The organism is Paraburkholderia sp. J8-2 (assembly GCF_905220195.1).
In the GTDB taxonomy this organism is placed as follows: domain Bacteria; phylum Pseudomonadota; class Gammaproteobacteria; order Burkholderiales; family Burkholderiaceae; genus Paraburkholderia.
Map to the genome: position 1 here is coordinate 627348 of NZ_CAJMZA010000002.1, position 56756 is coordinate 684103.

Here is a 56756-nt window from a genome sequence, read left to right on the forward strand (position 1 = left end):
TCTTCGGGCAGGCAACCGGAGTTCTTCTGGTTGCCCTTCCAGTTCTTGATGTCGATTTCCTTGTGGACGATGTTCACGTCGCCGCACACGATCACTTCGCGCTCGCGCTTGAGTTCCGCGAGATGCGGCATGAATTCGTCCATGAAGCGGTACTTCGCGGCCTGGCGTTCTTCGCCGCTCGAGCCTGAAGGTACGTACACCGAAATCACCGAGAGATTGCCGTAGCGCGTTTCCACATAGCGCCCTTCCGGGTCGAACTCTTCGCTGCCAAAGCCGATGATGACGTCGTCGGGCTCGTGGCGCGAGTAGACGCCCGCGCCGCTATAGCCCTTCTTCACCGCATGCTGGAAGTAGCCCGTGAAGTCATGCGGCGCGAGAAACTCGGGCGTCATGTCGTCCTGCGAGCACTTGATTTCCTGCACGCAGAGCACGTCGGCCTTCTGTTCGCCGAACCATTCGAAAAAGCCCTTCTTCGCCGCCGAGCGGATGCCGTTCAGATTCGCGGTGATCACACGCAACATGTCTTCTTTCCTCTTGGTTTTGCGCTGCTTTTACGCTGTTTTTACGTTTTCTCGCGCCGCGCCGAACTGCGCCGCGCGAGGGGATTCGATCGGGCTCAGTCGATCTTGACACCCTTGAGCTCGGCCTTGGCCGGCGGGAATTCGAGCTTCAGGCTTTCCATCAGGCGCAGCAGCAACTCGCCCACCATGACGTTGCGATGCGTCTTCGAATCGGCGGGAATCACGAACCACGGCGCGTATTCCGTGGACGTGGCCGCGAGCGCGTCCTGGTACGAGGCCTGGTAGGCGTCCCAGTGCTTGCGCGCTTCGAGATCCGATACGTCGAACTTCCAGTGCTTGGTCGGATCGTCGATACGCGCCTGGATGCGGCTCTTCTGTTCGTCCTTCGAGATATGCAGCATGCACTTGATGATCGACGTGCCGCTCTCGGCCAGCAGCGCCTCGAAATCGCGGATCTGGCGGTAACGGCGCTCGCATTCGGCCGAGTCGATCTGGCCGATCACGCGCGGCACGAGCACGTCTTCGTAGTGGCTGCGGTTGAAGATCGCGAGTTCCCCCGAAGCGGGCACCTGCATGTGCACGCGCCAGAGAAAGTCGTGCGCGGCCTCGATCGGCGTGGGCGCGCGAAACGGCACGATGCGCAGGCCGAGCGGGTCGACCTCGCGGAATACGCCGCGGATCGTGCCGTCCTTGCCGCTCGTGTCCATGCCTTGCAGCACGAGCAGCACGCGCTGGTGGCGCTGGGCGTGCAAACGCTCCTGCAGCACGTCGAGCTGCTTGCCGACTTCAGAGAGACGATCGCGGTCGCCGTCCTTGCTGCCGCTCGAAAACGGCTTCGCGGCGGGGTCGAGCGCGCTGAGCGAGAACGTCGGCGCCTTCTTGTCGCCGAAGTACGGCACGCGGTAATCGTCGAGACTCGGGACCTTGGACATGCGTTGTTCTCCTCTCTCGTGAATACAGATGGCAAAACAGCTTAGTGCCCTTGCGCGCGCCTGAAGCGGCAAGGCGGCGCCGCACTGCTACGCACGACGCCGCCTCGCTAGCATGCCCGAATCAGGCGGGCCGCACCCAGACTCAGCCCAGCTTCTTCTTCAGCAGTTCGTTGACCTGCTGCGGATTCGCCTTGCCCTTCGTCGCCTTCATGGCCTGGCCGATCAGCGCGTTGAAGGCCTTTTCCTTGCCGGCGCGGAATTCTTCCACCGACTTCTGGTTCGCCGCGAGCACCTCGTCGATGATCGCTTCGAGCGCGCCGGTATCCGAAATCTGCTTGAGGCCCTTCGCTTCGATGATGCGGTCGGCGGCGCCTTCGTCTGCTGCCTTCTCGTCCCACATCGCCTGGAACACTTCCTTGGCGATCTTGTTCGAGATCGTGCCGTCGGCGATGCGCGCGAGCAGCACGGCGAACTGCGCAGCCGAGACCGGCGAGGCTTCGATGTCGAGGCCTTCGCGATTGAGCTGCGACGAGACTTCGCCCATCAGCCAGTTGGCGGCGGCCTTGGCCTGCGCGGCGCCGGCCTTCGCGACAACGGCTTCGAAATACACAGCCATCGCCTTGCTCGACGTGAGCACGTTCGCGTCATACGGCGTCACACCGTACTGTTCGACGAAGCGCGTTTGCATCGTCGCGGGCAGCTCGGGCATCCCGCCCTTCACGCGCTCGACCCACGCTGCGTCGATCACGAGCGGCATGAGGTCGGGGTCGGGGAAATAGCGGTAATCGTGCGCGTCTTCCTTGCTGCGCATCGAACGCGTCTCGCGCTTGTCCGGATCGTAGAGGCGCGTTTCCTGCACCACCGTGCCGCCGTCTTCGATCAGCTCGATCTGGCGGCGCACTTCGTACTGGATGGCTTCCTCGAGGAAGCGGAACGAGTTCAGGTTCTTGATCTCGGCGCGCGTGCCGAATTCCTTCTGGCCGACCGGGCGCACGGAGACGTTCGCGTCGCAACGGAACGAGCCCTCCTGCATGTTGCCGTCGCAAATGCCGAGCCACACAACGAGCGTGTGCAGCGACTTCGCGTAGGCCACGGCTTCCGCCGCGCTGCGCATTTCGGGTTCCGTAACAATTTCGAGCAGCGGCGTGCCCGCGCGGTTCAGGTCGATGCCCGTCATGCCCGCGAAGTCCTCGTGCAGCGACTTGCCCGCGTCTTCTTCCAGGTGGGCGCGCGTGAGATTCACGGTCTTCTCGTACGCTTCGGTGCCTGCCTTTTCGTTGGCCGGCACCTGGATGGTAATTTGACCGCCCTGCACGACCGGAATCTCGTACTGGCTGATCTGATAGCCCTTCGGCAGATCCGGATAGAAGTAGTTCTTGCGCGCGAAGATGCTGCGCGGCGCGATCGTCGAGCCGATCGCGAGGCCGAACTGGATCGCGCGCTCAACGGCGCCGCGGTTCATCACCGGCAGCACGCCCGGCAGCGCGAGATCGACGGGGCAGGCCTGCGTGTTGGGCGCGGCGCCGAACTGCGTCGATGCGCCCGAGAAGATCTTCGACGCCGTCGACAATTGCGCGTGCGTTTCGAGACCGATAACGACTTCCCACTGTGTTGCCATGTTCACACCCCTGCCGGCGCCTTGCGATGCCAGTCGGTCGCGCGCTGGAAAGCGTCGGCGACCTGCAGCATGCGGGCCTCGTTGAAATAGTTGCCGACGATCTGCAGACCGACGGGTCGCTGCGCGTTCGCACCCGCGCCGAAGCCGCACGGCACGCTCATGCCGGGCAGGCCCGCGAGGCTCGTGGAAAGCGTGTAGATGTCCGCGAGGTACATCTGCAGCGGATCGTCGCCCTTCGCGCCGAGGTCCCATGCCACGCTCGGGGCCACCGGACCCATGATCACGTCGCACTGCTTGAACGCTTCCTGGAAATCTTGCGCAATGATGCGGCGGATCTTCTGCGCCTGCAGGTAGTACGCGTCGTAGTAGCCGTGCGAAAGCACGTAGGTGCCCACCAGAATGCGGCGTTTCACCTCAGGGCCGAAGCCCTCGGCGCGCGACTTCTTGTACATGTCGAGCAGATCGCGATATTCGGCCGCACGGTGGCCGAAACGCACGCCGTCGAAGCGCGAGAGGTTCGACGAGGCTTCCGCCGGAGCGATCACGTAATACACGGGAATCGACAGCTCGGTCTTCGGCAGCGTGACTTCCACGAGCGTCGCACCGAGCGACTCGTACGTCTTGAGCGCGGCGTCGATGGCGGCGCGCACGTCGTCGGCGAGGCCCGCGCCGAAATATTCCTTCGGCAGGCCGATGCGCAGGCCCGCGAGCGGCTTGTCGGCGCTCGCGCCGGCGCTCCACGTCTGGCCGATGAAGCGCGTGTAGTCCTCGTGCTCGTGCGTGAGGCTCGTGGAGTCGCGCTCGTCGAAACCGCCCATGGCGTTCAGGAGCAGCGCGCAATCGGTGGCGTTCTGCGCGAACGGGCCGCCCTGGTCGAGCGACGAGGCGAACGCGATCATGCCGTAGCGCGACACGCGGCCGTACGTGGGCTTGATGCCCGTCACGCCCGTGAACGACGCCGGCTGGCGAATCGAGCCGCCGGTGTCGGTGCCGGTGGCGGCGGGCGCGAGGCGCGCGGCGACGGCCGCGGCGGAACCGCCCGACGAGCCGCCCGGCACGGCCTTGGTGTCCCACGGGTTCTTCACGGCGCCGAAATGCGAGTTCTCGTTGGACGAGCCCATCGCGAATTCGTCCATGTTGGTCTTGCCGAGGCAGACCATGCCCGCGCGCTCGAGCCGCTCGACGACAGTCGCGTCGAACGGGCTCACGTAGTTTGCGAGCATCTTCGAGCCGGCGGTCGAGCGCCAGCCGCGCGTGACGAACACGTCCTTGTGCGCGAGCGGAATGCCCGCGAGCGGACCCGCGTGGCCCGAGTGCAGCAGCGCGTCGGCGGCTTTGGCCTGGGCGAGCGTCAATTCGGGATTGACGTCGACGAAAGCGTTCAGGTCTTGATGCGCCTCAATCCGGCCCAGAAAATGCTGGGCCAGCTCGACTGCGGAGCACTCCTTCGCAGCCAGCGCGGCGCGCAGTTCGGTCAAGCTTTTGTCATGCATTGCGTGATTCCTGGAAGAACGTCACGGCGTGGTCGAAATCAGATCGTTGCGCCGTCCGAAAAGCGGCTCGACGGACGTTGACAAACGTGCGGGCCGCTTCTCGGAAAACCCGCGAAAACTCGGGCGTCCGTGCCTTTTCGAACTGTTCTGATGACTCGTAGGAATTCGAAAATGGCGAAAAAATGCTGCGCGTTTACTCAATCACGCGCGGTACGAGGTAAAGTCCGTCCTGCACCGCGGGCGCGGGACGTTGGAGCGCTTCGCGATCGACGATTTCGGTCACGGCGTCCTCGCGCAGGCGCAGCGCAACATCCTCGATCTGCTCGATCGGGTGGGCGAGCGGCGCAATGCCAGTCGTGTCCACGGCCTGCATCTGCTCGACGAGGCCGAAGAAGTCGTTCAGGCGTTCGAGCGTATTGCCGGCTTCGGCGTCGGCCAGTTCGAGGCGCGCAAGATGCGCGATGCGCTTCACATCGTTCAGGGTCAGGGCCATGCGGTCACCGGAAAAAGAAGCTGCGGCAGTGCGGAAATTCGGTGCTGCAACAGCGGTTTATCGCGCCGGATCCGGCTCTGGAGGAAAGCTTCGATGAGGTCAAAAACTGCCTTCCGGATCCTGCAAAACAGGCAAAATTATAAGGTATCATTACGCGTTCGACCCAAACCCGGACCGCCTTGCATCCGCCTTTCAGTTCTGACCGCAGCACAATGCGGCCAGACAAGACCAAACGGGCGGTGCAGCCTGGCTGCCTCCGGTAACCATCCCCGCAGTTTCAGGCCCCTCGTGGCGCCCCTTGCGACGCCCTCCGCAGCGATGCCGGAGTGCTCTCGCGGCGGAGCACGACGCCCTGAGGCTGTTAATTTATCCGCTGCCGCCCTCGCCCACGAAGCTGGAAGGTCGGCCACAAGCGAGACAGGATTTTTGAATGTTCGGTTTTCTGCGTAGCTACTTCTCCAACGACCTGGCGATCGACCTCGGCACCGCCAACACCCTGATCTACATGCGCGGCAAGGGCATCGTCCTCGACGAACCCTCGGTCGTCTCCATTCGCCAGGAAGGCGGCCCGAACGGCAAGAAGACGATTCAGGCAGTCGGCAAGGAAGCCAAGCAGATGCTCGGCAAGGTCCCGGGCAACATCGAAGCCATCCGCCCGATGAAGGACGGCGTGATCGCCGACTTCACCGTCACCGAGCAGATGATCAAGCAGTTCATCAAGACGGCGCACGAGTCGCGCATGTTCTCGCCGTCGCCGCGCATCATCATCTGCGTGCCGTGCGGCTCGACCCAGGTCGAGCGCCGCGCGATCAAGGAAGCCGCGCACGGCGCGGGCGCCTCGCAGGTCTACCTGATCGAAGAGCCGATGGCCGCCGCAATCGGCGCAGGCCTGCCGGTTTCGGAAGCCACGGGCTCGATGGTCGTCGACATCGGCGGCGGCACGACCGAAGTGGGTGTGATCTCGCTCGGCGGCATCGTCTACAAGGGCTCGGTGCGCGTGGGCGGCGACAAGTTCGACGAAGCGATCGTCAACTACATCCGCCGCAACTACGGCATGCTGATCGGCGAACAAACCGCCGAAGCCATCAAGAAGGAAATCGGTTCGGCCTTCCCGGGTTCCGAAGTCAAGGAAATGGAAGTGAAGGGCCGCAACCTGTCGGAAGGCATTCCGCGCAGCTTCACGATTTCGAGCAACGAAATTCTCGAAGCGCTCACCGACCCGCTGAACCAGATCGTCTCGTCGGTGAAGATCGCGCTCGAACAAACGCCGCCGGAACTGGGCGCCGACATCGCCGAGCGCGGCATGATGCTCACGGGCGGCGGCGCGCTGCTGCGCGACCTGGATCGCCTGCTCGCCGAAGAAACCGGTCTGCCGGTGCTCGTGGCCGAAGACCCGCTCACCTGTGTGGTGCGCGGCTCGGGCATGGCGCTCGAGCGCATGGACAAGCTTGGCAGCATCTTCTCGTACGAGTAAGCGCGCCGCGCACCGCTGCGCTCGCCCGCGGCGCGGTTTCGGCGTCGCTGCGCCACTGATGGCGTGGCGGCGCGCGCGCCGCCACGGGGCCCGCAACGGGGCGGCCTTCGGGGCGCCGATGTTTCACACTTCGTTGCGCCCTCCGTTACACCCTCTGTTTCACCGAACCGCACACGCCCCCGGCGCCGACCATGGAATACAGTCCGCCGCCCCTCTTTAAACAGGGCCCATCGGCACTCGCACGGCTGATCTTCTTCGTCGTGCTGTCGCTCGCGCTCCTCGTCTCAGACGCGCGCTTCAAGACGCTCGAGATCGTGCGCGGCGTGCTCGGCGCGGGCCTGTACCCGCTGCAACGCGCGGCCCTCGTGCCGCGCGACTTCTTTATGGGCGCCGCCGATCTGGCCGTGACGAGTTCCTCGCTGCGCACCGAGAATACGCAGCTGCACGTGCGCAATCTCCAGCTTTCGCAGCAGGCCAACGCGGCCGCTTCGCTCGCAGCCGAAAACGCGCACCTGCGCGCGCTGCTGCAGCTCTCGCAGCGCATTGGCGCGCAAACCACGCCTGCCGACATCCAGTACGACACGCGCGACCCGTTCACGCAGAAGGTCGTGATCGGCGGCGGTTCGCAGCAGGGTATCCAGAACGGCTCGCCGGTATTGAGCGAAGACGGCGTGATCGGCCAGGTCACGCGCGTGTTCCCCATGCAATCCGAAGTCACGCTCGTCACCGACAAAGACCAGGCCGTGCCGGTCGAAGTCGTGCGCACGGGCCTGCGCAGCGTGATCTACGGCACGGCGAAGGGCGACCTGCTCGACCTGCGCTTCGTGCCGATCAGCGCCGATCTGCAAGTGGGCGACGAACTCGTGACGAGCGGGCTCGACGGCGTGTATCCGCAAGGGCTGCCGGTCGCGAAGGTGCTGCGCGTGGACAAGCAGGCCGATACGGCATTCGCCCGCGTGGTCTGCCTGCCGCTCGCCGCCGTGCGCGGGGCGCGCCAGGTGCTCGTGCTGCACTATGTCCCGCAGGTGCCGCCCAACCCGATCATCGCCGAAGAAGCCGCGGCAGCCGCCGAGGCGAAGGACGCGAAGAAGAAGCCCGCCAAGGCCGCGGACAAGAAGGCCGACAAGAAAGCCGACGACGCGAAGGCGAAGCCTGCCGCGGCGGCAGGCGCGTCGGGCGCCACGGCGCCGGCCGCCCCCGCGCAGCAGGCAAAGCCCGCAGCAAACGCACCCACCGCCGACAAGAAGCCGGCGGATAAGAAACAGCCCGAGAAAAGGCCCAAGGAGAGCCTGCGGGAAGAGGCAGCGAAGGCCGTTGAGCAAGGGGGCCATTGATGCCGCGTCCGCAATATATTCTCCAGCCGGTCAATCCGTACTTCATCGTTTTCAGCCTTGCGGCGGCGTTCCTGCTGAACCTGCTGCCTTGGGGCAAGATGCCCGGCGTGCCGGATTTCGTCGTGCTCGTGCTGCTGTTCTGGAACATTCACCAGCCGCGCAAGGTCGGCATGGGCGTCGCGTTCTTCCTCGGGCTCCTCATGGACGTCCACAACGCGAACCTGCTCGGCGAGCACGCGCTCGCGTACACGTTGCTTTCGTATGGCGCGATCACCATTCACCGCCGCGTGCTGTGGATGTCGATCGGCCTGCAAATGTTCGCCGTCACGCCCATGCTGGTCGGCGCGCAAGTCGTGCCGTTCGTGATCCGCCTGCTGATGGGCGCGTCGTTTCCCGGCTGGGGTTACCTCATCAGCGGCTTCGTCGAGGCCCTCCTCTGGCCGGTCGCGAGCGTGCTGCTGCTCCTGCCGCAGCGCCGCCCCGTCGATCCCGACGACACCCGGCCCATTTGAGCGGCGCGCGCTCGCCGCTGGACGACTCGCTTGACTACCTCTTACGCACCCCGGCCCGCCGTTCCTCGCGCATGGAACAGTGGGGCCTGGGTCTGACAGCATGACCGAATTCAAGGACACCCAGCAGCAGCTCACGAAGTTCCGCCTGCGCGTCGCGGCGGCGGGGCTGTTCGTGTTCGTCTGCTTCGGGCTGATCGCGTTCCGCTTCCTCTACCTGCAGGTCTGGAACCACAGCAAATACTCGCTGCAGGCGGACGAAAACCGCATTTCCGTTGCGCCGATCGTGCCGAACCGCGGCATCATCACGGACCGCAACGGCGTCGTGCTCGCGAAGAACTACTCCGCGTACACGCTCGAAATCACGCCCTCGAAGCTCACCGACACGCTCGACAACACGATCGACCAGCTGTCGACCGTGATCCCGATCGATGCGCGCGACCGCCGCCGCTTCAAGAAGCTGCTCGAAGACTCGAAGAATTTCGAGAGCCTGCCGATCCGCACGCGCCTGACCGACGACGAGGTCGCGCGCTTCACTGCCCAGCGCTTCCGCTTCCCCGGCGTGGAAGTGCGCGCGCGCCTGTTCCGCCAATACCCGCTCGGTCCGACGGCCGCGCACGTGATCGGCTATATCGGCCGTATTTCGCAGCGCGATCAGGAGCGCATCGACGACGCCAGCGACCAGAACGACAACGATCAGGAACACTACGATCCGCGTCTCGACGCGAACAACTACAACGGCACCGACTACATCGGCAAGATCGGCGTCGAGCAGAGCTACGAAACCGAGCTGCACGGCCTGACCGGCTTCGAGGAAGTGGAAGTGACGGCGGGCGGCCGCCCCGTGCGCACGCTCTCGCGCACCCAGGCGACACCTGGCAACAACCTCGTGCTTTCGATCGACATCGCCCTGCAGCAGGTGGCGGAGCAGGCTTTCGCGGGCAAGCGCGGCGCGCTCGTCGCGATCGAGCCTTCCACCGGCGACATTCTCGCGTTCGTCTCCGCGCCGAGCTTCGACCCGAACTCGTTCGTGGACGGCATCGACCAGCAGACCTGGGACGAGCTCAACAACTCGCCCGATCACCCGCTGCTGAACCGCCCGCTGCACGGCACCTATCCGCCGGGCTCGACCTACAAGCCGTTCATGGCGCTCGCCGCGCTCACGCTGCACAAGCGCACGCCGCAGTGGGGCTTCTCGGACCCCGGCTACTACATGTTCGGCGGCCACCGCTTCAACAACGACGTGCGCTCGGGCCAGGGCTGGGTCGACATGAACCGCGCGATCATGGTGTCGAACGACACCTACTTCTTCATGCTCGCGCACGACCTGGGCGTGGACAACATCGCGAACTTCATGAAGCCGCTCGGCTTCGGCCAGCTCACCGGTATCGATATCGCGGGCGAGGCGCGCGGCATCCTGCCCTCCACCGAATGGAAGCGCAAGGCGTATCGCAAGCCCGAGCAGCAGAGGTGGTACGAGGGCGAGACGATCAGTCTGGGCATCGGTCAGGGCTACAACTCGTTCACGATCCTGCAGCTCGCGCACGCCACGGCCACGCTCGCCGACAACGGCGTGCTCATGAAGCCCCACCTCGTGAAGGAGATCGAGAATCCGATCACGAAGCAGGAGCGTCTCACGGTGCCGAGCCAAAGCGGCCGTCTGAACGTGAGCCAGGCCGACATCGACGTCGTGAAGCGCGGCATGGAAAACGTGACGATGAACCAGTCGGGCACCGCGTTCCAGGTCTTCCGCAACGCGCCCTACACGTCGGCGGGCAAGACCGGCACGGCGCAGGTGTTTTCGCTGCAAGGCGGCAAGTACAAGGCGCATGCGCTGGCCGAAAACCTGCGCGACCACGCGCTCTTCATCGCGTTCGCACCGGCCGAAAAGCCGCAGATCGCGCTCGCGCTGATCGTCGAAAACGGCGGCTGGGGCGCACAGGCCGCAGGCCCGATCGCGCGCCGCGTGCTCGACTACTATCTCGTCGACCGCCTGAAGCCGGGCGTCCAGCAGGCGGCCGTGGCCGCGGCGGCTTCGGCCACGGAGGATGCATCCGCGCCGGTGATCGGCGCGCCGCCCGAGGCTGCGTCTGCTGCAGCGTCCGGCGCGGCATCCGGCGCGGCGCCGGGCACGCCCGCGACGCCCGTCGTCCAGCCTGTGCGGGTCGCCGCCGGTTTCACGCCGCTGCCGATTCCCGGCGCGGCATCGGCGGCCGAGGCGGCTTCGGCTGCAGCGGCTGCAGCGGCTGCCTCTGAAGCCTCGGGCGCGGCCGCTGCGGGTCCGGCTTCGGCCGCTGGCGCAGCGGCGCGGCCCATGCCCGCCAGCAGCACAGCCGGCAAGACGCGCAAGCCCAGCCAGAACGTCAGCCCCGATGCGCCCTCTGCAACCGACGCCGTGAACGGCGGCACCGCCAGCGCGGACGGCATGGGCGCCGCCCGCCCCGCGCCCGCCTCCGTGCCCCGCCACTTCGGCCCTGGCCCCCATCGCCCGCGCCGCCCCGCCAGCGCGAGCGACGCGGCCACGCTCGCACCGCCGCCCAAGCCCGCAACGGGCGGCATCGACGAGTAAGGAGTCACCATGCCTTTCTTCCAGCTCGACAAGATCGACAAGCGCGCCGTGCTCGACACGCTGCGCAAAATGTTTCTCGGCTTCGACCGCCCGCTCGCGCTCACCGTGTTCCTGCTGCTGTGCGTGGGCATCGTCACGCTGTACAGCGCGAGCCTCGACGTGCCGGGCCGCGTAGAAGACCAGCTGCGCAACATCATGCTCACCTTCGTGCTGATGTGGGCGCTCGCCAATGTGCCGCCCAATACGCTCATGCGCTTCGCCGTGCCGATCTATACCTTCGGCATCGCGCTACTGATTGCCGTGGCGCTATTCGGCCTCACGCGCAAGGGCGCGAAGCGCTGGATCAACGTGGGTGTGGTGATTCAGCCCTCGGAAATCCTCAAGATCGCCACGCCGCTCATGCTCGCGTGGTACTACCAGCGCCGCGAAGGCGTGATGCGCTGGTACGACTTCGTCGTCGGTTTCGTGATTCTGCTCGTGCCGGTCGGCCTGATCGCCAAGCAGCCCGATCTCGGCACCGCCGTGCTCGTGTTCGCGTCGGGCCTCTTCGTCATCTATTTCGCGGGGCTCTCGTTCAAGCTGATCGTGCCGGTGCTGATCGCAGGCGTGATCGCGGTGGCCTCGATCGCCGCGTTCCAGGACAAGATCTGCCAGCCGCAGGTGAACTGGCCGCTCATGCACGACTACCAGAAGCACCGCATCTGCACGCTGCTCGACCCGACGTCCGATCCGCTCGGCAAGGGCTTCCACACCATCCAGGCGGTGATCGCGATTGGCTCGGGCGGCCCGCTCGGCAAGGGCTGGTTGAAGGGTACGCAGTCGCATCTGGAATTCATCCCCGAAAAGCACACCGACTTCATCTTCGCGGTGTTCTCCGAGGAGTTCGGCATGGCGGGCGGCCTCGTGCTGCTCACGCTCTATATGTGTCTGATCGCGCGCGGGCTCTATATCGCCGCAAATGGCGCGACGCTCTTCGGGCGATTACTGGCCGGATCGCTCACGATGGCGTTCTTCACCTACGCGTTCGTCAACATCGGCATGGTGAGCGGCATCCTGCCCGTGGTGGGCGTGCCGCTGCCGTTCATGAGCTATGGCGGCACGGCGCTCACCACGCTCGGCGTGGCGATCGGGCTCATCATGAGCGTGGGACGCCAGAAGCGGTTGATGCAGAGTTAGTGGTGCAGCGGGCCGCCTCGCCCGCCTTTTCGATGCGCCAAATGACAACGCGCCGGCAGAGTCCGGCGCGTTGTCGTTTCAGCGTGCGATTTTTGAGTGCTTATTGCGTGGGCGCCGACTTCATCAGTTGCGCGCTCAACTGCTGATACTTCAGTCGCGCGACGGGATCGCCCTGCGCGGCCGCCGCCGCATAGTACGCGCGCGCGACGTTGAGGTTCTTCGGCACGCCGTCGCCGCCGCGCTCGTAGAAGGAGCCGGTCACGTATTGCGCCGTCATGTCGCCACCCTCGGCGGCCTTCTTGTACCAGTAGAACGCCTGCTTGTTGTCGCGCGTGGTCCCGCGCCCGTCCAGGTACTGATTCGCGAGCGCAAGCTCCGCCTGCACATGGCCCTGCTTCGCCGCCTTGAGGAACCACTGGTGCGCCTGGACCGGATCGCGCTCGACGAAGTCGCCGTCGTCGTACATCTTCCCGTACACATACTGCGCGTGCGACATGTTTGCGTCCGCCGCCTTGCGCAGCCACTTGCGGCCCTCGCCCACGTCGGCGGCGCCGCCTTCGCCGTTCACCAGCATCATCGCGTAGTTGAACTCCGCCAGCCGGTTGCCGCGCTCGGCCGCCGCCTGGAACTCGGCGCGCGCCGCGCTCAGATTGCCCGCGTTGTAGTCGGCAACGGCGTTGGCCGTTTGCGGATCGGATTCGGCGCCAGGCGTGGCGCTAGCGCCGTCGGCCGCTGCGGCGAAGCCGCTCACGCCGAGCGCCGCGCCCGCCAGACAGCCGATGGCGAGCGCGCGCGCCGCGCGTCCAAAACGCGGCGCAAAAAAACGCGCAAGTAGCCGCTCAAAAAGGGCTTCCGGATGCCTCATGACCTCGCCTCCTGAAGCGCCTGGCGCGTCGCGCGCACGAGCCAGATCACGTCGGCGGCAAGAGCGATGAAGCTGAAACCCATCTCGCGATACTGCTTCGCGCCAGCCGGATCCATGGCGAAAATGCCCGCAGCCACCCCCGCGTCGCGTGCGGCGGCCACAATGCGCCGCATCGCGGCGAGCACGTCGGGATGCTTCGAGTCGCCGAGATGGCCCAGGCTCGCCGCAAGATCGGCAGGCCCCACGAACAGACAGTCGACGCCCGGCACCTTCGCGATCTTCTCGACTTCGGCCAGCGCCGCAGCCGATTCGATCTGCACGATCGTCGCGATCTGCGCGTTCGCGCCCTGGAGATAATCGCGCCGCATGCCGTAGGCCGCCGCGCGCACCACACCCGCCACGCCGCGCTGGCCGCCGGGGGTGCTCGCGTCGGGGTACTGCGTGAGGCTCACGGCGCGCGCGGCCTCTTCAGCCGAGGCCACATTGGGGAACATCACCGTGCGCGCGCCCGCGTCGAGCACATGCTTCACGAGCCACGGCTCGCTGTCGGGCACACGCACCACGGGCTCGGTGGGCATATGCGCGGCGGCAATGGCGCGCAGTTGGGCGATCGTGTCGCCGCTGTCGTTCGGGGTGTGCTCCATGTCGATCAGCAGCCAGTCGAAACCGGCGTGCGCGAGCGCCTCGGCAGCGGTTTCGCTGCCCATCGAAAGCCATAGACCGAATAGCGGCTCCGCCTCCTTGAGGCGTTCCTTGAGGGGATTGGTGAAGGTGCTCATCGCCGTGCTCCCGGCGAGGCTGCGGGGCGCGCGCGAGGCGCGGGCGGTGTGTCGCCCGGCAGCGCAGCAGCCGGCAGGTCTCGCTCCGTTATGTGTTTGTCGGGCCGCACGCGGGGATGCGCAGGCCTTGCGGCAATGATCATACCGCGACAAAAATTTACCGGACGGCGCGGAAAACCCGCCTTGCGCGGGTCGTCGGAGCGAGGGTGAGACCGCCGGTGAGGCGGCTTGGTCGGAGCTGGCGCGCGTCAGTCGCGCGTGACTTCGGCCCAGCAGTTCGGCGTCTCGTACAGGCGCAGCTTGTGCAGGCGCAGATTCACGCCGTAGTGCGCGTCGTACACGTTCGCAAGAATATCGAACGCGATGGCCGCGAGGTTCTCCACGGTCGGAATGCGGTCGATCACGACCGTCTTGTGGCCCGGCAGCGTTTCGAGAAAGCCGCGCACCTGCGTATCGCCCGAGAAGACGAGAAACGCGTGATCCCACAGATCGACGAGATGCTGGTTCGCGAGCGACTTCACGTCGGCGAAGTCCATCACCATGCCGCGGTCGGGCGCGCCTTCGGTTTCAACGAGGTCGCCTTCCAGCGTGATTTCGAGCACGTAACGATGGCCGTGCAGGTTACGGCACTGGCTGCGGTGGTCGGGGATGCGGTGGCCCGCGTCGAATTCGAGTTTTCGGGTGATCGTCAGCACGGCGCTTCTTCAGAAAAATTCGCGTGAATCAGGGAATGTTCAGGTATTTGTGGGTCTGCATCGACAGGCGCCACTGCGGATGGCGCTTGCACCAGTCGATAGCGAGCTTCGTGTTCAGGTCGCGCGACGGGCCGTCCATGGGCTGCACGAGAAAATACTCGAAATCGAGCTTCGCGTACTCGGCGAGGCGCTGGTTTTCCTGCGGCACGACGACCTTCAGCTCGTTGCCCTTCGTGACGACGAGCGGTGCGTCGGCCTTCGGGCTCACGCAGATCCAGTCGATGGTGTCGAGCACCGGCAGCGAGCCGTTCGTTTCGATCGCGATCTCGAAGCCGGCCGCGTGCAGCGCGTCGACGAACGGCGGGTCGATCTGCAGCATGGGCTCGCCGCCCGTGCAGACCACGAAGCGGTTGCCTTCACCTTCGGGCCACAGCGATGTGATCTTCGCGACGAGTTCTTCAGGCGTGCGGAATTTGCCGCCGTTCTCGCCATCGGTGCCGACGAAGTCGGTGTCGCAGAAGCGGCAAACGGCTTCCTCGCGATCCTCCTCGCGGCCCGACCAGAGATTGCAGCCGGCGAACCGGCAGAACACGGCCGGACGCCCGGCGTTCGCGCCCTCGCCCTGCAACGTGTAGAAAATTTCCTTTACCGCGTAAGTCATGGTGCAGCCTGGTTCTGGCTCATGCGCGCAGCGCGCGTACAAAGCCGGTTGGTCTCGGGCGCGTGTTCAACGTGCTGGCAGGGTGCGCCGCCCGTGCGCGGCCCTGAGCATTTTCACTGCGAAAGTCGTGCGCGGCCCGAGCCCTACGCTCAGACCGGTGCTTCCGTCACGTTCTCGCCAGCGAGATACGCTTCATACCCGCGCTTGCGCAGCTTGCACGCCGGGCACTCGCCGCAGCCGAAGCCCCATGGGTGAAGCTCGGCGCGCTCGCCCACGTAGCAGGTGTGCGTTTCCACGCGCACCATGTCCACCAGCGCTTCGCCACCCAGCTTTTCGGCAAGGCGCCACGTGTCGGCCTTGTCGAGCCACATGAGCGGTGTTTCCAGCACGAAACGCGTGTCCATGCCGAGATTGAGCGTCACTTGCAGCGCCTTCATGGTGTCGTCGCGGCAGTCGGGGTAGCCCGAGAAGTCGGTCTCGCACATCCCGCCCACGAGCACCTTGAGCCCGCGACGATACGCGATCGCCGCGGCGATCTGCATGAACATCAGGTTGCGGCCCGGCACAAAGGTGTTCGGCAAGCCGCTCGCCGCCGTTTCGATCTCGATCTCGCGCGTCATGGCCGTGTCGCTGATCGAGCCGAGCACCGAAAGATCGATCATGTGATCGTCGCCGAGACGCTTGCCCCACTCGGGGAACGTGCTGGCGATCGCCGCGCGAAAGCCTTCGCGGCACTCCAGTTCGACGCGATGACGCTGGCCATAATCGAAGCCGAGCGTCTCGACGCTCTCGTAGCGGTCGAGCGCCCATGCGAGGCACGTGGCCGAATCCTGGCCGCCGGAAAACAGTACGAGCGCGCCCTTGGCTTCAGTTCGAGTCACCGTGAAACTCCGTGTATGAGGTTTCCGCGCGAATGCTTTCGTTGCTTGCCAGCGCTGCTTGCCTGCGTTGCTCGATGCGTCCGGGCGGACCGGCAGGGACAACCCCGCGCCGGCTCATGCAGTATAGGCCGGGGTCCCAGCACGGGCATTGGCGCACCCTTATACCCTGGATACCGTCGACGTCGGGAATTCGAACCGCAAGACAATGAACCCAACGCGCGCACAACGAAAAAGCCCCAGGAATCGAACGATCTCCTGGGGCTGCATTCTGGTGGCCTGGGACGGAATCGAACCATCGACACGCGGATTTTCAATCCGCTGCTCTACCAACTGAGCTACCGGGCCAACGAAGAAAGAAGAGTATAGCGACCTATTCCGCGTTTGCCAAGTGCTTTCGCGAAATTCGTTAGCCGGGCCACGCCGCTCGGGCCCTCACTCGCCCTTGCTCTTGCCGAGATCCACGCCGAGCTGCTTGAGCTTGCGATACAGGTGCGTGCGCTCAAGCCCCGTTTTTTCGGCCACACGCGTCATGCTGCCGTTCTCGCGCGCGAGGTGGTACTCGAAGTACGCGCGCTCGAACGCGTCGCGCGCGTCGCGCAGCGGAATGTCGAACGAGATCGAAGCCGTTTGCGTGGCCGTCGTGCCCGCCTGCATGCCATGCACGCCGTCGGCGCCCAGCACCGGCAATGCCGCCGCCGATGCCACGACCGCCGGGCCGCCCGCCGCCGATTTCCCCGCTGCCGCCGCCGTGGCCGGCGCGACCGGCGCCGCCGTGCCGCGCGCGAGCCCCTGCTCGACCGCCTTCAACAGCTTTTGCAGCGCGATCGGCTTTTCGAGGAAGTTGAGCGCGCCGATTTTCGTCGCCTCGACCGCCGTGTCGATCGTCGCGTGCCCCGACATCATGATGACCGGCATCGTGAGATGCCCCTGCGCGGCCCATTCCTTGAGCAGCGTCACGCCGTCGGTGTCCGGCATCCAGATATCGAGCAGCACGAGGTCCGGCACCTGGCGCTGCCGGAAGTCGCGCGCCTGCTGCGCATCTTCCGCAAGCTCCACGACGTGCCCTTCGTCGCTGAGGATCTCCGAGAGCAATTCCCGGATGCCCATTTCATCATCTACCACCAGGATGGTTGCCATTTACGCTGCCCTTGTCTGCACTGTTGCTTTTGATCCCTGCTCCGCGTCGGCACGCGCCTGCCCCGCCACGGCTCGGCCGGGACCTGGCGTGGCGGCATCCGGGGGGATGTCGTCTGCCAACTGGAGAAAGAGAATCGAGATCTGCGCGCCTTCGATCACATCGCCCGCTTTCATTCGATTGCGGATGTCGATGCGCGCGCCGTGCTCGTCGACGATCTTCTTGACCATCGCAAGCCCGAGTCCTGTTCCTTTGGCCTTGGTCGTCACATAGGGTTCGAACGCGCGCGTGAGGATGCGCGCCGGGAAGCCCGGGCCGTTGTCCGAAACCGTGAGACGCACCGCCACGTGCGTGCGGCCTTGCGCGTCGGGGTCTCCGTATTCTACGGCGCGGGTCTCGAGCGTCACGTGAGGATTCTGCGTGTCGGCCACGGCGTCCTGCGCGTTTTGCAGCAGGTTGTGGATCACCTGGCGCAACTGCGTGGCGTCGCCCCGTATGACCGGCAAGTCGGAGAGCTCGACCTTGATCGCGCTCTTGCCTTCTCCCGCACCGTAGAGCGTGAGCACTTCGCTCACGAGTTCATTGAGCTGCAGGTTCGCGAGCACCGCAGGCGGCGTGCGCGCGTAATCGCGGAAGTTGTCGACCATCTGCTTCATCGCCGCGACCTGATTGACGATGGTGGTCGCGCCGCGCTTGAGCACTTCGGCGTCGGTTGGCGCGAGCTTGTCGGAGAGCTTCATCTGCAGGCGTTCGGCCGAGAGCTGGATCGGCGTGAGCGGATTCTTGATCTCGTGCGCAAGACGCCGCGCGACTTCGCCCCACGCCACCGAGCGCTGCGCCGAGATCACGTCGGAGATGTCGTCGAACACCACGACGTAGCCCGAGGTTTGCATGTCGCCGGCGTCGCGGCCCGTATCGGACACGAGGCGCGCGCCGCGCACGAGCAGCGTGAGCGGATCGGTCTCGCCCGGAATCGGCACGGAGAACTGCTGCTGCCAGTGCCCGCGATCTTGATCGTCGCCTTCGCGGTCCGTGCGTGAAGCTTCCTGGTCGGCGAAGGCCTTGCGCACCATTGCGCCGAACTCGGTGAGCGCGCCGATATGGTCGAGCGCGACGCCGAGCTGCGTCTGGAACGGCTGACGGAAGATGCGCTCCGCGCCGGGATTCGCCGTCGTGAGGCGGAACTGCCGGTCGAACACGAACACGCCCGCCGTGAGGTTCGCGAGAATGCTCTCGAGATACGCCTTCGAATGCTCGAGCGCGATGCGGTTCTTCTCCACGGCCTGGCGCGCTTCGGAAAGCTGGCGCGTCATCGCGTTGAACGACTGGGTGAGAAAGCCCAGTTCGTCGCGCGACTTGATCTCGCGCTTCGGTGTGTAGTCGCCCTCGGTCACTTCCTTCGTGCCCTGCGCGAGCAGGAAGAGCGGTCTCGCAAGCTGGTTGCCGAGCGCGAGCGCCAGCATCATCGCGACGAACGTGGCGAGAAAGAGCGCCAGCGTGAGCGTGCCGATATACATCTTGCGCAGGCCGGTGCGGCCGAGCGCCTTCTCCTGATATTCGCGATACGCGCGCTGCACGGCGTCGGCGTTGCGCGCGAGCGCGGCCGGCACCGGCTGCTCCAGTTGCAGGAAGCGCTCGACCGGCTGCAGATCCGTTGTGTTCGCATCGGGAATGCGCGTGACCACGCGCAAGCGCAGCGCGCCTTTCGAGCCAAGTTGATGCGGGTCACCGTCCACTTCGCCTTCGATCGCCGCATAGCCGCGCCCGCGCGCCTGATCGATCATGAGCGAGGTGGGCATATCGGCGGGCATGAGCGACGAGAAGTTGCTCGACGCCTGCGCCACCACGTGCATTTCCGGCGCGGCGCCCGACATGCTGCGCACCGGCTCGACGATCATCGCGTCCTGCACGCCGAACTGGTCGCGCGCGCGCAGCAGCGTGAGCGTCGTGCCCGCGGCGTCGCCGCTCGCGATCTGCTCGGCCATCAGACGGCCCTTGGTTTGCAGATCGGACAGCGAGGCGTCGAGCATGCCGCGCCCGAGATTCAGGCCTGCCGTGAGCGCGGTTTCCACGTTCACGTCGAACCAGGACTCGATCGAGCGCGAGACGAACTGATACGAAACGATATAGATGATGCCGCCCGGCACCACGCCCACGAGCGCGAAGAAGAACGCGAGCTTGGCCAGCAGGCGCGTGCCGAACTTGCCGCGCCTCAAGCGTACGACGATCACGATCATCAGCGCCGTGACCACCGACAGGAAGATCAGCGCGACGACGATATTGGCCGCGTAGAGCCAGCCGTAGTAGCGGTCGAAGAACTCGGTGTTCGCGCTCGCCGCGGCGAGCAGGACGAGCAGCAGCGTCGCGGTGAACGCGACGGTGGAAACGAGCAGCTTGACGACGACGCTGCTGAAGCTGGTGGCGCGGCGCACTTTATTTAGCACGTTCGGTCACCGTGAAGTTAAAGCGCTTCCAGTCGGAAGCGAGGTTCCAGTCGCGGTTGTTCACGGCGTCGATCTGGAACGGCTTGGGCATCAGCGCGACGTCGAGCTGCATGCGCACCGAGGCCGTGTACGTTTCGCCGGCATGCACGTCTTTGGGGTCGATCACGTGCCACGAAGTGACGTGCTTGATGACCGCGAGCGCTTCCGCGAGCGACGAGAAGCCGAGCTGCAGGCCGCCGCTCGAGACGCGGTACTCGCGCGTGAGCGGCTGGAACGACAGGCGAATGCTTTGCGAAACGCTCACCGGCTGTTCGTCGAACCAGTACCAGCGCGCGCGCGTGAGCTCGAAGTCGGTGGTGAAGTAGAGCGGAATGCCCTTGTTGACCGCGTCTTCCAGGCTGCTGTTGAGGTCGAAGTCGAAGCGGGCGTCGAGGCTCCAGCCGTTGCTGTCGGCCTGGAGCGACGCGCGCTGCACCGCGATCGAGTCGGCACGCGCCGGCGTTGCGGCCACGAAGCCGACGACGGCGAGCACCAGCCAGATCAGGGCCGCGAACCGCAGCGGGAAGAAGCGTTTGATGGTCACCGTTTCTGAAAGCGCGCGTAGAAGAATCCGTCGTGATCTGCGGTGCGATCGGGAGCGGGGCAGCCGGTTGCCGTCACTTCGGCCTTTGCATCGGCATCGTGCCGTGCCTCTTTGGCTGCGCCGCGTCCCGGCCCCCGGGCCGGCGCGCCGAGCGCCTCGGGCAGCAGTTGCCCCGGGGCGTCCAATCGTACCGCATCCGCATGGGTGCTTTCAAACCAGCGCGCCTGCGCTTCGCCTTCCTCGGGGAAGATCGAGCAGGTCACGTAGAGCAGCTCGCCGCCCGGCTTCACGAGCGGCCACAGCGCATCGACGATGCGGCGCTGCTCGGCGGCCAGCGCCGCGATGTCGCTCTCGCGGCGCAGCCAGCGGATGTCCGGATGGCGGCGCACGATGCCAGAGGCCGAGCACGGCACGTCGGCGAGAATGCGATCGAACCGCTCGCCGTCGTGCCACGCGGCGGGATTGCCCGCGTCGCCGACCACGATCCTTGCGTGGCGCGCCGGATGTGCGGGATCGTCTTGCGCGAAGCCAAGGCGCGCGAAGTTCTCGCCGATACGCGCGGCGCGTGTGGCATCGCTCTCCAGCGCGATCAGATCGATGTCGGCGAGTTCGAGCAGATGACCGCTCTTGCCGCCGGGCGCCGCGCACGCGTCGAGCACGCGCATGCCGTCGCGCACGCCGAGAATTTGCGCGGCCACCTGTGCGCCGGCGTCCTGCACGGACACGTCGCCCGCCATGAAGCCGGGAATGCGATCCACCGGCAGCGGCGCGGTGAGACGCACGGCGTGTTCGCCGATCTGCGTGGCGGCGATGTTTTCGGCGGCGAGCCGCTGGACGTATTCGGCGGCGCTCGAGCGGCGCGCGTTCACGCGCAGCGTGAGCGGGCCTTGCGTGTTGCCAGCGGTGAGAATTGCCTGCCACTGCGTGGGCCACGCGACGCGGACCGCGTCGATCCACCAGCGCGGATAGTTCCACTGCGCGGTTTCATCGGCCTGAGCGGCGGCCAGCGCCGTGTCGCGCTCGCGCAGAAAGCCGCGCAGCACTGCATTGACGAGCCCCTTCGCGAAGGCGATCTCGCGGCGCGCGCCCACGGCGCGCACGGCCTGATCGACGACCGTAAACGGCGTGTAGGCGGCGCTCGCTTCGTCTTCCACGAGCAACGCCAGCGAGCAGGCGAGCAGATTCGCAACGTGCGGCGCGGGCGCCTTGCTCACGCGCTGCCGGATCAGCCAGTCGACCATGCCCAGGCGCCGCATCGTGCGATACGCGACGTCCTGCACGGCGCCGCGAGCCTGCGGCGAGAAGTCGGCGGGCAAGGCGGCGAAGGCGCTCGCAAGCGCGGCGGGCAGCGCCGCACCGGCGCGCACCGCGCCGACCGCGTGCGCAGCCTGGTCGAGCGCGAAGCCGAGCGAATCGGGGGCCAGGTGCACAGCGTGGCTGCGTGCCGGCGCCGCGCCCTGGCGCGCAGACGATGCGGAACTCTTTTTGCCGTGAGACGGCTTGCTGGGTCGCCGGGATGGGCTGGCTGTCATGAAGAAACCGGATGCGGGCCGCGGTGAATCGCGGCGTCAATGATGCACAAGCGAGCCATTGTAGCGTGGCGAGCGCGCAACACTGCCTGCCCTGTTCGATTCGGGTTGGGCGCACCGCGCGCGCAGGGCGGCGGCGATGAATCCGTCTGGATACATATTGGCGGATGCCGACTAATAGCCCGCCGCATGATGGCGACAGAAAACGCCTCCTTAAGCTTCGTCGCGGCCATCATGAAACCACTCGGGAAGAAACACGACCTCGCGTTCCTGGCCTTCGTTGCGCTCTTTTCCGTGTACCAGCAGGGGCGGGGAAAGCTGTTCGCGCCTTTCTGGGACTACAAGGTGTACGCGTACGCGCTGGACCAGTTCAAGCGCGGTGCGAATCCGTATATCCCGCACGGATTTCCGTTCGTGTATCCGCCCATCTTCCTGAACCTCTTCTCGCGCATTCCGTTTCACTGGCTCTATCTGGCGTTCGTTTTGGCGTCGCTGATCTGTCTCGCCTGGAGCGCCAGGCATGCGGATTTCGTCGTCGCGGGTGCGCTGGGTTTTCTGACCGGCGGCGCGGGTGTAGGAGGCATGCTGACAGGAAACTTCGCGATCTTCGGTCACTTGCTGATCATTGCGCTTTTTTATTCGGCTTCTGGGGACGCACCGCCGCGTAGTTCGCAGCACACCTCGCAGCCGAGCGTTAGCGCGACAGCGAAGTACTGCGCGCTGGCGTTTTTCATCGCCCTTTTCGCCTCCATCAAGATCTACTTCCTCACGTACGCCCTCGTGTTCTTTTTTATCCCCAAGGGCATGCGCTATTTCTTCGCCGTGCCTTTGTGTGTTGCGCTCGCAACCATCGCGCAGCTCGTGCTGGAACCGCGTCTGTGGACCGACTTCGAAACCCTGCTGCGCTGGCAGATGCTCGCCCAGAACGATTCCGGGCTCGTGCTGTTCGGGATACTCGAACAGCACGTCCGCACGCTGTCGACGCTGGAGGACGTGCTGTTCTACGAAGGGGTTGTCGTCGCGCTATTCGTGTACGCGGTCAACCCGTTGCGCGGGCGGCGACTCATGGTTCTCGAAAACGCCAACCTACCTGGCCGGCTGTTCTATGCCCTCGCATTCTGTCTCGCGCTGAATCCAAGAATGAAGGAATACGACATCGCGCCGTTTTTCGCGTGCTGCTACGTTTCGCTATTCCAGAGCAGCACCCGCGATCACCGGATGGACCGCGTGTTCTTCTATGCCGTACCGTTGGCGTTCATCGCCGCGTGGGTCGTCGTCAAGTTTGGACACGTGTACTACGCGCTCGATGTGTCCTGGTTCGTTGGCGTCTACTTCGTGTTCTTCGTGGTTTCCTTGCGTCAACGGACACTGCGGGTTTCGGCTCGAACAGAGATGCGACACGTAGACGGCGACGCCCCGGCGACGGGCTGAATAAAAAAACGCCTCCGAAGAGGCGTTTTTTCGTTACTGCCGGTTGCTTCAGCGTCTGCCGCCCGCGGCCATCTCCATCAACCGGCGAATGCGCTCTTCCGTGGACGGGTGCGTGCTGAAGAGGTTCTGCAAGCCGCCGCCCGAAAGCGGATTCATGATCATCATCTGCGCCGTGGCCGGATGCTGTTCGGCCGCCGGGAACGGAATGCCCTGCGCATAGCGATGGATCTTGTCGAGCGCCGAGGCGAGCGCCTGCGGATCGCCGGAAATCTCGGCGCCGCCACGGTCCGCTTCGAACTCGCGCGCACGCGAAATCGCCATCTGGATCAGCGCGCCCGCGATCGGCGCGAGCAGCGCCACCGCAATGCTCGCGATGGGGTTCGCCGGACGACCGTTTTCGTCGCGCCCGCCGAAGATCATCGCAAAGTTGGCGAGCGCCGAGATCGCGCCGGCCATGGTGGCCGAAATCGTCGAGATGAGAATGTCGCGGTGCTTCACGTGCGCCAGCTCGTGCGCCATGACACCGCGCATTTCGCGCTCGGACAGCACGCGCAGGATACCCGTGGTCGCCGCGACCGCCGCGTGCTCGGGGTTGCGGCCGGTAGCGAAGGCGTTGGGCGCGTCTTCGTTGATGAGGTAGACGCGCGGCATCGGCAAGCCCGCACGCGTGGCCAGATCGCGGACCATGCGATAAAACTGCGGCGCCGTGGTCTCGTCGACTTCCTGCGCGTTGTACATGCGCAGGACCATCTTGTCCGAATACCAGTACGAGAAGAAGTTCATGGCGAGCGCGAAGAACAGCGCCAGCATCATCCCGCGATGCCCGCCGATCAGCCCGCCAATCACGATGAAAAGGGCCGTAATCGCGGCCATCAACATCGCGGTTTTGACCCAGTTGAACATGTGCTGTGCTCCTTCACCCACCAGGGGATCCAATCGATCGTTGAACGCCCGCCGCCAGCCAGTCAGCCATATGCGGGCGAGCGCATTGTAAGCGATTTGTTAGATATGGGCAGATGCGAAAAATTCAATCTCAGCGCGTGGCCGTCGCGAGCTTCAGGCCCAGGCCGACGAACGCCGAGCCGACTGTACGGTCGAGCCACTTCTTCACGCCAGCCTTGCCCGAAAAACGCCGCGTAACACTGCCCGCCACCCACGCGACGAAGCCGTTCCAGACCGTGCTCATCAGCACGAACACGGCACCGAGCGTCAGGAAAGCGAGCGCCTTGTGCTCAGTTCCCGTCGTGACGAACTGCGGGAAGAACGAAACGAAGAACAGCACCACCTTCGGGTTGAGCACGTTGGTGCAGAAACCCGAAATGAAGAGCTGGCGCAGCGGCCGCGCGGCAGCGGCAGGCGGCGTGGCTTGCGCGGCGCCTTCGGCCGGCTTGGCGTCGTGCTTCGTGAGGACGAGCCGCACGCCCAGGTACACGAGATAGATCGCGCCGACGATCTTGATGACCGTGAACGCCGTGGCCGATGCTGCCAGCAGCGCCGTCAAACCGAACGCACAGGCGAGCGTGTGCACGCAGCAGCCTGCCGAGATACCCAGTGCGGAAACCAGGCCCGCGCCGCGGCCCTGCGCCACGCTGCGGCCGACGATATAGGCCGTATCGGGGCCCGGCGTCACGTTCAGGAGAAACACGGCGACGAGGAAAAAACCGAAATGGGTGATGCCAGGCATGACAACCTCAAAATCGAAACACGCGCTTCAAACGCCATTGATTCTAGCGCGCTGGTCACCGCGCGGCGTTGGCCCTGAAGACCATTTTCCGGCGCTGGCGCGAGCGCGGATTCAGGCCGCAGGGGCCTCGGGCAACTGGAAACGCTGGCCCGCCACGAGCGGCATGCCGGCCAGGAATTCGCGCGCGGGCAGGCGCTTGCCACCCGGCTTTTGCAGCTGCGTGAGGCGCAGCGCGCCCTCGCCGCACGCCACCACCACGCCAGCCGGGCTCACATCGAGAATCTCGCCCGGCTCGGCGCTCGCGCTGGCCGAACGCTCCACAGGCTCGGCGGCCCATAGCTTCAGTTGCGCGCCGTCCAGCGTGCCGGCGCCGCCCGGGAACGGATCGAACGCACGAATCTGGCGCGCGAGCGCCACGGCCGGCCGGCGCCAGTCGAGTGCCGCCTCCTGCTTGCCGATCTTTTCGGCGTAGGTCGCGCCCTCTGCCGGCTGCGGCGTGTTGGACAGCGCGCCGTCGCGCTCGAGTGCGACGAGCCCATCCACGATCAGCTTCGCGCCGAGTTGCGCGAGGCGGTCGTGCAGCGTCGCCGTGGTGTCGCCCGGCGCGATTGGCGTGCGCACCTCGGAGATCATCGGGCCGGTGTCGAGGCCCGCGTCCATCTGCATGAGCGTGATGCCGGTCTCGTCGTCGCCGGCTTCGATCGCGCGGTGAATCGGCGCGGCGCCGCGCCAGCGCGGCAGGATAGACCCATGAATGTTGATGCAGCCGCGCGGCGGGATGTCCAGCACTTCCTGCGGCAACAGCAGCCCGTAGGCTGCGACCACCATCACGTCGTGCGGCGTGGCGCGCAGCAGATCCAGCGCCGCGGCCGCTTCCTCCGGATACTTGCCCGTGCGGCGCAGCGACGGCGGCTGGGCAACGGCGATGCCGTGCTCCTGCGCGTAGCGCTTGACCGGGCTTGCCTGGAGCTTCATGCCACGGCCCGCGGGACGGTCCGGCTGGGTGAGGACGAGCGGCACGGCAAAGCCCGCTTCGTGAATCGCAGCGAGCGCCGCGGCGGCGAATTCCGGCGTGCCGGCGAAGATAACGCGAAGGGTGTGGCTCATGGGCGCTCGGTGCGTGGCTGGTTGATGAAGAAAGAGACGGCGCGACGTAACGCGATCAAATCGCGATTACATCGCGCGTTCGAGCTTCTTCATCTTGCTGCGGATGCGCGTTTGCTTGAGCGAAGAAAGGTATTCGACGAACACCTTGCCCATCAGGTGATCCATTTCGTGCTGGATGCAGACCGCGAGCAGCCCTTCACAGTCCACCTCGTACGTCTCGCCCTTTTCGTTCATCGCGCGCACGCGCACCTTTTCCGCGCGCTCGACTTCGTCGTAGATGCCCGGCACGGAAAGACAGCCTTCCTCATGCACTTCACGCTCCGCGCTCGACCAGATGATTTCCGGGTTGATGAACACGCGCAGCTCGTCGTGCGCGTCGGACACGTCGATCACCACGACGCGCTCGTGCACGTCGACCTGGGTGGCCGCGAGGCCGACGCCCGGCGCGGCGTACATGGTTTCGGCCATGTCGGCGACCAGTTTGCGGATGCGGTCGTTGACCACCTCGACCGGCTTCGCGACCTTGTGCAGACGCTTGTCCGGGTAATGAAGAATGTTCAGTAGAGCCATGATTTGACGGGTTTCTCGTTGGGCGCCTGAAAAAGCCAGGAACAGGGAACGATGCGCGGCCTGGCCATTCGGCCAGCTTGCGGGTCCCATGCCGGATACGGAGGATATGCACACATATTCGGACGAAACGGCCGCAATTCAACGTTGAACGCGCGCTCGCCCGTGCGAGTGCGCCGCGCCAGAAGGCGTGCGCGCAGTGCCACGGGTAAAGACGCCACGGTGTATTTCGGATGGTGAAAATTTTATCACGAGGTGCGGCAAACCGTCCGCGCCCGGGGAACGCAATGCCGACGACCTTGCCGCTGTCTCCCGAGGAACTGGCCGCCTGGCTGCGCCTCGCCCTCGCGCCTGGCCTGAGGCCCGCTGCGCTGCGTGCGCTGCTCGGCGCGTTCGGCCTGCCTCAAAACGTGCTGGCTCAACCGTTCGTCGCACTCGCCGCGGTGGCTGGAGCACAAGCCGCGCACGCCGCACTGGCCGGACCCCGCCCGGATTTCACAGCACAGCTAGAAGCGTTGCAGGCCTGGTGCGCGGCGCCCGGCAACGCGCTCGTCACACTCGCCGATCCGGCCTATCCGCCACGCCTGCTCGACATGCCCGATCCACCGCCGCTGCTCTACGCAAAGGGCCGGCTCGAGCTGCTTCACGCGCGCGCAGTAGCCGTGGTGGGCAGCCGCAGCGCCACGCCGCAGGCCATCGACGACGCAGCGCGCTTCGCGCGCACACTCGCCGCGGCGGGTCTCACGGTCGTCTCGGGGCTCGCGCTCGGCGTGGACGGCGCCGCGCATCGCGGCGCGCTCCACGAGCATGGCGGCACCGTCGCCGTGATCGGCACAGGCGCTGATCTCGTCTACCCCCCGGCCCATCATCCGCTCGCCACGGAGATCGCCTCGCACGGCGCGCTCGTCTCCGAATGGCCGCTCGGCACTCCGGCGCGTTCCGCGAACTTTCCGCAGCGCAATCGCGTGATTGCCGCGCTCGTGGAGGGCGTCGTGGTGATCGAGGCCGCGCAACGTTCGGGCTCGCTCATCACGGCAAGGCTCGCCAACGAGATGGGGCGCGACGTATTCGCGCTGCCCGGCTCGATTCACGCGCCGCTCACGCGCGGCTGCCACGGGCTCATCAAGCAGGGCGCGCAGCTGGTCGAATCGCCCGAGGAAGTGCTCGATGCGCTGAACATCGGGCAACCCTCTGGTGCCGGGCGCGCGCTCGCGTCACGGCGTGAGCCGCGCCGCCAGAAAGTCTCGGTTCCGTTCGATCGCCCACGGCGCAACACGGGTGAGACTCTGCCGCTGCCGCTCGAACGTCCGCGCGCGGGCGCACGAAAACCACCCGCCAGCTTGGGGGCCGAGGCCCGGCGCCTGCTCCACGCGCTCGGACACGCGCCAGCCACGGTTGAAATCCTTGCCCAACGCACCGACATGGCTGAAGCGGTGCTGCAAGGCACGCTGCTGCAACTCGAACTCGCGGGGCAACTCGACGCCCTGCCCGGCGGCTGGTTCGTGCGGGCCAGTCGCGAGAACTGAGCCGGCTCATGCTGTGGATTGAGGGAGCATCACCGCCCGCGCGCCGCCGTGATACATTCGCGCCAAATACCCCGCTCTATATATAAGAGAACGCAAGGAACGACCATGCCCGCGCTAGACCTCGACACCGACGCCGACAAGATCGCAGAGCGCGTCAGCAATCAGGACACGCTGTTCGTCGCGTGCCTGTGCGCGCAGTGGTGCGGGACGTGCCGCGACTACCGGGCCACGTTCGACCGTATCGCCGATGCGCATCCCGATGTCTGCTTCGCGTACATCGACATCGAAACTCATGCCGACCGCTTCGACGATCTCGACGTCGAGAACTTCCCGACGATCCTGATCGAAGACGGCCACGCCACGCGCTTTTTCGGCACGGTCCTGCCGCATGCCGCCGTGGTCGAGCGCATGCTCTCGGACCTCAGGGCGCTACCGGGCGTGGCCGACGCGCCCAAGCTGCGCCCCGCCCTGAGCGCCGTTTGAGCGCCGTTTGAGCGCACCCAACATCTGACCCCGATCAGACGCCCCGCTTGCCGCACGACCAGGCGCGCCCTTATGATTGGGCGCCCTGGCGCGTGCGCAGGTGTCGTCAAGAGATGACGCAAAAATCGACGCCGCCGCGCCATGTGCTATAAAGCGGTCGAGAACGGCCCCCCGAGCGGGGCGGCAACGCAGGGCATCGCGCCCAAGCGCCCATTCAGGCGGCATCGGCCCCGGGGCGCCAACCGGATACACCCACAAGCAACCAGTCATGTCCAAAGCTCTGATCATCGCCGAGAAGCCATCCGTCGCGAACGACATCGCGCGCGCTCTGGGCGGTTTTACCAAGCATGACGAGTACTACGAGAGCGACGATTACGTGCTCTCGTCGGCGGTCGGCCATCTGCTGGAAATCGCAGCGCCCGAGGAATACGAGGTCAAGCGCGGCAAGTGGAGCTTCGCTCACCTGCCCGTGATCCCGCCGCACTTCGACCTGAACCCGATCGCCAAGAGCGAATCGCGGCTCAAGGTGCTCAACAAGCTGATGAAGCGCAAGGATGTCACGCAGCTCATCAACGCCTGCGACGCGGGGCGCGAGGGCGAGCTGATCTTCCGCCTCATCGCCCAGCACGCGAAGGCGAAGCAGCCGGTCCAGCGCTTGTGGCTCCAGTCGATGACGCCGCAGGCGATTCGCGACGGTTTCGCGAACCTGCGCAGCGACCACGACATGCAGCCGCTCGCCGACGCCGCCCGCTGCCGCTCGGAAGCCGACTGGCTCGTCGGCATCAACGGCACGCGCGCGATGACCGCCTTCAACAGCAAGGGCGGCGGCTTCTTCCTCACGACAGTTGGCCGCGTTCAGACACCAACGTTGTCGATCGTCGTCGAACGTGAAGAGAAAATCCGCCGCTTCATTGCGCGCGACTATTGGGAAGTGCGCGCGGAGTTCGTCTGTGCGGGCGGCTTCTACGAAGGCCGCTGGTACGACCCGAAATTCAAGAAGGACGAGTTCGATCCGGAAAAGCGCGACTCGCGCCTCTGGAGCCTGCCGGCCGCCGAAACCATCGTCGCGGCCTGCCACGGCCGTGAAGGCACGGTCACCGAAGAATCGAAGCCGTCCACGCAGCTCTCGCCCGCGCTCTTCGACCTGACGAGCCTGCAGCGCGAAGCCAACGGCCGCTTCGGCTTTTCGGCCAAGAACACGCTGGGTCTCGCCCAGGCGCTGTACGAAAAGCACAAGGTCCTCACCTACCCGCGTACCGATTCGCGCGCGCTGCCCGAGGACTACCTCGGCACCGTGAAGGAAACGCTCGAGATGCTCAAGGAGAGCAACAACTACCTGCCGCACGCGAAGCAGGTGCTCGACAAGGGCTGGGTGAAGCCGAACAAGCGCATTTTCGACAATTCGAAGATCAGCGACCACTTCGCCATCATCCCGACGCTGCAGGCGCCGAAGTCGCTTTCCGAGCCTGAGCAGAAGCTCTACGACCTCGTCGTGAAGCGCTTCCTCGCCGTGTTCTTCCCGGCGGCGGAATATCGCGTCACCACGCGCATTACCGAAGTTGCCGGTCATCACTTCAAGACCGAAGGCAAGGTGCTGGTCGAACCGGGCTGGCTGCAGGTCTATGGCCGCGACGCCGCCGGCGACGACGCCAACCTCGTGCCGGTGAAGAAGGACGAGAAGGTCAAGACCGACAAGATCGCAGCGCATCAACTCGTGACCAAGCCGCCTGCTCGCTACAACGAAGCGACGCTGCTTTCGGCGATGGAAGGCGCGGGCAAGCTCGTGGATGACGAAGAACTGCGCGAAGCCATGGCCGCCAAGGGTCTTGGCACGCCGGCCACGCGCGCGGCGATCATCGAAGGTCTGCTGGGCGAAAAGTATCTCGTGCGCGAAGGGCGCGAGCTGATTCCCACAGCCAAGGCGTTCCAGCTCATGACGCTCTTGCGCGGCCTGGGCGTGGAAGAACTCACCGCGCCGGAACTCACCGGCGAATGGGAGTACAAGCTTTCGCAGATGGAGCGCGGCAAGCTGCCGCGCGACGCGTTCATGCAGGAAATCGCCCGCATGACGCAGACCATCGTGAAGCGCGCGAAGGAATACGACTCCGACACGATCCCCGGCGACTACGCGACGCTGACCACGCCGTGCCCGAATTGCGGCGGCCAGGTGAAGGAAAACTATCGCCGTTTCGCATGCACGAAGTGCGAGTTCTCGATCTCGAAGATTCCGGGTGGCCGCCAGTTCGAAATCCCCGAAGTGGAAGAGCTGCTGCAGAACAAGACGATCGGCCCGCTCTCGGGCTTCCGCAGCAAGATGGGCCGGCCGTTCTCGGCCATCCTCAAGCTCTCGTTCGACGACGAAATCAAGAACTACAAGCTCGAGTTCGATTTCGGCCAGGACCAGGGCAGCGAAGATGGCGAAGCGCCTGACTTCTCGCAGCAGGAGCCGGTGGGTGCCTGCCCGAAGTGCAAGGGTCACGTGTTCGAGCACGGCATGAGCTATGTGTGCGAGCACTCGGTTGCGAATCCGAAGACCTGCGACTTCCGCTCGGGCAAGGTGATCCTCCAGCAGGAAATCACGCGTGACCAGATGGCGAAGCTGCTGGCCGAAGGCCGGACCGACTTGCTGACGAACTTCAAGTCGTCGCGTACGGGTCGCAACTTCAAGGCTTTCCTCGTCAAACAGCCGGATGGCAAGATTGGCTTCGAGTTTGAGAAGAAGGAGCCGAGCGCGAAGACGGCGGCCAAGACGGCCGCGAAGAAGTCGGCCGCATCGGCTGAGGCTAAGGACGATGCCGCGAACGACGCGGCGGATTCGGCAGAAGAAGGCAAGGCCAAGCCCGCACGCAAAACGGCGGCCGCCAAAGCCGCACCGGCACGCAAGACGGCTGCCCGCAAGACGCCGGCGCGCAAGACGGGCTCCTAAGCGATCCGTTCAAGGGCCGGCCTCGACCAAGGCGCAGCCTAACAAAAAGGCGCAGCTTCTCACGAAGCTGCGCCTTTTTTATCGTCCGATGAACGACGATATCAATCTCATAGCGGCGAAATCGCCGACGTCCGCGTGCGCGCCGCCGAAGCGCGCGCCGCCTTCGGTGCGCGATCGGCTTCTACGCCGTTGTGCTCGCCGTCGTGCAGGCTCCCACCCGGCACGGGCTGCACGCCGTCGTAGTCGTCGCTCGCCACGCCATTGCGACCCGCCACGGCCGGGCGCGCAAGGCCGTCCTTGACCCACTGCTCGCCAAGTTGGCTGTTCGGCGTCTGGCTGAAGTGCTCGACAAGGTGGTCGATGAACGTGCGCACCTTGGCCGGCAGGTGACGGCGGCTCGGATACGCGACGTTGATTTCCACCTGCGGCAGACGATAGTCGCCAAGCAGCCGCACGAGACGCCCGCGCGTCATGTCGCGGCCAATCAGGTAGCTCGGCAGGATCGCAATGCCCATGCCGAGCAGCGCGAACTGGCGCAGCATCTCGGTGTTGTTCGCCACGATCACATTGGTCGGGCGCACGCGGACTTCGCCTTCAGGCCCCGTGAAGACGCGCTCGTCGCCCCAGTACTCGGAGGGCAGCGAGAGGCTCGGGTGCTCCATGAGGTGCTCGGGGCGCGTGGGCGTACCGTGCTTTTCGAGGTACGCTGGCGTCGCGCATACCGTCATGCAGCCGGTCGTGAGGCGTCGCGTGACAATGCTCGCGCTACGCATCTGGCGCGCGGTCACGACGCCCAGATCGAAACCTTCTTCGACGAGATCCACCTGACGGTCGACCAGCGTGACGTCGGGAATGACTTGCGGATAACGCTGCGTGTACGTCTGCAGCACCGGTGCGAGATTGTGGAGCCCGAAAACAACCGGCGCGACGATACGCAGCGTGCCGACGGGTTCGTGATTGCGCGCGACGACCATCTGTTCGACATCCTCGAGCTCATCGAGAATCTGGCGGGCGCGCTCGAGATAGACCTGACCCGATTCGGTCAGGGAGAGACTGCGGGTCGTGCGATTGAGCAAACGCGTGCCGAGCCGACCCTCGAGGTCGGCAACGTGCCGCGTCGCAACCGCGTTGGAGATATCCATCGCGGAGGCGGCCCGGGCGAAACTGCCGAGGTCGGCCACTTTGACGAATACTCGCATCGACTGCAAATGATCCATGAGACAACTCCTGCCTGTTACTACCCCGCTGTTAATCAGCGGAGGAAACCGCGAATTCTCCTACGACAGCAGAAATCGTGCAGAAGTTGCCTCCGAAGCCCTTATTTTCTTTACGAATTCTGCGACTGCGCCCCAAAATGCATTAACAGAGGTCCGATTGTTACCTCGAACGAAACAATTTTGCGCATCGCAGCGAGATAACCAGTCAGATGCCGAACAGACGGGCCTCTGCACTGCACCAATGCATTCGACCCCGGAAATAGAAATGGCCGCCCGAAGGCGGCCACTCAGTTAGTGAGCGCTCACGTCACATGATTAGAGGCGTGCTTCCAGCGTCTTGCGAGCGTCCTTCAACACTTCCGGCAAACCATGAGCGAGTTTGTCGAACAGCTCGGCGTGCAGCGCGAGTTCGGCACGCCAGTCGTTGGCGTCCACTGAGATCACCTGTTCGAACTGCGCCTGCGTGAAGTTCAGACCGCTCCAGTCGAGATCGCCGTAGCGCGGCGACACGCCGAATGCGTGCTCGTCGCCCGTGGCCTTGCCTTCGATACGGCGCACCATCCAATCGAGCACGCGCATGTTCTCGCCGAAGCCCGGCCACACGAACTTGCCATCCGGCCCCTTGCGGAACCAGTTCACGCAGAAAATGCGCGGCAGCGTCGCGCCGGTCGTGGCGAGGCGCTCGCCCACGTCGAGCCAATGGCCGAAATACTCGGCCATGTTGTAGCCGCAGAACGGCAGCATCGCGAAAGGATCGCGGCGCACCACGCCCTGCTGCCCCGCCGCAGCGGCCGTGGTTTCCGAGCCCATGGTCGCGGCCATGTAGACGCCCTCGGTCCAGTCGCGCGCCTCGGTCACGAGCGGCACCGTGGTCGAGCGGCGGCCGCCAAAGATGAACGCGTCGATGGCCACACCCTTCGGGTTCTCCCATTCGGGATCGATCGACGGGCACTGGGAAGCCGGCGCCGTGAAGCGTGCGTTCGGATGCGCGGCCTTACGGCCGGTTTCCTTGCCGATGGCGGGCGTCCAGTCCTTGCCCATCCAGTCGATTGCGTGTGCGGGCGGCTCGTCGGTCATGCCTTCCCACCAGACGTCGCCGTCGTCGGTGAGCGCCACGTTCGTGAAGATCACGTTCTCCTTGAGCGTCGCCATGGCGTTGAAGTTGGTCTTTTCGCCGGTGCCCGGCGCCACGCCGAAGTAACCCGCCTCCGGATTGATCGCATAGAGGCGGCCGTCGGCGCCAGGCTTGATCCACGCGATATCGTCACCGATCGTGGTGATTTCCCAGCCGTTCATGGCAGGCGGCGGAATCAGCATGGCGAAGTTCGTCTTGCCGCACGCCGAAGGGAACGCCGCCGCGACGTGGTACTTGCGGCCTTCCGGCGAGCGCACGCCGAGAATCAGCATGTGTTCGGCGAGCCAGCCTTCGTCACGGCCCATGGTCGAGGCGATGCGCAGCGCGAAACACTTCTTGCCGAGCAGCGCATTGCCGCCGTAACCCGAGCCATAGCTCCAGATCTCGCGCGTTTCCGGAAAGTGGACGATGTACTTCGTCTGGTTGCACGGCCACGGCACGTCCTTCTCGCCCGCCGCGAGCGGCGCGCCCACGCTGTGCACGCACGGCACGAACGCGCCGTCTTCGCCGAGCACGTCGTACACCGCGCGGCCCATGCGCGTCATGATGCGCATGTTCACGGCCACGTAGGGACTATCGGAAAGCTCCACGCCGATATGCGCAATAGGCGAGCCGAGCGGGCCCATCGAGAACGGCACGACGTACATCGTGCAGGCCGCGCATCGAGCCCGCGAACAGGCCGTCGAGCGTCGTGCGCATTTCTGCAGGCGCGACCCAGTTGTTGGTGGGGCCGACGTCTTCCTTGTTGGGCGAGCAAATGAAGGTGCGGTCTTCCACGCGCGCGACGTCCGAGGGATCGGAGCAGGCGAGATACGAATTCGGGCGCTTGAGCGGATTGAGCCGGCGCATCGTGCCGGCCTCGACCATCTGCGCACACAGGCGGTCGTATTCCTCCTGCGAACCGTCGCACCAGACAATGTGGTCCGGCTGGGTATGCGCAGCGATTTTATGCACCCAATCGATCAATTTCCGGTGCCGGACCCAGGCGGGCACCTGCGCGGCGGCCTGGGCTTGGTAATCGGGATGGTTCATCGAGCTGTCTCCATTTTTTAGGGCTGTAAAAAGGGGATCGGCCCTTGTAGACGCTGCACGCGAGAGGCGCAACTCATGCGAACCGGATGTTGATGGCAGATCAACATGCGAATCGGTCCGCGCAGTTGGGCAGGTCGTCAAGGTCCTTTAGCCTGGGGTTCGAAACCGTCTGTAAAGCGGCTTGCATCGGAGCCCGACAAGCTGTTAAAAGTTGCAAATTCGCGGCTGATTGCCGCGTCAAAAATCCTGCGTGCGTAGCCTTGAGGTGGTGCAATTGCAATGCCCGATGCTGCACGCGGCGAGCGACGTGAAGGCTCCCCATATTCATACCAGCCTTCGCGGCGCTGCATAGTGGGATAACCACCAGATGAACACCGAAGTCGCGCCACGCATGGCGCGATACAAAACACGCAAAACAACCCGCCGCCATGAAAATTGCCATCCTTGACGACTACCAGGACGCCGTCCGCAAGCTCGACTGCTTTCAATTGCTCGCCGACCACGAGGTCAAGGTTTTCAACAACACGGTGCGAGGCCTCGGCCAGCTCGCCAGCCGCCTCGCCGAAGTCGACGCGCTCGTTCTGATTCGCGAACGCACCCGCATCACCTCGCAACTGCTCGACAAGCTCCCGCATCTGCGCATGATCAGCCAGACGGGCAAGGCCGGTCCGCACATCGACATCGCCGCCTGCACCGAGCGCGGCATCGCCGTCCTTGAAGGCACCGGCTCGCCCGTCGCGCCCGCCGAACTCACGTGGGCGCTCATCATGGCCGCGCAACGGCGCATTCCGCAGTACGTCGCCAACCTCAAGCAGGGCGCGTGGCAACAGTCGGGCCTCAAGACGTCGGCCATGCCGCCCAATTTTGGCCTCGGCACAGTGATGCGCGGCCAGACGCTCGGCATCTGGGGCTACGGCAAGATCGGCCGTCTCGTGGCCGGCTACGGCAAGGCCTTTGGCATGCGCGTGCTGGTGTGGGGCCGCGAGCATTCGCTCGAAGCGGCGCGCGCCGACGGCTACGAAGCCGCCGCAAGCCGCGAGGCGATTTTCGAAGAGAGCGACGTGCTGTCGCTACATCTACGCCTGCACGATGACACTCGCGGGATCGTGAAGCAGGAAGACCTGCTGCGCATGAAGCCCACGTCGCTGCTCGTCAACACGAGCCGCGCGGAGCTGATGGAAGAAAACGCGCTGCTCGGCGCGCTCTCGCAAAACCGGCCGGGCATGGTCGCGATCGACGTGTACGAAAGCGAGCCGATCCTGCAGGGCTACAGCCTGCTGCGCATGGAAAACGTGATCTGCACGCCGCACATCGGCTATGTGGAGCGCGAGAGCTACGAGCTGTACTTCGGCGCGGCGTTCCGCAACATCCTCGCGTTCGATGCGGGCGACCACGCAAATGTCGCGAACCCCGAAGCGCTGCAAGGCGGCCGCCGCAAGTAAGCGCGACCGCACGCGGGCGGCGCGCGCCGCCCTCTCCGCTTCTTTCCGGTTGCTTCTGAGCCGGTCGAGTACGCTTACGCGTGCGCGGCCGATTCCATGACGTCTGGCAAACGCGCGAGGAAACGCTCGCCGTCCACGCGGCCGAGGTTGTAGGCATGCTGCATCTGCTGCGGGCTCGTGTAGTCCCAGCTCGAGATCGGCACCTTCGCCGATGGCTGCACGTACAGGCGCTGCTGCACGCCCTGCGCCGCCTGGTGCCGCACCACGAACATCTGCGGACGCGGATAAAGCCGCGTCACCATCACCAGCACACGGCCGGGCGTCTCGTCGAGCGCGCCGACCGGCACGTTGTCGACCATGCCGCCGTCGAGCACCGGGCGGCCGTCGCGCCGCAGCACTGGCGTGAACGGCGGCGTGCACGACGACTGCAGGATGAGATCGGCCAGATCCTCCACGCTCGCGCATTCCTGCGCCGTCACGAACTCCGGATGAAACCCGAGCTTGCGCCCGAGCGTGGGATGCAGCGTCTTGCGAATGTGCTTTTCGATGTTGTACGCGATGAGACCCGCCGCCACGGCGCTGCGCGCGCCGAGCCAGCGCGGCACATGCGACACGCCGATGCGGATCTCAGGCGCGTCCTGGAGCTGCGTGAACGGCTCGCCGTAGATGTCGAGCAGCGCCTGCCGATAAATGCGGTAATGCGGGAACACCGATTCGCCGCGCAGCAGATTGCCCCAGTAGGCGTTGCGCTTGTTGTGGCGCAGCGCTTCCTCGTAATAGCGCATGACCCAGTCGGCGTCGCGCGTGTAGAGCATGCACGCGGTGGCCGCGCCCGCCGAAATGCCCGTAATGACGCGCGGGCGAATGCGCAGCTCGGGCTGGACGATGTCCCAGAACCCTGCCTGCCACCAGCAGCGATTGCCGCCGCCGGCGAAAACCACCTGATCGAACATGCCTTCTACGTCCTTCGAAGCGACCGAAAACGATCGGAAGCGCCAAGCTTAATCGAGCAGCGCGTAAGTCGAGGTCGCGTGAACCGCCATCCGGCCGTCTTCGTCGTAGAGTTCTATTTCGCCGAACACCAGATTGCGGCCCATGCGCAGCACGCGAGCCGTGACGAGCACGTCGCCCTTGCGTACCGCGCGCATGAAGTTCGTGTTCAGCGCAACGGTCGTCATGGGCTTGAAGCCGCCAAGCGCGGCCGATATCGCGACGATCATGGCCGTATCCGCCGCCGCCATGAAAACCTGGCCGCAGATCACGCCGCCCGAGTGGCGCAGCTCGCCCGAAAACGGCAGGCGCAAGGTGGCGCTCTCTTCGGAGACCTCGACGGGCTTCATCCCGAGCGCGCGCACCCACGGGGCCAATACGCGCTCCAGCAGCGCGTCGATTGCGTTGTCGTCCATCGTTTGCCTTTGTGGATTGCCGTGCGACGATTGCGGCCGATTACAGCCAACCACCTAAGCTTGGTGAACAGGCGGCACACAGCGACTGGCTTGAAACCTGGTTTGACGCCAGGGGTGGCGACATCATACCGGGACAGCACGGCCCCGGCGGTGACGGCGCAAACGCACACGCAGACAGGGCTTGCGCCGCGTCGACACACTATTCTCAGGAATTTTGCGAAAAGGGCTTGCCAAGTCCCAAAAAGTCCTGCATAATCTTTCTTCTGTTGGGGGCGTTAGCTCAGTTGGTAGAGCAGCGGACTCTTAATCCGTAGGTCGAGTGTTCGAGTCGCTCACGCCCCACCAGCCAATTCAGTCAAAAAGCCCGATCCTTGCGATCGGGCTTTTTGCATTTCTCCCCGGGCACTTTCTTGGGCTACTTCACCCGCCTCACGTGACGCGACGCCTGCTTCGGACGCGGCAGCCAGCGGCTGAGCGCCTCGAAGCCGTCGAGCTGGCGAAGCAGCGTGTCGACGGTCGAAAGCTGAACGTGAGTCAGGTGGTTCTGCTTGAGAAGCGCGTGCAGACGCTTGCGCCAGTAGGCGACCCCCATCACCGGCATCTCGAAATCGCCGGCCAGCGACGGCGGCATCACGCGCGCGATGTGCGCGATTTCCTGTTCGACGAATGTCATGGCTTTCCCCGTTGGTCCTGCCGTGGTTTCTTATCGTATGAAGTACTGTAGGACGCTCCGGGGCGCTCGCCAGCCTACCCGTATGGATAGGTAACAAATCGTCTGACTAAATTGGGGATGGAAGCCGCTGAAACCGGCGCCTCGCCGCCCGGCTCTCACGCTTCGTCGTTCGCCGGCAAGCCGCCCATTCGCTTTCCACATTTGCCGGGTCCGCAACGGCATCGGCGGCAATAAACTTCGGAATCCGAATGATTTGATCCCGAATAGCCTATCTCACTTTCAGACTCTTCCTATAGGGTTTTTCTGACTAAATGCTGATCATAGTCAGGTCAACTGTTCCAACGAGGTAAATCATGATGCACGGTCATCCTGTCGACCGGCTCGTGGCAGGCGCAATCGTCGGTGCGCTCGTCACAACGATTCTGGTCCTGCTCCTGGTCTGGCTGGATATTCCGCCCGAGAAGCATGTCAGCCTGGCTGTCCGCCTTGCAGTGCCGGTCGTGATCGCCGCTTGCGCACTCCTGATCCGCCCCTTGCTGCTGAAAACGATGCTGCGCGACCGGCGCGACCCCATGATGCTGGACGAGGATCTGAACCAGCTACTGGTCGGCCGTGCGCTTGGCCTGGTTGGCGGCTTCTTCTTCGGCATCACGCTCGCGACGCAGATCCTCTAGCCGCCAGCGCTCAGAGGAAGGGCTTGCCGTCCACCTGCTCATAGACGACGTTGCCATCGTCGTCTTCGAACTGCTCAAGGTAGTTGCGGGCACCGCACAGCGGACACCGGAACAAGGGCCCCTGCCCTTCGTTCTTGATCACGACCTCGCTCTGTTCCCACGGGGTGCCGCACGACTGGTTGCGGCAAACGAATGTACTCGACATGCAGACTCTCCTGACTGTTACGGGTGCAAAGCCTACCTCAAGTGCGGCCCGCGCGCCGCAAATCTCCAACTCCCGTCGATATTGCGCTTCCCGGCTGTTCACTTCTTGAGCAGTTGAATGCCCCTCTGTTCCGGGCTGACGCAATCCGCCGATTGCATGCATGGCCCGCAGATCACGCATTTTCAGGGTACGCGTGCGCTGAGCCGCTACCGCATGGCGCGACGCGGCTGCGCCGCCGCGCTGGCATGGTTCTCGCGTTAGCGTCCCGCGGTAGCGCGGCCTCGCTGCGCCCGTCCATATCGAGATCGAGAACACAGAGGAGCACGGAGATGAATCACGCGGACATGCAATTCCTGACCACCGAATTCCCGTACAAGAAGCAGTATGGCAACTTCATCGGCGGCGAGTGGGTGGCGCCGCTCGGCGGCGAGTATTTCGACGACATCTCGCCCATCACGGGTCACGCGTTCACGTCCATTCCGCGCTCGCGCGAGGCCGACGTCGAACTCGCACTCGACGCCGCACACAAAGCGAAAGCCGCATGGGGCAAGACCTCGCCCACCGACCGCGCCAATATTCTGAACCGCATCGCCGATCGCATCGAGCAGAACCTCCACAAGCTCGCCGTGGCCGAGACCATCGATAACGGCAAGCCGCTGCGTGAAACGCTCGCCGCCGATATTCCGCTCGCCGCGGACCACTTCCGCTATTTCGCGGGCTGTGTGCGTGCGCAGGAAGGCGGCATCTCCGAGATCGACCACGACACGGTTGCGTATCACTTCCATGAGCCGCTCGGCGTGGTCGGCCAGATCATTCCGTGGAACTTTCCGATCCTCATGGCCGCGTGGAAGCTCGCGCCCGCTCTCGCGGCCGGCAACTGCGTGGTGCTCAAGCCCGCCGAGCAGACGCCCGCTTCGTTTCTCGTGCTGACCGAATTGATCCAGGACCTGCTGCCGGCCGGCGTGCTCAACGTGGTGAACGGCTTCGGTCTCGAAGCCGGCAAGCCGCTCGCTTCGAACAAGCGCATCGCGAAGATCGCCTTTACGGGCGAAACCACCACGGGCCGCCTCATCATGCAGTACGCGAGCCAGAACATCATTCCGGTGACGCTGGAGCTGGGCGGCAAGAGCCCGAACATCTTCTTCGCCGACGTGCTCGACCACGACGACAGCTACTTCGACAAGGCGCTCGAAGGCTTCGCGATGTTCGCGCTCAACCAGGGCGAAGTGTGCACGTGCCCGTCGCGCGTGCTCATCGACGAAAAGATCTATGACCGCTTCATGGAGCGCGCGCTCAAGCGCGTGGCGGCGATCCAGCAAGGCCACCCGCTCGACACGAAGACGATGATCGGTGCACAGGCCTCACAAGAGCAGCTCGAGAAGATCCTCTCGTATATCGACCTCGGGAAGCAGGAAGGCGCGCAATGCCTGATTGGCGGCGAGCGCAACGCACTCACCGGCGAACTCGGCGACGGCTACTACGTGAAGCCCACCGTCTTCCGCGGCCACAACAAGATGCGCATCTTCCAGGAGGAAATCTTTGGGCCAGTAGTGTCCGTCACGACCTTCAAGACTGAAGAAGAAGCGCTGGAAATCGCCAACGACACGCTCTACGGCCTCGGCGCGGGCGTGTGGACGCGCGACGGTACGCGTGCCTACCGCTTCGGCCGCGCGATCCAGGCGGGGCGTGTGTGGACCAACTGCTACCACGCGTATCCGGCGCACGCGGCATTTGGCGGCTACAAGCAATCGGGCATCGGGCGCGAGAACCACAAGATGATGCTCGACCACTACCAGCAAACGAAGAACCTGCTCGTGAGCTATAGCGAGCAGCCGCTCGGGTTCTTCTGATCCCACTGCGTGCCCTGCGCGTCGCGCGCGGTGTTTTTGCGGCCCGGAAGCCGCCACTGCGCGCGACGCCTGCTTGGGCCTGCTTCGTTGCACTTTGAGAGGAGCGTCACGAGATGGTCGAACGTGTTACCGCCACGCCGGCCGCACTCGCGCTGATCGAGCAGCTAACGCGCGAACATGGCCCGGTGCTCTTTCACCAGTCGGGCGGCTGCTGCGACGGCAGCGCGCCCATGTGCTTTCCCGTCGGCGAGTTCATGGTCGGCAATGCCGACGTGCAGTTGGGCGAAATCGGCGGGATGCCGTTTTATATGACGGAGGCGCAGTTTGAGTACTGGCAGCACACCCAGCTCATCATCGACGCCGTGCCAGGCAACGGCGGCATGTTTTCGCTCGAACGACCCACGGGCCTGCGCTTTCTCACGCGCTCGCGGCTCTACGACGACGAAGAGAACGCGTGGCTCGAGGCGCATCCGGTAACACGTGTGAGTTTGTGACGCTCGAGTCCTCGGCACGCCGAGGGCGTCTACCGGAGCACGGTGCTATCTTCGGGCGCATGCAGCCGCGCATTCGCGTGGCCAGTGCACCTGGAGACGCCATCATGCAAAACCGCGACGTGAAGCTCCTCACCCTCGAGCCAATGGATCTGCTCGCCGTCAGCCACGTGGGTCCGTACATGAAGATCAGCGACGCGTTCTACACGCTCGCGCAATGGCTTGGCGAGCGCAACGTGCGCACGTCCGGTTCGAAGATGGTTGGCATCTTTTACGACGATCCCAAGACGGTCGAAGAATCGAAGCTGCGCTCGAAAGCGGCACTGCATCTGGGGCAAGAAACCGATGTGGAGATCCTGGCGCCTGTCGAGAAGGTTCAGCTGCGTGGCGGCGAACACGCGATGGTGCTTCACAAGGGGCCGTATGAGGGGCTGCAGCAAGCGTGGATGTGGCTTTACAACAAAGGCTTGCAGAAGCTCGGGCGCAAGCCGGACTTTTCGGCGCCTTCGTTCGAGGTTTATCTGAATACGCCTGACGAGGCGGCGCCGGAGGACCTGAAGACGGAGCTTTATATCCCGCTGGCTTGAGCCGTGCGATTTGCAGGGTAAGGACGATGCCGCCGGGACGGTTTACGGCGGCATCTTCGTTTCCGATGCGAGGGTTCTAAGGTTTTAATAACGTATGTATACGTAAACGTAGTAATAGTTAACAAGGCCCTGGGTATTCTGTGGATAACCGTGGAAAACCATTGAGTAAACAAGGCTGTGGAAAAAACATAACCTTGCGGGTGTTAACGGGACAACGCCAGGCAGCTGCTGGCAACTTTTCCACACTTTTTGCGCTGCCGAAGTTATCCCCGATTCATGCACAGTGATTTCCTGGGGTTTTCCGAGGGTTATCCGCTGAGGGCTGTGGATACTTCCGGGCGCGAGTTCTTGCTGTCTTCCAGACAAAAAAATAGCGCCTCTCGGGGCGCTTTCATCGCATCGCGGTGGGCTTTGCGGCACGAACTGCGGCATCAAATAAAAACGCCCGGTTCCCCGGGCGTTTGCTTTTCAATGGCAGCATCGGACGATCAAACGTCGATATTCCCCGCCCGCAGCGCATTGCTTTCAATGAACGCACGGCGCGGCTCGACATCGTCACCCATGAGCGTCGTAAAGATGCCATCGGCGGCGATCGCGTCCTCGATCTGCACGCGCAGCAAACGTCGCACAGTCGGATCCATCGTCGTTTCCCAGAGCTGCCCGGGGTTCATCTCGCCAAGCCCCTTATAGCGCTGCTTCGACACGTTGCGCTCGGCATCGGCGATCAGCCACTTCATCGCGCTCTTGAAGTCGTTCACGGCCATGCTGCGTTCGCCTCGCTTGATCACGGCGTTCTTGCCGATCAAGCCCTTGAACGTATTGGCCGTGTTCACGAGCTGCTGATAGTCGGCGGTGAGCTGGAACTCCTCGTCGATCACTGAGACCTTCACGTTGCCGTGATGGCGACGCTCCACGCGCAGCGAACGTTGCTCGCGCACCTGGTCGTACATCGGCACCACGCTCACTTCCGGCTTGAGCGGATCGTCGCGCAGTTGCGCTTCGAGTGCACGCGCCGAAGCCTCGGTCGATTCTTCACTCGACAGATCGATCGCCACGCCGTCCATGATCGCTTCGAGCGCGCGCTCGTCGTACAGACGCGAGAGACGATCCACCACGCCGCGTGCAAGCTGATACGAGCGTGCTAGCTCGCCAAGCGCGTCACCGGAGATTGGCGTTGCGCCTTCGTTCGGCACGAGCTCCGAGCCCTGCAGCGCGAGACGCAGCATATGCGCATTCAGCTCCGAATCGTCCTTGAGATAGCGCTCGTCCTTGCCCGCCTTCAGCTTGTACAGCGGCGGCTGCGCGATATACACGTAGCCGCGCTCGATCATCTCGGGCATCTGGCGATAGAAGAACGTGAGCAGCAGCGTGCGGATGTGCGCGCCGTCCACGTCCGCGTCGGTCATGATGATGATGCGGTGATAACGCAGCTTGTCGAGGTTGTAGTCGTCCTTGCCGATACCGCAGCCCAGCGCGGTGATCAGCGTGACGATCTGCTCGGAAGACAGCAGCTTGTCGTAGCGGGCCTTTTCGACGTTCAGCACCTTGCCGCGCAGCGGCAGGATTGCCTGGAACTTGCGGTCACGGCCTTGCTTGGCCGAGCCGCCTGCCGAGTCGCCCTCGACGATATAGACTTCCGACTTCGCCGGATCTTTCTCCTGGCAGTCCGCGAGCTTGCCCGGCAGGCCCACGCCGTCGAGCACGCCCTTGCGGCGCGTCATCTCGCGCGCCTTGCGCGCGGCGTCGCGTGCGCGTGCAGCGTCGACGATCTTGCTGCAAATGGTCTTTGCGTCGTTCGGCGTTTCCAGCAGAAACTCCTCGAGCGCCTTCGCCACGACTTCTTCAACCGGCGCACGCACTTCCGAGGAAACCAGCTTGTCCTTCGTCTGCGAGCTGAACTTCGGCTCCGGCACCTTCACGGAAAGCACGCACGACAACCCTTCGCGCATGTCGTCGCCCGAGGTTTCGACCTTGGCCTTCTTCGCGATTTCGTTGTCGGCGATGTACTTGTTGATCACGCGCGTCATCGCCGCGCGCAGGCCGGTCAAGTGCGTGCCGCCGTCGCGCTGCGGGATGTTGTTCGTGAAGCACAGCACGCTTTCGTTGTAGCTGTCGTTCCACTGCATCGCCACTTCGACGCCCACGCCGTCCTTCTCGCTTTGCACGTAGAAGATGTTCGGGTGCAGGACGGTCTTCGCCTTGTTGATGTACTCGACAAAGCCCTTCACGCCGCCACCGAAGGCGAAATCGTCTTCCTTGCCCGAGCGTTGGTCGGTCAGGCGAATGCGCACGCCGTTGTTCAGGAACGAGAGTTCGCGAATACGCTTGGCGAGAATGTCGTAGTGGTACTCCACGCTGCCGAAGATGGTTTCGTCGGCCATGAAGTGCACTTCGGTGCCACGATTTTCGGTGTCGCCAAGCAGTTGCATGGGCGAGACCGTGTGGCCGTCACGCTCTTCGAGCACGCGGTTCTGCGGCACGCCACGGTGAAATTCCATGAAGTGCTTCTTGCCGTCCCGGCGCACGGTCAGACGCAGAAAGCTCGAGAGTGCGTTCACGCACGACACGCCCACGCCGTGCAGGCCGCCCGAGACCTTGTAGCTGTTCTGGTCGAACTTGCCGCCCGCGTGCAGCTCGGTCATCACGATTTCGGCGGCGCTGCGCTTCGGATCGTGCTTGTCGTCCATCTTCACGTCCGTGGGAATGCCGCGGCCGTTATCGGTGATCGAGATGGAGTTGTCCGCGTGAATCACCACGTGGATGTCGTTACAGTAGCCGGCGAGGGCTTCGTCGATCGAGTTGTCCAGCACTTCGAAGACGAGATGGTGCAGACCGGTGCCGTCCGACGTGTCGCCGATGTACATCCCGGGCCGCTTGCGCACTGCCTCCAGACCTTCGAGGATCTGGATCGACGAGGCGCCGTAGCTGTTGTCGGGTTGCGAGTTGTTCGTATCAGTCATGGAATTTTCCGGTTCTGCGTACTGCCTGTGTTACTGCTCGAGACTTTTTCAAAAAGCCATAAAAACGCCAAAGGGGCGCAGCGCCCCCTGGTGTTCTTCTTCTGTCGCGCTTTTTAGATGCGCATCGGCATCACCACGTACTTGAATTCCTCGTTCTCGGGAATCGTGATGAGCGCGCTGGAGCTGGCGTCGCCGAGGCTCACTTCCAGCGTGTCGACCTTCAGGTTCGCGAGGACGTCGAGCAGATACGTGACGTTGAACCCGATGTCGATGGTGTCGCCCTGGTAGGCGATTTCCAGTTCTTCCTGCGCCTCTTCCTGGTCGGCGTTGGTCGACATGATCTTGAGCTGGCCAGGCTCGATGATGCAGCGCACGCCCTTGAACTTGTCGGACGTGAGAATCGCCGCGCGCTGCAGCGAGCGCTGCAGTTCTTCGCGGCCGATCTGGAAGGTGTTCTTGTGCGCCTTCGGGATCACGCGCTGGAAGTCGGGGAACTTGCCCTCCACGAGCTTCGAAACCAGTTCGACCTGGCCGAACGTGAACTTCACCTGCGTCGAACCGATGTCGATCTTCAGCACGTCGTCGATGTCTTCGAGCAGGCGCTGCAGTTCGAGAATGGTCTTGCGCGGGATGATGACTTCCTGGCGCGCGAACGAGCCTTCGATCTTCATCGACGAGAACGCGAGGCGGTGGCCGTCGGTTGCGACCGCCATGAGCTGGTCGCCGTCCACGACGAGCAGCATGCCGTTCAGGTAGTAGCGGATGTCCTGCTGCGCCATGGCGAAATACACCATGCCGAGCAACTGGCGGAACGTTTTCTGCGGCACCGCGAGGTTCGCGCCGAAGTCCTTGGCCTGCGCCACCGTGGGGAACTCGTCCGCGGCGAGCGTTTGCAAGGCGAAGCGGCTCTTGCCCGACTGCACCGTGAGGCGCTTGTCGGCGAGCGTGAGCGTGACCTGGCCGTCGGGCATGGCGCGCAGGATGTCGAGCAGCTTGCGCGCGGCGACCGTCGTGGCCACCTGGTCGTTGCCTACGCCGAAGTCGGCGGTCGTGGTGATCTGCAACTCGAGGTCGGTCGACAGGAACGAGACGTCGGAACCGGTTTTGGTGATCAGCAGATTGGCGAGGATCGGCAACGTGTGGCGGCGTTCGACAATGCCGCTCACCGTTTGCAGCGGCCTCAGCAGGTTATCGCGTTCGGTCTTGACCAGTTGCATAGAGTTCCTTCGTTGATGTGACGGTCTGCGCGCCCGCCTGGCGCCGGTTTTGCCGACGCGACCCCACGAATCGCATGTGTGGGCGGCGGCTTCGGCGCCGCTCAGACGGTTGATGCAGCACAGGCCGCGGCGTGTTTCCCGCCCCGGACCGCCGGGCGGTTAAACCCATATTGTGCCTGAAAACGGACCACTTCCCTAAATTGGGGGCGATCCGCGAAATAAACAGGGCAAACCCTCGGGATGCGACCGTCCGCCCCGCCGTTCAGGTGCTGCTTGTCTGCGTGTTACCCCTTCAGCGTCTGCTCGAGCACGTGCAGCTCGTGATTGAGCTGAGCGTCCTTGGTGCGTTCGTCGGCGATCTTGCGCACGGCGTGCAGCACCGTGGTGTGATCGCGGCCGCCGAACAGCTCGCCAATTTCCGGCAGGCTCTTCTGCGTCAGCTCCTTGGCCAGATACATGGCGATCTGGCGCGGGCGCGCGATATTGGCCGGGCGCTTCTTCGAATACATGTCGGCGACCTTGATGCTGTAGAAGTCAGCCACCGTCTTCTGGATGTTTTCGACAGAAATCTGGCGGTTCTGAACCGTCAGCAGGTCCTTGAGCGCTTCCTTGGTCAGCTCGATCGAGATCTCGCGGCCGTGGAACTTCGAGTACGCGAGGATCTTGCGCAGCGCGCCTTCGAGTTCGCGCACGTTCGAGCGCAGATGCTTCGCGACGAAGAACGCCACGTCCTCGTTCAGGCTCACGCCTTCCGACTGCGCCTTGCGCATCAGAATGGCCACGCGCATTTCCAGCTCGGGCGGCTCGATCGCCACGGTCAGGCCCGAGTCGAAGCGCGAGATCAGACGGTCGTCGATACCCGAGATTTCCTTCGGATACGTATCGCTCGTGATGATCACCTGCGCCTTGTTGGCGACGAGCGCCTCGAACGCGTAGAAGAACTCTTCCTGCGTGCGCGACTTGCCCGAGAAGAACTGAATATCGTCGATCAGCAGCAGGTCGAGCGAGTGGTAGTAACGCTTGAAGTCGTCGAACGCCTTGCGCTGGTAGGCCTTCACCACGTCGGACACATACTGTTCGGCGTGGATGTAGCGGATGCGCGCACCCGGCTTGTCGAGCAGCAGCTGGTTGCCGATCGCGTGGATCAAGTGGGTCTTGCCAAGGCCTACGCCGCCGTACAGGAACAGCGGGTTGTACGAGATGCCCGGGTTGTCGGCCACCTGAATGGCGGCGGCGCGTGCGAGCTGGTTCGCCTTACCCGTCACGAAGTTGTCGAACGTGAGCACCGGGTTGAGCTTCGAGCGCTCGTAGGTCGGGTCGGGTTCGCCGTTCGAGGCAGCCGCGGCCGCGCCCTGGCCCGGACGCCAGGTACGGCGGCCGGCGGCGGCTTCGTTGGCGTCGAGGCTGGGCAGATCGAGATCGGCGGCGTCTTCAGCGCTAGCCTGCGCGACGGCGGCCGACGCGGCTTGCACCATGCCGGCGAGGCCCGTACCGCCAGTGACGGCGGCCGGTTGCGGCGCGGCGGCGGCGACAGCCGATGCAGGCGCACTGGCCAGAGGCGCACGCGGTGCGGCAGCGGGCGCGACGTGAGGCGCGCGCATGCCCGCCTTCGGGTCGAGGACGAACTGCACGTCGACCGGGGTCTGCCAGAAGTCGCGTGCCAGATCGGTGATCCGGCCCGAGAACTGGCTCTTGACCCAGTCGAGCTTGAAGCGGTTGGGAGCGGCTATCTGCAGCGTGTTCGCCGCAGCATCGAAGGCAACCGGGGCCAACGGTTTAATCCACGTCACGTACTGCTGGGGCGTTAGCTCACGCTCCAGTAGTGCGGAACAGTGTTGCCAGAATTCGTTCATCGAGTTGCTGTGGTCGTTTTGTTTGCATGCGTTGCAGTCGCTCCGCTCTTGTCGCACACACGCGACGAGGCCCTGACGAGGCGACGGCAATTGCTCCGGAAGCCCGCGCGGCAAGGGTCTTGCGGCAAGCAGGCGGGCCGGAGCGGCATGCAGGATTCTTGGGATAGGCGAGATTCTAACGCCGAAATCCCCTCGCCAGGAAGTTATCCACAGGGACGGATCAACGCACGTTCGTTCGTTCCCTTACAGCAGTCACTACAGGTGCGATGCGGTGGCTTGAAAAGGTTCGATCGCCTAACCTATTGACGGCCAACGAAAAACCGGCTTAAATAGCGGGTTCCTCGAAAACCAATCCCTAGTACCACCGGCCATTGCCTTTTTCCGCGATGCTCGCCGCGGTCAAAACTCAACAGTGAGAGCAACATGAAACGTACTTTCCAACCTTCCGTTACCCGTCGCAAGCGTACCCACGGTTTCCGCGTGCGCATGAAGACCGCTGGTGGCCGCAAAGTGATCAACGCACGCCGTGCGAAGGGTCGCAAGCGCCTCGCCGTCTAAGTCGGGCAGCATCGCTATCAGCGAAATCACGGGTAGCGGCCCGCTCGCGAGCACGGCGAACAGGACGAACCTGGTAACTGATCGGGGCGTCATGCCGTCGCGAACGCAAGCCGCTTTTCCGAAAGCCGCAAGGCTACTGAAAACGGATGAGTTCTCATCCGTTTTTCGTTTGCGCCCCTGGCGCCGCACCGAACACTTCGTCGTGTACGGCCGGCCCACCGGCAACGAGGCGCGGCTCGGACTCGTGATCGGCAAGAAGTACGCACCGCGCGCGGTAACGCGCAACCTGGTGCGACGGATTGCCCGCGAAGCGTTTCGTGTGCGCCGTGCGCAGTTCGAAGGTTTCGACCTGCTACTGCGCCTGCATACGAAGTTCGACCGCAAGGCGCTGCCGGGCGCGTCTTCGCCGGGGCTCAAAGCTTTGTGCCGCGGCGAGATTGAGACGCTGCTCGAAAAGGCCGCGCGCGAAGTCACGCGGCGTGGCAGTGCTACGCCTGCGACATCTGCGCGCACCCCTTGCGCGGCGCAGGCCGCGGCACCAAGTGGGCAACCAGCGGAGGAGCCGGCGCGTGCCCAGGCCGGTAGCGTTCCGCCGCCGGACCACGGCAGTTCCCGCACATCATGAGCGGGGCGCGCGAGTCCGGCTTATCCGACGTAGACGCCGCGCAAGCGGCACGTGGTTCGTCATCGAGCGCGGCGCAGTCAGGCCGCAACGCCATGCAAACGGTATTGATCGCACTGCTGCGTTTCTACAAGCTTGCCGTGAGTCCCCTCCTCGGCAGCCGGTGCCGTTTTTATCCTTCCTGTTCGGATTACGCGCGCGAGGCAATCCAGTATCATGGCGCCGCGCGCGGGACTTACCTCGCCGCGCGGCGGCTGTGCCGCTGCCATCCGTTTTCGGCGGGCGGCATCGATCTCGTCCCGCCTGTATCTCCGAAAAAGCGCTGACGCGCCATTCCATCGACACTGAGACAACGCATGGATATCAAACGCACCGTCCTATGGGTCATCTTCTTCATGTCAGCTGTCATGCTGTACGACAACTGGCAGCGCGACCATGGACGCCAGTCGATGTTCTTCCCGAACGCGACGCAAACGCAGACGCAAACCGCCGCCGGCGGCCCCGCGCCCGCTAGCGCCGCCAACGGCGCGTCCGACCTGCCGGCGGCCGCGGCCGCCGAGGGCCAGGCGCCGACGAACACCGCCCAGCCGGCTGCAGTTGCAGCCCAACTCGTCCATTTCCGCACCGACGTCTACGACGGCGTGATCGACACGCGCGGCGGTTCGCTCGTGAAGCTGTCGCTCGTGAAGGAAAGCGCCGACGGCAAGGGTCCGGACCAGTACATCACGCTGTTCGACCACACGAACGACCACACGTACCTGGCACGCACGGGCCTGCTCGGCGGCGACTTCCCGAACCACAACGACGTGTTCACGGCAGTCGACGGCCCGCGCGAACTGACCGGCGACGCCAACACCTTCCAGATCGCGCTTCAGTCGCCCGAGAAAGGCGGCGTGAAGGTCACCAAGACCTACACGTTCACGCGCGGCAGCTACGTGATCGGCGTGGACTGGAAGGTGCAGAACGTGAGCGGCGCGCCGGTTTCGCCGACGCTGTACATGGAAATCGTGCGTGACAGCGAGCCGGTCGAAACGCCGCGCTTCTCGCATACCTTCATCGGCCCGGCGGTGTACTCGAACGAGCATCACTTCCAGAAGATCACGTTCGGCGACATCGACAAGAACAAGGCTGACTTCGTGACCCAAGCCGACAACGGCTGGATCGCGATGGTGCAGCACTACTTCGCGACCGCGTGGATTCCGCAGCAAGGCGCCAAGCGCAGCATCTACGTCGAGAAGTTCGACAACTCGCTCTACCGCGTGGGTGTGAAGCAGCCGCTCGGCACGATCGCACCGGGTGCGACGGACAACGTGCAGGCGCGCCTCTTCGCGGGCCCGCAGGAAGAGCGCATGCTCGAAGGCATCGCACCGGGTCTGGAACTCGTGAAGGACTACGGCTGGGTGACGATCATCGCCAAGCCGCTCTTCTGGCTGCTCGAGAAGATCCACAGCTACGTGGGCAACTGGGGCTGGTCGATCGTGCTGCTCACGCTGCTCATCAAGGCCGTGTTCTTCCCGCTCTCCGCCGCCAGCTACAAGTCGATGGCGCGCATGAAGGAGATCACGCCGCGCATGCAGGCGCTGCGCGAACGCTTCAAGAGCGACCCGCAGAAGATGAACGCGGCGCTCATGGAGCTCTACAAGACCGAGAAGGTGAATCCGTTCGGCGGCTGTCTGCCGGTGGTGATCCAGATTCCGGTGTTCATCTCGCTGTACTGGGTGCTGCTCTCGTCGGTGGAAATGCGCGGCGCGCCGTGGATTCTCTGGATTCACGACCTTTCGCAGCAGGACCCGTTCTTCATCCTGCCGGTGCTGATGGCCGTCTCGATGTTCGTGCAGACGAAGCTGAACCCGACGCCGCCGGACCCCGTCCAGGCCAAGATGATGATGTTCATGCCGATCGCGTTCTCGGTCATGTTCTTCTTCTTCCCGGCGGGCCTCGTGCTGTACTACGTCGTGAACAACGTGCTCTCGATCGCGCAGCAGTACTACATCACGCGCATGATGGGCAAAAACAAGAAGAAGGCAGCCTGAGTGCAGTGGCGGCGGTGACGCCGCCACTTGAATCAAGGCTCGAAAAAAAGCCGTCCGGTGTGAACCGGACGGCTTTTTGCTTGAGTGGATTGCCGTTTCCTTGACGCCGCAAAGCGCAGCGTTCGCGCTCGCGCGTTAGTTCTTCTCCGCGTCGCCATAAAATTGGGCGACCAGTTCCTGCACGAGATAGCGGTGATGGGCGCTGAGCGACTCGATCTTCGAGGCCAGTTCGAGCGTTTCCTCGGAAACCGGATACTTGTCATCAGGCTTGCGGGGCCGCGGCACGGTCGAACCCGAGTTGCCCGGCGGACCATAGTGCAGCCAGTGAATATCCACGTCGAACCACTTCGCCAGCGTCTCCAGTTTGTCGTGCGTGGGTATCGTGCGGCCGCTGAGCCACTTGTGAGCGGTTTGCGGCGACACCGGATGCTCGCCGTGATGGCGCAGGTTGAACCGGTTAGCCAGGTCGGTACTGCCGCGCAGTTTTTCGGGCGCGCGCTTCATGGCGAACTTGAGACGTTCGGCAAAGGCGGCTTTTTCGTCGGATGTCGGCATGGGCCAGATTGTGCAGCCCGAAATCGGCGAAGATGACAACCAGTTAGGCTATATTTAGCGTAATTAGGGGAGAATTCGCCTGCTTCTGACGGCCTTATGATTTCGGTCGAGATCCTCGCAAATTCCCTTATGCACATGGCATTGGCGGCTTCTGCCGCTCCAGTTATCCAAATTCTGACAGAATTTGTTGAGATCAATCTTATCTAATTCAAGATAAAAACAGAGAAGTCTCGGCTAGCTGCCCAGCCGGAAAGCGCTTTGTCTGGCGCGTTACAATGCCTCGCGTTTTGAGAGTGCTCACGCGACCGTAGTCGGTCCCCGCACTTAGTCCTGATTTCAGCCCTGCTCCACGGTCCACACCCATCATGCTCGCCACCGATACCGATCCCATCGTCGCCATCGCAACTGCGCCCGGACGCGGCGGGATCGGCGTCGTGCGGGTTTCGGCCGGCCGCGCGGGCGCGGCGGCGACCGCAGCGTTGATGCAGGCCCTCACCGGCCAGAACCTGGTTGCGCGCCATGCGAGCTACGTGCCCTTCCTCGACGGCGCTGGCACCGTGCTCGATCGCGGTATCGCGTTGTCCTTTCCCGCGCCGCATTCGTACACTGGCGAGCATGTGCTCGAACTGCAGGGGCACGGCGGCCCGATCGTGCTGCAGCTCGTTTTGCAGCGCTGTATCGAAGCCGGCCGCGAGTTCGGATTACGCCTCGCCGAGCCTGGCGAATTCACGCGGCGCGCGTTCCTCAACGACAAACTCGATCTGGCCCAGGCGGAAGCCGTGGCCGACCTGATCGAGGCGAGTACGGAAGCGGCCGCGCGCTCGGCCGGCCGCTCGCTCGACGGCGCATTCTCGCGTGACATCCACGCGCTCGTGGACGACGTCGTCACGTTGCGCATGCTCGTTGAGGCGACGCTCGATTTCCCCGAAGAGGAGATCGACTTCCTCGAGGCTGCCGACGCGCGTGGCAAGCTCGCGCGCATTCGAGCACAACTCGACCACGTGCTCTCCGAGGCGCGCCAGGGTGCTTTGCTGCGCGAAGGACTTTCCGTCGTGCTCGCAGGACAGCCCAACGTGGGCAAGTCGTCGCTGCTGAACGCGCTGGCAGGCGCAGAACTCGCGATCGTGACGCCCGTTGCCGGCACGACGCGCGACAAGATTTCCCAAACCATCCAGGTCGAAGGCATTCCGCTGCATGTGATCGACACAGCAGGTTTGCGCGACACCGAGGACGAGGTCGAGAAGATCGGCATCGAGCGCACGTGGAGCGAAATCGGCCGCGCGGATGTGGTGCTGCATCTGCTCGATGCGCGCACGGGCATGAACGCCGAAGACGAGGCGATCGCCGCGCGCTTTCCTGCCGGTGTGCCGGTCGTCCGCGTGCTCAACAAGACCGACCTGACGGGCGTAGCGCCCGAAGTGGCGATGCGTCGCGCAGTTAGCGGTAGTGAAGTCTGCGAGTTGCGTCTTTCGGCGAAACAGGGCGATGGTATCGGGCTGCTGCGCGCGGAGCTGCTGCGCATTGCAGGCTGGCAGGCGGACGCGCAGAGCGTCTATCTCGCACGCGAGCGGCATCTCATCGCGCTGCGCGCTGCGCGCGAGCATCTCGCGCATGCGGCGGCGCACGCCGACCAGAATTCACAATTGCTCGATCTGTTCGCCGAAGAGCTGCGCCTCGCGCAGGAGTCGCTGAATTCGATCACCGGTGAATTCACGTCCGATGACCTGCTGGGTGTGATCTTCAGCCGGTTTTGTATCGGGAAGTAACCCCGCATCGCGCCCCACCCATTCTTCCGCCGCCTGGAACAATCCCTTCGAAACACGAGGGTTAACCCTCGGCGGCAATCCTCCTAGACTTTCGCTCATCGGATGCAGACATGTTGTCGCGCCGAACCAAAAGCCAAAGGAGGTAGTTAGCATGAAGTCCCTGATCCAGACCGTAGCCGTTGCCGTTGCCCTCGTCGTGCCGGTGGCATCGTTCGCGCAGTCGAATGCGCCCATTACCCGCGCCCAGGTGCGCGCCGAGCTCGTGCAGCTCGAGAAGGCAGGCTGGCGTCCGGGCGCAGGGGCCGACCCGCACTACCCCGACGACCTTCTCGCCGCCGAAGCCAAGGTGGCCGCCGCGAACGGCGCAACGAGCGGCTATGGCGGCGCGGCAGCAGGCAACTCGGATGCGGGCCGCCCGGCGGTGCCCAAGTCCGACTGGAACGCAATGTATAACCATCCGTAACACGGCAATACCGCTAAGACGCTTGCCATGATCCACGGCAATCACTTCGCATACCTGAATGAATACCTCCGCCGTCGTTGACTCGACGGCTTCGCTCGGGCCTCACGGCCTGGGCGCTTTTTCCGCCGCCCCCAAGCCAACCTGGCGACGCGCTCAAAAGCAATGCTTGTTCAGCCTCTCCGTTGCGCACTACGAGTTAACTGCAACGTCATTTAATTCGTAGTGCGATTCATTTATCAATTCACTAGCAGTCGATTCTTTAACGGGCGCGCCCCGTCTCTTCCGCTCGCTAACACGACCCTCTTCCCACCATCAAACCACGGCGTCCATTGCGGGCGGCTGTAATTTGTGGACACACATCGTTGCTTTTCCAAACCATTGCCCCGGCGTGCCTCGTCGACAATCGGTGCCATAGGAGAACGACTATGAAAACACTCTTCTGCGCAATGGCTCTGGTTGCCTTGTCGGCTGGCCTCACGGGTTGTGTGGTGGCGCCGCCATACGCGTACGCGCCTGCGCCAGCCTATGGTTACGCGCCGGGCTACTATGCGGCGCCTTCGGTGGATATCGGGGTTGGCCTGGGCGGCTATTACGGTCACGGCTGGCGACATTAAGGGGACCATAACAAGGCCCTTGAAAGGTTGACGTCTGATCTTTGAACTTGACCTATCCGATGTGATAGCTGTACACGCGCCACCGCCGAACTAAAGTGGCGAGACACGCTTTCACAAGACGCTGGGCCGGCACACGGGGGCAACCATGAGATTCATCGACGACGAGATCGCGCACATCACGCGCGCAATGGCGCCCTCGTTATCCGCTGGCACGACGCCGGCCGTCTTTTCATTCGATTATTGGTACGAGCGCCTCTCCGCGTTGCTCGACCGCGCCCAGATCACGCCATCCCAGTTCCGGGCGGTCGACGCGCTCATGCTCGAGCTCGAAACGCGCCAGGCTGCCTTCGGCACGAAGGCACGAGAGGCGCTGGCCGCATGACTCGTCGGTTCACGACTTTGCTTCGCCCCGCTTAACCTCGCCATGTCACCCGAGCATGGATTAGCCCGCGCAAGCGGGCTTTTTTCTTTTCCGGGACGGCAGGCACAAAAAAGACCGCGGCAGGGGCCGCGGTCAAGAGCTTGCCATTAGGCATCCTACGCGCCGCCGAGGGGTTGTCGCCGCCTCACCATTCTCGCGGCCAGCCCCTTGCACAGCAACGGTTTGCGCCCCGATTTAACAATCCTTAACCTTTTGACGGGTCCGGCTCGCGCTCTTGAAAACGCCGCGCGCCCCCTGCATGTACAGCCCACTTTTTTCGGAGATTGAGAATCGTGGGCAGACGACCTTCCTTCATTGACGATCTGGCTCGCGGCGTCCCTCCCGACGGCGCGGGCCAGCGTGCGGGCATCGACGACGGCGCGCTCCTCGACGCCTATTCGCGCACTGTGATCGGCGCGCTGGAGCGCGTGCAGCCGGCCGTCGCGCACATTGCTGTCGAGCGGCGCGCATCGGGCCAAGCGCCCGCACGCGGCGGCAGCGGCTCGGGCTTCCTGTTCACCCCGGACGGCTACTTGCTGACGAATAGCCACGTGGTGCACGGAGCAAGCAAGCTCAGCGTCACGCTCGCGGACGGCTCGACGCAGAGTGCAGACCTGGTCGGCGACGACCCGAGCACAGACCTCGCCGTGTTGCGCATCGGCGCGCCAGAGGCGCTGCCGCATGCGCAGCTGGGCGATTCGGCGGGCCTGCGCGTCGGACAGATCGCGATCGCCGTGGGCAGCCCGCTGGGCCTCGCGCAAACGGTGACGACGGGCGTCGTGTCGGCGCTCGGCCGCTCGCTACGCTCCGAGTCCGGCCGCATGATCTACGACGTAATCCAGACCGATGCCGCGCTCAATCCGGGCAACTCGGGTGGACCGCTGATCAATTCGGCGGGACAGGTGATTGGCGTGAATACGGCGATCATTCCGGGTGCGCAGGCCATTTGCTTCGCCACGGCCATCGACACGGCAAAGTGGGTCATCATGCAGCTCTTCGCGCACGGCCGGGTGCGCCGGGCCTATATCGGCATTGCCGGCACCACGGTGCCGATCGCGCGCAGGGTGCAGCGCTATTTCGACCTGAGCGCAACTACCGGCGTGCGGGTGATGGAGATCGTCAAGGGCAGTCCAGCCGCGCTCGGCGGCCTGCGCGTGGACGACACGATCGTGACGATCGACGGTCTGCCCGTGGACGGCATCGACACGCTGCAGCGTCTCTTCGACGTTTCGCGCATTGATCGCGCCGTGGATATCGGTGTGATCCGCTTGACGCAGCGGCTTGACCTGAGGGTCACGCCCGTCGAGCAAACGGGCTAAGCGCAGGCAACGATCCGCGTGAAGCGCGGCGCGCCTTGGTACACGCGCCGCTGCCTGAATTACCAGCCGCCGCCGGGCTGCGCATAAACCGGCTGTTGTCCGTAGCCGGACTGCACGTAGCCGTCGTCGTATTGCGGCGGAGGCGGCGCGGGTTGCGCCGGCGCGCAGGGTACATAGCGGCCCGAATACTGGTCGTAGCATGCCGCGCCGGCCGGAGCGGCGGCATAGACCGGCTCCGGCTGCGCATA

The 56756-nt window shown here is 64.4% G+C and carries 51 protein-coding genes, 2 tRNA genes and 2 pseudogenes (2 of these 55 cut by a window edge); 24 read left to right on the forward strand and 31 right to left on the reverse strand.

The genetic code is table 11. From position 1 onward, the window contains the following. From U5A52_RS08115 to gatC, 5 genes are all read right to left on the reverse strand, one after another. A protein-coding gene (locus U5A52_RS08115; protein ID WP_321907334.1) for an exodeoxyribonuclease III crosses the window boundary here: on the reverse strand, positions 1–521 show its 5' portion. 259 nt of this gene lie to the left of the window's left edge; the window shows 521 of its 780 coding nt (coding positions 1–521); it begins with the start codon at positions 519–521; the stop codon falls past the left edge of the window. Between the two features lie 95 nt (positions 522–616). Next, positions 617–1453, reverse strand: coding sequence for a polyphosphate kinase 2 family protein (locus U5A52_RS08120; RefSeq protein ID WP_321907332.1), 837 nt, complete (start codon positions 1451–1453; stop codon positions 617–619). Positions 1454–1595: 142 nt separating this feature from the next. Then, entirely contained in the window at positions 1596–3071 is a 1476-nt protein-coding gene (gatB, locus tag U5A52_RS08125) for an Asp-tRNA(Asn)/Glu-tRNA(Gln) amidotransferase subunit GatB (protein ID WP_321907330.1), read from the reverse strand. Between the two features lie 2 nt (positions 3072–3073). Beyond that, positions 3074–4564, reverse strand: coding sequence for an Asp-tRNA(Asn)/Glu-tRNA(Gln) amidotransferase subunit GatA (gatA, locus tag U5A52_RS08130; protein ID WP_321907328.1), 1491 nt, complete (start codon positions 4562–4564; stop codon positions 3074–3076). Between the two features lie 193 nt (positions 4565–4757). Next, on the reverse strand, positions 4758–5057 hold the full coding sequence (gatC, locus tag U5A52_RS08135; RefSeq protein WP_028203206.1) for an Asp-tRNA(Asn)/Glu-tRNA(Gln) amidotransferase subunit GatC: 300 nt from the start codon (positions 5055–5057) through the stop codon (positions 4758–4760). A gap of 430 nt (positions 5058–5487) precedes the next feature. On the opposite strand from gatC, the gene U5A52_RS08140 reads away from it, so the two are divergent. From U5A52_RS08140 to rodA, 5 genes are all read left to right on the forward strand, one after another. Next, on the forward strand, positions 5488–6531 hold the full coding sequence (locus U5A52_RS08140; RefSeq protein WP_004189550.1) for a rod shape-determining protein: 1044 nt from the start codon (positions 5488–5490) through the stop codon (positions 6529–6531). A gap of 191 nt (positions 6532–6722) precedes the next feature. After that, positions 6723–7865 carry a rod shape-determining protein MreC gene (mreC, locus tag U5A52_RS08145; RefSeq protein ID WP_321934448.1) on the forward strand — a complete coding sequence of 381 codons (1143 nt, stop codon included), beginning with the start codon at positions 6723–6725 and terminating at the stop codon, positions 7863–7865. Beyond that, a complete protein-coding gene (mreD, locus tag U5A52_RS08150) occupies positions 7865–8377 on the forward strand; it encodes a rod shape-determining protein MreD (RefSeq protein WP_321907324.1) in 513 nt (170 codons plus the stop codon). Before mreC ends, mreD begins: the two co-directional genes overlap by 1 nt. A 100-nt stretch (positions 8378–8477) precedes the next feature. Then, entirely contained in the window at positions 8478–10943 is a 2466-nt protein-coding gene (mrdA, locus tag U5A52_RS08155; protein ID WP_321907323.1) for a penicillin-binding protein 2, read from the forward strand. Positions 10944–10952: 9 nt separating this feature from the next. Beyond that, positions 10953–12119 carry a rod shape-determining protein RodA gene (rodA, locus tag U5A52_RS08160; protein WP_158756648.1) on the forward strand — a complete coding sequence of 389 codons (1167 nt, stop codon included), beginning with the start codon at positions 10953–10955 and terminating at the stop codon, positions 12117–12119. 100 nt (positions 12120–12219) lie between these two features. Here the strand turns inward: rodA and U5A52_RS08165 are convergent, their stop codons facing one another. From U5A52_RS08165 to rsmB, 10 genes are all read right to left on the reverse strand, one after another. Next, the gene (locus U5A52_RS08165; RefSeq protein ID WP_321934449.1) at positions 12220–12984 is read right to left on the reverse strand and encodes a tetratricopeptide repeat protein; all 765 of its coding nucleotides are present in this window, start codon (positions 12982–12984) and stop codon (positions 12220–12222) included. Continuing rightward, on the reverse strand, positions 12981–13763 hold the full coding sequence (locus U5A52_RS08170) for an HpcH/HpaI aldolase family protein (RefSeq protein WP_321907319.1): 783 nt from the start codon (positions 13761–13763) through the stop codon (positions 12981–12983). Before U5A52_RS08170 ends, U5A52_RS08165 begins: the two co-directional genes overlap by 4 nt. A 248-nt stretch (positions 13764–14011) precedes the next feature. After that, a complete protein-coding gene (gene queD, locus U5A52_RS08175) occupies positions 14012–14455 on the reverse strand; it encodes a 6-carboxytetrahydropterin synthase QueD (RefSeq protein WP_110854557.1) in 444 nt (147 codons plus the stop codon). A 31-nt stretch (positions 14456–14486) separates the two neighbouring features. Next, entirely contained in the window at positions 14487–15119 is a 633-nt protein-coding gene (queE, locus tag U5A52_RS08180; protein ID WP_321934450.1) for a 7-carboxy-7-deazaguanine synthase, read from the reverse strand. Between the two features lie 149 nt (positions 15120–15268). Next, positions 15269–16000 carry a 7-cyano-7-deazaguanine synthase QueC gene (gene queC, locus U5A52_RS08185; RefSeq protein WP_321934451.1) on the reverse strand — a complete coding sequence of 244 codons (732 nt, stop codon included), beginning with the start codon at positions 15998–16000 and terminating at the stop codon, positions 15269–15271. Between the two features lie 269 nt (positions 16001–16269). After that, a tRNA-Phe gene (locus tag U5A52_RS08190) sits at positions 16270–16345 on the reverse strand. Between the two features lie 87 nt (positions 16346–16432). Further along, positions 16433–17137: a response regulator transcription factor EsaR gene (gene esaR / locus U5A52_RS08195; protein WP_321934452.1), complete on the reverse strand. Its 705-nt coding sequence runs from the start codon at positions 17135–17137 to the stop codon at positions 16433–16435. Next, the gene (locus U5A52_RS08200) at positions 17138–19579 is read right to left on the reverse strand and encodes a PAS domain-containing sensor histidine kinase (RefSeq protein WP_321934453.1); all 2442 of its coding nucleotides are present in this window, start codon (positions 19577–19579) and stop codon (positions 17138–17140) included. It lies immediately after the preceding gene. Then, positions 19569–20162, reverse strand: a complete 594-nt coding sequence (locus U5A52_RS08205) for a DUF4390 domain-containing protein (RefSeq protein WP_321907311.1) — start codon at positions 20160–20162, stop codon at positions 19569–19571. Before U5A52_RS08205 ends, U5A52_RS08200 begins: the two co-directional genes overlap by 11 nt. Beyond that, positions 20159–21694 carry a 16S rRNA (cytosine(967)-C(5))-methyltransferase RsmB gene (rsmB, locus tag U5A52_RS08210; RefSeq protein WP_321934454.1) on the reverse strand — a complete coding sequence of 512 codons (1536 nt, stop codon included), beginning with the start codon at positions 21692–21694 and terminating at the stop codon, positions 20159–20161. The genes U5A52_RS08205 and rsmB overlap by 4 nt, the downstream gene beginning before the upstream one ends. A gap of 231 nt (positions 21695–21925) precedes the next feature. On the opposite strand from rsmB, the gene U5A52_RS08215 reads away from it, so the two are divergent. Next, entirely contained in the window at positions 21926–23122 is a 1197-nt protein-coding gene (locus U5A52_RS08215) for a hypothetical protein (RefSeq protein ID WP_321934455.1), read from the forward strand. A gap of 48 nt (positions 23123–23170) precedes the next feature. On the opposite strand, the gene htpX is transcribed toward U5A52_RS08215, so the two are convergent. The 4 genes from htpX to def form a co-directional block, all read right to left on the reverse strand. Beyond that, the gene (gene htpX / locus U5A52_RS08220; protein WP_321907305.1) at positions 23171–24025 is read right to left on the reverse strand and encodes a zinc metalloprotease HtpX; all 855 of its coding nucleotides are present in this window, start codon (positions 24023–24025) and stop codon (positions 23171–23173) included. Positions 24026–24155: 130 nt separating this feature from the next. Then, positions 24156–24806 (reverse strand): LysE family translocator, encoded by a 651-nt coding sequence (locus U5A52_RS08225; protein WP_321907303.1) that lies wholly within the window; start codon positions 24804–24806, stop codon positions 24156–24158. A 111-nt stretch (positions 24807–24917) separates the two neighbouring features. Beyond that, on the reverse strand, positions 24918–25913 hold the full coding sequence (gene fmt / locus U5A52_RS08230; protein ID WP_321934456.1) for a methionyl-tRNA formyltransferase: 996 nt from the start codon (positions 25911–25913) through the stop codon (positions 24918–24920). A 66-nt stretch (positions 25914–25979) separates the two neighbouring features. Next, positions 25980–26483 carry a peptide deformylase gene (gene def / locus U5A52_RS08235; RefSeq protein WP_158756635.1) on the reverse strand — a complete coding sequence of 168 codons (504 nt, stop codon included), beginning with the start codon at positions 26481–26483 and terminating at the stop codon, positions 25980–25982. 284 nt (positions 26484–26767) lie between these two features. Here def and dprA point away from each other — a divergent pair, with 284 nt between their 5' ends. From dprA to U5A52_RS08250, 3 genes are all read left to right on the forward strand, one after another. Further along, a complete protein-coding gene (gene dprA / locus U5A52_RS08240; RefSeq protein WP_321934457.1) occupies positions 26768–28006 on the forward strand; it encodes a DNA-processing protein DprA in 1239 nt (412 codons plus the stop codon). 105 nt (positions 28007–28111) lie between these two features. Continuing rightward, positions 28112–28489, forward strand: a complete 378-nt coding sequence (locus U5A52_RS08245) for a thioredoxin family protein (protein WP_321907297.1) — start codon at positions 28112–28114, stop codon at positions 28487–28489. A 268-nt stretch (positions 28490–28757) separates the two neighbouring features. Then, a complete protein-coding gene (locus U5A52_RS08250; protein ID WP_321934458.1) occupies positions 28758–31415 on the forward strand; it encodes a DNA topoisomerase III in 2658 nt (885 codons plus the stop codon). A gap of 107 nt (positions 31416–31522) precedes the next feature. Here U5A52_RS08250 and U5A52_RS08255 read toward each other — a convergent pair whose 3' ends face one another. The 3 genes and pseudogenes from U5A52_RS08255 to U5A52_RS08265 form a co-directional block, all read right to left on the reverse strand. After that, complete coding sequence (locus tag U5A52_RS08255; RefSeq protein WP_321934459.1) at positions 31523–32632, reverse strand: LysR family transcriptional regulator; 1110 nt, start codon at positions 32630–32632, stop codon at positions 31523–31525. Positions 32633–32947: 315 nt separating this feature from the next. After that, positions 32948–34585, reverse strand: a complete 1638-nt coding sequence (locus tag U5A52_RS08260) for a phosphoenolpyruvate carboxykinase (GTP) (RefSeq protein ID WP_321934522.1) — start codon at positions 34583–34585, stop codon at positions 32948–32950. Further along, positions 34482–34799: pseudogene (locus tag U5A52_RS08265) on the reverse strand (phosphoenolpyruvate carboxykinase); the annotation flags it as partial. The gene U5A52_RS08260 and the pseudogene U5A52_RS08265, both read right to left, overlap by 104 nt. 428 nt (positions 34800–35227) lie before the next feature. Here U5A52_RS08265 and U5A52_RS08270 point away from each other — a divergent pair. After that, the gene (locus U5A52_RS08270; protein WP_321934460.1) at positions 35228–36241 is read left to right on the forward strand and encodes a D-2-hydroxyacid dehydrogenase family protein; all 1014 of its coding nucleotides are present in this window, start codon (positions 35228–35230) and stop codon (positions 36239–36241) included. A gap of 74 nt (positions 36242–36315) precedes the next feature. On the opposite strand, the gene U5A52_RS08275 is transcribed toward U5A52_RS08270, so the two are convergent. Together U5A52_RS08275 and U5A52_RS08280 are read right to left on the reverse strand one after the other, a co-directional pair. After that, on the reverse strand, positions 36316–37194 hold the full coding sequence (locus tag U5A52_RS08275; protein ID WP_201698344.1) for a patatin-like phospholipase family protein: 879 nt from the start codon (positions 37192–37194) through the stop codon (positions 36316–36318). A 48-nt stretch (positions 37195–37242) separates the two neighbouring features. Then, on the reverse strand, positions 37243–37647 hold the full coding sequence (locus tag U5A52_RS08280) for a PaaI family thioesterase (RefSeq protein ID WP_321934461.1): 405 nt from the start codon (positions 37645–37647) through the stop codon (positions 37243–37245). 269 nt (positions 37648–37916) lie between these two features. Between U5A52_RS08280 and U5A52_RS08285 the strand changes: the two genes are divergently transcribed. Continuing rightward, positions 37917–37992: transfer RNA gene (locus U5A52_RS08285), tRNA-Lys, on the forward strand. A 70-nt stretch (positions 37993–38062) separates the two neighbouring features. On the opposite strand, the gene U5A52_RS08290 is transcribed toward U5A52_RS08285, so the two are convergent. Next, a complete protein-coding gene (locus tag U5A52_RS08290) occupies positions 38063–38320 on the reverse strand; it encodes a hypothetical protein (RefSeq protein WP_158756626.1) in 258 nt (85 codons plus the stop codon). 353 nt (positions 38321–38673) lie between these two features. Between U5A52_RS08290 and U5A52_RS08295 the strand changes: the two genes are divergently transcribed. Then, positions 38674–38994 carry a hypothetical protein gene (locus U5A52_RS08295; protein ID WP_321934462.1) on the forward strand — a complete coding sequence of 107 codons (321 nt, stop codon included), beginning with the start codon at positions 38674–38676 and terminating at the stop codon, positions 38992–38994. 10 nt (positions 38995–39004) lie between these two features. On the opposite strand, the gene U5A52_RS08300 is transcribed toward U5A52_RS08295, so the two are convergent. Further along, complete coding sequence (locus U5A52_RS08300) at positions 39005–39199, reverse strand: hypothetical protein (protein ID WP_069264575.1); 195 nt, start codon at positions 39197–39199, stop codon at positions 39005–39007. 329 nt (positions 39200–39528) lie between these two features. Here U5A52_RS08300 and adh point away from each other — a divergent pair, with 329 nt between their 5' ends. The 3 genes from adh (at position 39529) to U5A52_RS08315 (ending at position 42127) form a co-directional block, all read left to right on the forward strand. Beyond that, positions 39529–41049, forward strand: coding sequence for an aldehyde dehydrogenase (gene adh, locus U5A52_RS08305; RefSeq protein ID WP_321934463.1), 1521 nt, complete (start codon positions 39529–39531; stop codon positions 41047–41049). A 113-nt stretch (positions 41050–41162) separates the two neighbouring features. Then, positions 41163–41543, forward strand: coding sequence for a DUF779 domain-containing protein (locus U5A52_RS08310; RefSeq protein WP_321934464.1), 381 nt, complete (start codon positions 41163–41165; stop codon positions 41541–41543). A 104-nt stretch (positions 41544–41647) separates the two neighbouring features. Then, positions 41648–42127, forward strand: a complete 480-nt coding sequence (locus tag U5A52_RS08315) for a GyrI-like domain-containing protein (protein ID WP_321934465.1) — start codon at positions 41648–41650, stop codon at positions 42125–42127. A gap of 488 nt (positions 42128–42615) precedes the next feature. Here the strand turns inward: U5A52_RS08315 and gyrB are convergent, their stop codons facing one another. From gyrB to dnaA, 3 genes are all read right to left on the reverse strand, one after another. Beyond that, complete coding sequence (gene gyrB, locus U5A52_RS08320; protein ID WP_321907280.1) at positions 42616–45087, reverse strand: DNA topoisomerase (ATP-hydrolyzing) subunit B; 2472 nt, start codon at positions 45085–45087, stop codon at positions 42616–42618. Positions 45088–45200: 113 nt separating this feature from the next. Further along, complete coding sequence (gene dnaN / locus U5A52_RS08325) at positions 45201–46304, reverse strand: DNA polymerase III subunit beta (protein WP_028203240.1); 1104 nt, start codon at positions 46302–46304, stop codon at positions 45201–45203. A 284-nt stretch (positions 46305–46588) separates the two neighbouring features. Then, complete coding sequence (gene dnaA / locus U5A52_RS08330; RefSeq protein WP_321934466.1) at positions 46589–48157, reverse strand: chromosomal replication initiator protein DnaA; 1569 nt, start codon at positions 48155–48157, stop codon at positions 46589–46591. Between the two features lie 423 nt (positions 48158–48580). On the opposite strand from dnaA, the gene rpmH reads away from it, so the two are divergent. The 4 genes and pseudogenes from rpmH (at position 48581) to yidC (ending at position 51370) form a co-directional block, all read left to right on the forward strand. Further along, the gene (gene rpmH / locus U5A52_RS08335; RefSeq protein ID WP_026120950.1) at positions 48581–48715 is read left to right on the forward strand and encodes a 50S ribosomal protein L34; all 135 of its coding nucleotides are present in this window, start codon (positions 48581–48583) and stop codon (positions 48713–48715) included. A gap of 91 nt (positions 48716–48806) precedes the next feature. After that, a pseudogene (gene rnpA, locus U5A52_RS08340) lies at positions 48807–49229 on the forward strand (ribonuclease P protein component); the annotation flags it as partial. 203 nt (positions 49230–49432) lie between these two features. Then, a complete protein-coding gene (yidD, locus tag U5A52_RS08345; RefSeq protein ID WP_091999750.1) occupies positions 49433–49663 on the forward strand; it encodes a membrane protein insertion efficiency factor YidD in 231 nt (76 codons plus the stop codon). A 30-nt stretch (positions 49664–49693) separates the two neighbouring features. Next, positions 49694–51370: a membrane protein insertase YidC gene (yidC, locus tag U5A52_RS08350; protein ID WP_321934467.1), complete on the forward strand. Its 1677-nt coding sequence runs from the start codon at positions 49694–49696 to the stop codon at positions 51368–51370. A 135-nt stretch (positions 51371–51505) separates the two neighbouring features. On the opposite strand, the gene U5A52_RS08355 is transcribed toward yidC, so the two are convergent. Further along, positions 51506–51925 carry a transcriptional regulator gene (locus tag U5A52_RS08355; RefSeq protein WP_321907272.1) on the reverse strand — a complete coding sequence of 140 codons (420 nt, stop codon included), beginning with the start codon at positions 51923–51925 and terminating at the stop codon, positions 51506–51508. Positions 51926–52290: 365 nt separating this feature from the next. On the opposite strand from U5A52_RS08355, the gene mnmE reads away from it, so the two are divergent. The 5 genes from mnmE to U5A52_RS08380 all read left to right on the forward strand — a co-directional run bounded on the left by mnmE (position 52291) and on the right by U5A52_RS08380 (position 56508). Next, complete coding sequence (gene mnmE / locus U5A52_RS08360; protein ID WP_321907269.1) at positions 52291–53691, forward strand: tRNA uridine-5-carboxymethylaminomethyl(34) synthesis GTPase MnmE; 1401 nt, start codon at positions 52291–52293, stop codon at positions 53689–53691. 151 nt (positions 53692–53842) lie between these two features. Continuing rightward, on the forward strand, positions 53843–54154 hold the full coding sequence (locus U5A52_RS08365) for a DUF4148 domain-containing protein (RefSeq protein ID WP_321907268.1): 312 nt from the start codon (positions 53843–53845) through the stop codon (positions 54152–54154). 425 nt (positions 54155–54579) lie between these two features. Next, a complete protein-coding gene (locus tag U5A52_RS08370) occupies positions 54580–54768 on the forward strand; it encodes a hypothetical protein (protein ID WP_321907266.1) in 189 nt (62 codons plus the stop codon). 145 nt (positions 54769–54913) lie between these two features. After that, positions 54914–55150, forward strand: coding sequence for a hypothetical protein (locus tag U5A52_RS08375; RefSeq protein WP_321934468.1), 237 nt, complete (start codon positions 54914–54916; stop codon positions 55148–55150). Between the two features lie 332 nt (positions 55151–55482). Then, positions 55483–56508, forward strand: a complete 1026-nt coding sequence (locus U5A52_RS08380) for a S1C family serine protease (protein ID WP_415773646.1) — start codon at positions 55483–55485, stop codon at positions 56506–56508. Positions 56509–56567: 59 nt separating this feature from the next. Here U5A52_RS08380 and U5A52_RS08385 read toward each other — a convergent pair whose 3' ends face one another. Beyond that, positions 56568–56756, reverse strand: partial view of an ecotin precursor gene (locus tag U5A52_RS08385; protein WP_321934469.1) — the 3' end only. 201 nt of this gene lie beyond the right edge of the window; the window shows 189 of its 390 coding nt (coding positions 202–390); its start codon lies off the right edge, out of view; its stop codon occupies positions 56568–56570.

Coding starts and splice junctions, on each gene's coding strand:
- U5A52_RS08120 (WP_321907332.1), bottom strand. CDS start 1,453: ATGTCCAAGGTCCCGAGTCTCGACGATTACCGCGTGCCGTACTTCGGC.
- gatB (WP_321907330.1), bottom strand. CDS start 3,071: ATGGCAACACAGTGGGAAGTCGTTATCGGTCTCGAAACGCACGCGCAA.
- gatA (WP_321907328.1), bottom strand. CDS start 4,564: ATGCATGACAAAAGCTTGACCGAACTGCGCGCCGCGCTGGCTGCGAAG.
- gatC (WP_028203206.1), bottom strand. CDS start 5,057: ATGGCCCTGACCCTGAACGATGTGAAGCGCATCGCGCATCTTGCGCGC.
- U5A52_RS08140 (WP_004189550.1), top strand. CDS start 5,488: ATGTTCGGTTTTCTGCGTAGCTACTTCTCCAACGACCTGGCGATCGAC.
- mreC (WP_321934448.1), top strand. CDS start 6,723: ATGGAATACAGTCCGCCGCCCCTCTTTAAACAGGGCCCATCGGCACTC.
- mreD (WP_321907324.1), top strand. CDS start 7,865: ATGCCGCGTCCGCAATATATTCTCCAGCCGGTCAATCCGTACTTCATC.
- mrdA (WP_321907323.1), top strand. CDS start 8,478: ATGACCGAATTCAAGGACACCCAGCAGCAGCTCACGAAGTTCCGCCTG.
- rodA (WP_158756648.1), top strand. CDS start 10,953: ATGCCTTTCTTCCAGCTCGACAAGATCGACAAGCGCGCCGTGCTCGAC.
- U5A52_RS08165 (WP_321934449.1), bottom strand. CDS start 12,984: ATGAGGCATCCGGAAGCCCTTTTTGAGCGGCTACTTGCGCGTTTTTTT.
- U5A52_RS08170 (WP_321907319.1), bottom strand. CDS start 13,763: ATGAGCACCTTCACCAATCCCCTCAAGGAACGCCTCAAGGAGGCGGAG.
- queE (WP_321934450.1), bottom strand. CDS start 15,119: ATGACTTACGCGGTAAAGGAAATTTTCTACACGTTGCAGGGCGAGGGC.
- esaR (WP_321934452.1), bottom strand. CDS start 17,137: ATGGCAACCATCCTGGTGGTAGATGATGAAATGGGCATCCGGGAATTG.
- rsmB (WP_321934454.1), bottom strand. CDS start 21,694: ATGACAGCCAGCCCATCCCGGCGACCCAGCAAGCCGTCTCACGGCAAA.
- U5A52_RS08215 (WP_321934455.1), top strand. CDS start 21,926: ATGAAACCACTCGGGAAGAAACACGACCTCGCGTTCCTGGCCTTCGTT.
- htpX (WP_321907305.1), bottom strand. CDS start 24,025: ATGTTCAACTGGGTCAAAACCGCGATGTTGATGGCCGCGATTACGGCC.
- U5A52_RS08225 (WP_321907303.1), bottom strand. CDS start 24,806: ATGCCTGGCATCACCCATTTCGGTTTTTTCCTCGTCGCCGTGTTTCTC.
- fmt (WP_321934456.1), bottom strand. CDS start 25,913: ATGAGCCACACCCTTCGCGTTATCTTCGCCGGCACGCCGGAATTCGCC.
- def (WP_158756635.1), bottom strand. CDS start 26,483: ATGGCTCTACTGAACATTCTTCATTACCCGGACAAGCGTCTGCACAAG.
- dprA (WP_321934457.1), top strand. CDS start 26,768: ATGCCGACGACCTTGCCGCTGTCTCCCGAGGAACTGGCCGCCTGGCTG.
- U5A52_RS08245 (WP_321907297.1), top strand. CDS start 28,112: ATGCCCGCGCTAGACCTCGACACCGACGCCGACAAGATCGCAGAGCGC.
- U5A52_RS08250 (WP_321934458.1), top strand. CDS start 28,758: ATGTCCAAAGCTCTGATCATCGCCGAGAAGCCATCCGTCGCGAACGAC.
- U5A52_RS08255 (WP_321934459.1), bottom strand. CDS start 32,632: ATGGATCATTTGCAGTCGATGCGAGTATTCGTCAAAGTGGCCGACCTC.
- U5A52_RS08270 (WP_321934460.1), top strand. CDS start 35,228: ATGAAAATTGCCATCCTTGACGACTACCAGGACGCCGTCCGCAAGCTC.
- U5A52_RS08275 (WP_201698344.1), bottom strand. CDS start 37,194: ATGTTCGATCAGGTGGTTTTCGCCGGCGGCGGCAATCGCTGCTGGTGG.
- U5A52_RS08280 (WP_321934461.1), bottom strand. CDS start 37,647: ATGGACGACAACGCAATCGACGCGCTGCTGGAGCGCGTATTGGCCCCG.
- U5A52_RS08290 (WP_158756626.1), bottom strand. CDS start 38,320: ATGACATTCGTCGAACAGGAAATCGCGCACATCGCGCGCGTGATGCCG.
- U5A52_RS08295 (WP_321934462.1), top strand. CDS start 38,674: ATGATGCACGGTCATCCTGTCGACCGGCTCGTGGCAGGCGCAATCGTC.
- U5A52_RS08300 (WP_069264575.1), bottom strand. CDS start 39,199: ATGTCGAGTACATTCGTTTGCCGCAACCAGTCGTGCGGCACCCCGTGG.
- adh (WP_321934463.1), top strand. CDS start 39,529: ATGAATCACGCGGACATGCAATTCCTGACCACCGAATTCCCGTACAAG.
- U5A52_RS08310 (WP_321934464.1), top strand. CDS start 41,163: ATGGTCGAACGTGTTACCGCCACGCCGGCCGCACTCGCGCTGATCGAG.
- U5A52_RS08315 (WP_321934465.1), top strand. CDS start 41,648: ATGCAAAACCGCGACGTGAAGCTCCTCACCCTCGAGCCAATGGATCTG.
- gyrB (WP_321907280.1), bottom strand. CDS start 45,087: ATGACTGATACGAACAACTCGCAACCCGACAACAGCTACGGCGCCTCG.
- dnaN (WP_028203240.1), bottom strand. CDS start 46,304: ATGCAACTGGTCAAGACCGAACGCGATAACCTGCTGAGGCCGCTGCAA.
- dnaA (WP_321934466.1), bottom strand. CDS start 48,157: ATGAACGAATTCTGGCAACACTGTTCCGCACTACTGGAGCGTGAGCTA.
- rpmH (WP_026120950.1), top strand. CDS start 48,581: ATGAAACGTACTTTCCAACCTTCCGTTACCCGTCGCAAGCGTACCCAC.
- yidD (WP_091999750.1), top strand. CDS start 49,433: ATGCAAACGGTATTGATCGCACTGCTGCGTTTCTACAAGCTTGCCGTG.
- yidC (WP_321934467.1), top strand. CDS start 49,694: ATGGATATCAAACGCACCGTCCTATGGGTCATCTTCTTCATGTCAGCT.
- U5A52_RS08355 (WP_321907272.1), bottom strand. CDS start 51,925: ATGCCGACATCCGACGAAAAAGCCGCCTTTGCCGAACGTCTCAAGTTC.
- mnmE (WP_321907269.1), top strand. CDS start 52,291: ATGCTCGCCACCGATACCGATCCCATCGTCGCCATCGCAACTGCGCCC.
- U5A52_RS08365 (WP_321907268.1), top strand. CDS start 53,843: ATGAAGTCCCTGATCCAGACCGTAGCCGTTGCCGTTGCCCTCGTCGTG.
- U5A52_RS08370 (WP_321907266.1), top strand. CDS start 54,580: ATGAAAACACTCTTCTGCGCAATGGCTCTGGTTGCCTTGTCGGCTGGC.
- U5A52_RS08375 (WP_321934468.1), top strand. CDS start 54,914: ATGAGATTCATCGACGACGAGATCGCGCACATCACGCGCGCAATGGCG.